This window comes from Gluconobacter sp. DsW_058, from assembly GCF_002153615.1.
GTDB lineage: Bacteria > Pseudomonadota > Alphaproteobacteria > Acetobacterales > Acetobacteraceae > Gluconobacter > Gluconobacter cerinus.
The window spans coordinates 57,672-110,967 of record NZ_JOPH01000034.1 but is presented as its reverse complement, the minus strand read 5'-3'; the positions used below and the strand labels follow the sequence as shown (position 1 = coordinate 110,967).

Below are 53,296 nucleotides of genomic sequence, written 5' to 3'. Positions count from 1 at the left end.
GCGTCAATCAGCACGCCAAAAGCCCAAAATCAAAACCAAGGTACATCAACCAATAGTTCTTCGATCCCTCCATTTTTCTTATGAAGCGCCGCAAAGTCTCCGGAAAGCGCGTCATGTTTCGCGTCGCTGAGGGACTCACGATTGGCTGTATTCCAGGATTCCTTTTGGCAACATTGGCTTTCTTCTGGGCAAACCGGCTTTTGCCCACATCTCTCCCAGGGCGCCATCTGGCGGAAGTCCACTGCTTTTTTGCCGTGTGGGGCCTGAGTTGCATTGCCGGGATGCTCTGGTCTCTGCTGCATCGGGCTCTACCGGGATGGAAGATACAGTTAGGTGCTCTCGCATTCTTGGGCGTTCTTCTAACGCCGCTCGACTTTCTGACACGTCCCGGCGCCTCCATGCTGCATGCCCCTACAGTTTTTGCAGCAACCGACATTTGCGCCTTACTCTTGGGACTTGCCTCTCTTCAGGTGGTGCGCCGTCTGTGATGCTAATTTTATGTTTGGTCTTTTGGCTACTTGGCCTTGGCCTTCAGGCCGCGTGCGAACCAAAGATGCTTCGCTTCGCACGTCTGCCTGATCTGACATTGCCCCCGTCAGTTCGGTGGGGACGATTCATTTTTCCGTTGCTTGGCCTCGTTATCGTTTTTTGGACTAACCCGGTTGTGGCAATTTTTGTCTGGGCAGGAACATTCTCAGTGGCTGCTGTCATCGTCGCGATTGTCTGGGCCTCATTAGCTCGCGTGCTTGAATCCCGACGATAACAGATCTTTTCCCTAGGCCTTTTCGGGTGAGAACCAAAGACCAACACCACCGATAAGCGCCGTAAGTGCAACGTAAATAGCGGGCGCAACTGGCGTATGAGGCGTCAGGGCTGAAATGATCGCTGGTGTGAGGCCACCAAAGATTGCGTAGGAAATATTATACGACAGAGACAGGCCAGAAAAGCGAACCTGAGCCGGAAATGCGCGCAGCATCCCAATAGGAACGAGCCCGACAAACCCACAGCAAAGCCCACTCAATGCGGCCCAGGGCACGAGCGTGCCCGAGAACAACGGAAAGAGCGCATAGAGCCCAAAACCTCCCAAAGCAAGCATGAGCCCGCAGGCCACGCTTAGCGCTCTGAGAGAGAAAACGTCTGTCAGCGCACTCACGAGAACAACTGAAACTGTAAGACAAAACGTCGCGGCAAGGCTCGCCAGCATGGTTTGGGAAGGTGACACATGATGGAGCGTCTGCATCAGCGGAGGCATCATGAGAACGAGCACCACAATGGCTGCTGTTAATGTCCATGTCGTCATCATTGAGCAAAGAATGGCGCGGCGATGGTCACGTAACAGAAGCTTTGCGGGCATGGCCTCGGCAGTTTTAGCCGTCGCATGCATCTCCCGGAATACAGGGGTTTCTTCTAGCCAACGCCGAAGGAACATCGCTCCAAAGCCGAAAACACCGCCCAGAATGAAAGGAATACGCCAACCCCAGTTTGACACCACATCAGGCGCCAGGGCTGCATGCAGCAACAAAATGACGATAGACCCAAGAAGAATACCACCCGTCAGCCCGCCGGTGAGAAGGCCCGTGGCGAGACCAACACGGCGGCTGGAAGCATGCTCGGAGACGAATACCCAGCCTCCAGGGGCTTCTCCGCCAATTGCCGCACCCTGCATGATACGCAGGATAAGCAATGTGAGCGGAGCCATGATACCAAGCGTCTGGTAGCCGGGCAGCAATCCCATCAACAAGGTCGGGAACGCCATCAGGAGCACGCTGAGCGTAAAGACCTTCTTTCTTCCTGCGACGTCTCCAAAATGGGCCATGATAAGCCCACCTACAGGACGTGCCAGATAGCCGGCTCCGAAAAGGCCGAATGCCTCCGCCTGTCGCAACCATTCAGCCTGACTGTCCGGGAAGAAGTGCGCGGCAATCAGCTTTGCAAGGAACGCAAAAATAACAAAATCATAGAATTCCAGTGCCCCTCCCAGCGAAGCAAGAGCTAAAATCCGAAGCTGAGATGAACTGAGAGGCGAAACTGCCGGGTTAGACGACATGAAGAAGTGTTTCCTGCGCACGCAAAGGTTTCAGCAGAGAGGCTGGAACAAAAGGATTGGATCTTATAATCGCGCTTGTTTCAAACCGTCCATATTTTTTGGAATAATATACCACAAGAAAACCGAAAATTTGCACTTTCAGTCTCTATAACCTTCCACTTTACCATGAACCGAGCGGCATTTTAGCAAGGGTGGCTGAGTTATACCGAGTATTCTTATGCCCATAGGATCGGGAGGAGACCGCAGTAGGTGCATCTAGACCATTCGTTGAAAACGGGTAAGATAGCTCTTAAGGTTTTTGAGGCAACAAACTCTAGTAATTGAGCGACAGGAACAGCATTTCGAAGATTTTTTAGAAAATTTTCTAAGGAATATTCAAATGCGATGTAAATGACATGATAGAAAACTTTGATTTTGGTCGTCTCACGGTTATCGGCGATATTCTTCTCGACCAATACATTGTTGGAACAGTAAATCGCATTTCGCCTGAAGCACCTGTTCCTGTCCTGTTGCGCTCAAAGCATTCTGTGGTCCCTGGTGGAGCCGCCAATGTGGCTGTCAACGCTGCCTCTCTGGGGTGTACTGTCAATCTTGTGGGTGTCGTCGGCCCGGACGCCAATGCCGATATCCTCCGGACAATTCTGGGAAAACATAAAGGCATTAACGTCTGCGGGTTAGTCGAAGAGCCTGAATGGTCTACCATTTCTAAAACCCGGGTTCTGAGTGGCCAACAGCAAATCGTCCGCATTGATGAAGAAGAGGTAACGGGCTTTACCGAGCAAACTCGGCAGAGGCTGATCTCCAATGCACAGGTCGCGATCGATAACTCGGACGTTCTTGTCTGTTCAGACTATGCCAAAGGCGTACTGGCTGATGACGTTCTTGAAGCAATCATAGGGTATGCGCGCGGGAAAAATATTCCTGTTATCGTAGATCCGAAACGCAAAGATTTCACGGCCTATTCGGGGGCGACCTTGGTCACCCCGAACCGTACCGAAGCGGCTCTTGCTACCAACCTCCCCGTAAATACGGATGAAGAGGTTCTCAAGGTGGCCGCGACACTCTCCGAACAATTCGGCGGAGATGTTCTTCTTACGCGTTCTGAAAAGGGCATGACACTCAGGCAGAGAAACGGCCACGTTCATCATGAGGCTGCCCACCAATCAGAGGTATATGACGTTTCAGGTGCAGGAGACACCGTTCTCGCAACAGTGGCGAGCATGCTCTCGGCTGGTCAGGACCTTGATACAGCGGTGATGGTCGCAACCGTTGCTGCTTCCATAGTCGTCAGAAAATTGGGCACTGCGGCGATTTCGCGAGAAGAACTGAGCCAGCAACTCCTTAAAGACGTTCCAGAGGCCGGGTTGCTGGCGTCTTGGGAGAGCGCGGCGCGAACTGTCGAAAACTGGCGCAAACATGGGGCTTCTGTCGTTTTTACAAATGGATGTTTTGACCTGCTCCACCCCGGACATATCGCTTTGATCAAAGGCGCGGCCGCCGAGGGCGATAAGCTCATCGTCGCGATCAACAGCGATGCGTCCGTCAAGAGACTCAAAGGCGAGGCACGCCCCGTTCAAAATGAAATCGCACGCTCAACAGTGATCGGTGCGTTACGGGACGTCGACATGGTTGTAATTTTCGATGAGGATACGCCTCTGGACATCATAAAAGCATTGAAACCGAATGTTGTCGTAAAGGGCGCCGACTACACGGAAGATGCTGTTGTTGGAGGGGATTTCGTAAAAGAACATGGTGGCCGGGTAGCTTTGGTCGATATTGTCAATGGACACTCGACGACGAGCATCGTTAAAAAAATAAGTAATTGAAATTATTATTTTATGAAATATACACCAAATTACCTGAATAACGTTACAATAAGGCAGATAAAATCTTTCTGTAGGAGGCCCTCGCGGAAGTAAAATTAATTTATTTCAAAATATGCCTGATCCCTCTAGATTTAATTTACGGGAAATAGGAGTATGAGTATCGTCGCTTTCAAATTTTTCTCGCCTGACGTTCTCTCCATGCTCACAACGATTGTTTCCTAGATGCCTTTCAAGTCACACTGCAGGCCGGTCTCAGCCTCTAAAACCATCGTTCTTACGGGCGCGTCTGGAGGTATCGGGACGATCGTTACCCAAAAACTGTTGGACCAAGGGCATGTTGTCGTCGCGCTGTCCCGCACTGCGCCGGATATATCGCATGAGGCACTGACACATATCCGATACGATGCTGCGAACTTGCACGATATCAGCCAGATCAATAAGAAAATTTCAGAAAAAACTTCTCATATTGACGTTTTACTTCATTGCGCCGCAATCATAAGTCCAAGCACGATAGAAAATTCTCCACCAGAAGATATAATACGGCAAATATCGATTAACCTGACCGCACCCATTACTCTGACGTCTCTTCTACTGCCAAAAATTCCGGCTGGTGGTCGGATCATTCTGGTAAATTCGATGGCTGCAACAATTCCTTTGGCCGGAAGTAGTGTCTACGGCGCCACAAAGGCAGGATTGCGTAACTTTGCATTATCATTAGCTCAGGAAGTGCGTTCCAAGGGTATTTCTGTTTCCTCTATCTTCCCAGGCGCTGTGGAAACCGGAATGCTACGCCAGGAAATGGAAAACGGTGGCTCGGTTCTCAATTTCGTTAGTGATCCCGCAAAGCCAGAAGACGTTGCGTGTGAAATTCTGAAGCTCATTCGCAAACCAAAACTGGAGCGTTTTCTTCCGACACTCGACGGAATTTTCGGTGGCCTTTGCCTGCTGATGCCTACGCTCCTGCGTCTTAGCATGCCAGCGCTCACGTTCTTTGGAAAACGGGGCTTTCAGAAGTTTCTCCGGAAACAGACAAGCCAGCAGTAACTCGGGCAACCTTCACACCGGAGCCGAAAGCTCGACCTCCTGACCCTACAATCCGTCTCTCAAAACTGATCTATAGGAAGGCAGAATATCCATGCAGAATACGTCGCCAAAGATAACTGCTCATGCCTCTGATCTTTTGACGCGCAAAGAAAGCCATTGTCAGGGGGCCAAGCTTAGAAAGAAAATTCCGCGTGAAGCTCATGCCGAGTGGAGTTCTCCTTCGACCCGGCAAAGCCCTGTAAGCCTTCTATCTCAACAGGGTAAGGACCGGATCCCGTCTCTTTTGCCTGTGCGCTATGACCGAATGAAGGTGTCTCCCTTCACGTTCCTCCGCGGCGCAGCGATTGTTATGGCTCAAGACCTCGCATCAACCCCAGCATCCGGCATTGATGTTCAGTCTTGTGGAGACTGCCATCTTGCTAATTTCGGCAGTTATTCGTCTCCGGAAGGCGTACCGGTCTTTGATATCAATGACTTTGATGAAACTCTGAAGGCGCCATTCGAATGGGATATCAAGCGCCTGGGAACGTCTCTGGTTCTTGCAGGTCAGGAAAATGGGTTATCCAGCAAGGCGGCCAGAGATCTAGCCGCCAATATGTCCCTTTCATATTGCGAGCAAATGACGCGGCTAGCCGCGATGACCCCACTTCAGATCTGGTCAGAGCGAATTGACCTGACTGCTGCTATTGCCGGCTTCGACGATCAGAAAGTTCGGGCCCGCGCCGAAAAACTTTTGTCCGACCGGTTGGAAGCGGCGAAGGGGCATTTCGGCCTGATCGCCAGCGACGGAAAAAATCCCTCCTTCAAAGAAAAGCCACCGCTCGTCATGCGGCTGCCAGAGCAGGAAGACACCATTCGTCTTGCCTTCAACCGATACGTTGAAACGCAGCCGTTAGAACGCGCCATTCTGCTACGTCGCTACACCCTTAAAGACGTTATTTTCAAGGTTGTTGGGATCGGAAGCGTCGGGACATTCTGTGCGATCGGACTGTTCTCAACTGCCGATGGTGAAACCATGCTTTTGCAGATCAAGGAAGCTCAGGCGTCCGTTCTACAGGCCGATACGCGGACCTCACCATTCGCCAATCAGGGCGAACGTGTCGTAACAGGCCAAAGGATCATGCAGGCTGTCTCTGACACCTTCCTCGGATGGACACACAGTAATGCATCGACCTCCAGTGACACACCAGATCTATCCGGAAGCGGGCGGCAGTTTTACGTTCGTCGCGTGAAAGACAGCCGATTAGCTGCAATTGGTTCAGACGTTGCTCAGGATGGTCTGGCGGATTACGCAAAATTATGCGGCCGTACGTTAGCTCGAGCCCATGCACGCTCTGGAAATGTCAGTATGATCTCTGGATATCTGGGCAAAGGAGCTTCGTTTGCTGCGGCCGTAGCGGAATTCTCTGAGACATATGCGGACCAGACTCACAAGGACTGGAAGACGTTTTGTTCAGCTCTGGAAAGCGGTGAGCTTATTCAAAAACCTGCCTAAAGATACGCATTATGGGAAGGTCCGGACCGGATTTTTCGTCTTCACGTCAAACTTTCGGACTTTCCCGGTGTTGGGGTCTAGGTGACATTCCCATGTGAATGTCACCCACTCAATAGGGTTGGTCTTCGTCTGATATTGCCCTCGCCCTTGTATTAGAGACGCGTTGATCACTCTCTGGCTCTCAGGCTTATCGTCTTGAAGAAAAAAGCGGTTACTTGAACTTCCCAGCCTCACGAGTTCACGTCTGGCAGCAGACTGACAGAGATAGGTTGTCATAAGCCAAGCCGTTCCTTGCGTCGCCACGGCATTCCTCTCTTGAGGATCGCGAATAGAGGCGATCTGACGCGAAATGAGTTTTTGTTCTGCTGGTGACGGAGCAGCCTCTTTCTGGGCGGCCGCGTTTGCATACCCGGACAGAGCAATGAAGAACAGGAACGATCCTGCTAGTAGATAATCATCGATTTTCATAAAGTCCTCTGCACCGTATTTTGCCTGTCTCTCATCCCGAGCGTATAGGGTGGGACTGATCCCTCACCCTGCCAAGTAGCAACTCAACCCTGGACCCCACCTTTCATGATCCGTCAGTCATCTACGCTTACAACGTTCGTAGTCACCCTGAGCTGCCCTAACCGACCTGGCATTGTAGCGGCAATCAGCCAGCGCCTTTACGAACTTGGTGCCAACATCACGGAAGCACAGCAGTTTGATGACACAGGCAGTACGCAGTTCTTCATGCGAATTGTTTTCGATGTGGCAAAAGAAGCGTTATCCGAAACCCAGTTGAAAACAGAATTTTCCCGTCTGGCGGAAAATTTCTCGATGGACTGGCAGATCAGTGACATCTCAAAGCGCCAGAAAGTTCTCCTTTTTGTGTCCCGCTTTGACCATTGCCTTGTGGACCTTCTCTATCGCTGGCGTATTGGCGAATTACAGATAGATCCGGTTGGCATCATCTCCAATCATGCTCGGGAAACCTATGCTGATCTGGATTTCCATGGTGTTCCATTTCACCATCTTCCCATTACCAAAGATACCAAGGCGGAACAGGAACAGCGCATCTGGACTGTTTTTCAGGAGAGTGGGGCTGAACTGGCTGTTCTGGCGCGATATATGCAGGTCCTTTCCAACGAAATGGCCACTCGCCTTTCTGGACGTTGCATCAACATTCACCATTCCTTTCTACCTGGCTTCAAAGGTGCTCGCCCCTATCATCAGGCGTTCAGCCGTGGCGTAAAGCTGATTGGTGCAACGGCCCATTATGTCACCAGCGATCTGGATGAAGGACCGATCATTGAGCAGGACGTTGAGCGGATCTCTCACGCTGACGACCCGGAAGACCTGATCCGTAAGGGACGTGATATCGAGCGTCGCGTACTTGCTCGCGCCGTACGGTATCACATTGAACGACGGGCCATTCTAAATGGAAACAAGACGATTGTTTTCACACCCTGAGCGAGAAGGCGGCCGACCAAGGCGCTTATTGAACAAGCGCCTTGACGAGAGCCTTGATCGCCTTCTGTGCCGCTTTGGACCCCCACTCCTTAAGGAGCCTGTTGCTACGAGGACGCTTGGAAAGTGCATAAGGACTTTCCCTGATGGGCGGCATGCCTACAACCTGTTCTTTCATGGATTGTGGAAGAGCAGGAAACGGGTCCACATTCACGAGCTGCATTAAAAGTGCAACGGCTATGATCTTGCAGGTTGGTTTACGAGTGTTCAGGCACACATAGGCGCCCGTCCCGTTGGAAGCAGGATCGTATATGGCTTTCCATGTCACAGCGGGAACCGGAATACGCCCTCTTCCAATCTTTGCCGTGTGCTCGGGATCGTATCCTGGGCCGGTAACGACGAATATTTCGCCTTCCTGACGTGCCCACCCTCTGACAGCGCTTTCAACACCTTCCCAAGGTCCACGGTTCAACTCACCCGTTTGGGGAACAATATTGGACAGCAGGAAAGACTGCTGCTGAGACGCAAGGCCCGGCTCATTGCCGCTCGGTGTCATATGCCCTCGGTCGTAGCCTGAGGCTCTGTAGTCGGTCAGTGATGCACGCATTGAGGCGGGCAGCCTCATATCGGGAAAGAATTTTCCTTGTCGGTTCGTGTCATCGGCAATTTCAAGATTTTCTTCGGTCAGGTCTTCAGCAGACCAGAGCGGACCCTTTGTCGCTTCTGAAACCAGAACGGCATAATGGTCATTACAGAGCTGAACAGTGCCTGAGCGCGCGGTCTCTGACAGAAGTGCGGGGGGAACGCCTTTGGCAAATAAGGCCGGGCACGAAGCCGCATGTGCGGGACATGCGGCAACCAGAAACCCGACGAAACCAAGCGGAAGATATTTCAACGCCCCTCACAGACCTAAAGCCAGACAATCTTGCCTGCCGGAACAACGAGGATATTGAAAATGACTGGTACGGGCAGAGGGACTTGAACCCCCACAGCTTGCGCCACCAGAACCTAAATCTGGCGTGTCTACCAATTCCACCATGCCCGCAGACTGTGAAGTGGGTCTAGACGATCTCCACGGCTCTTGCAATGGCTATCAACGACCTAAATGACTGAAAAATCACACCTCACAGAAAGAAAATGATTTTAGGATTTAATTTCCAACCTTCTGGAATTTCAGAACAAAATTGTCCCCTTCCCCGATGGCGGCATATTTGGCGCGATCAACCTGGCCCAGAGCGTATGTTGGAGGAAGGGTCCAGATCCCTTTGGGCCACTGTGCCGTATCCCGGGGATTGGCGTTGATTTCGGAGCTCCCAACAAGCTTGAAACCCGCCTTTTCAATCATCTGAATAGCGTAGGCCTGTCTCACATAGCCATCTTTTGCCTGCGGGTCCTGCGGAGCGCTGGTGTTCCCGCGATGGTCTTCAATACCCAGAATACCGCCAGGCTTCAGTACTTTGTGGATTGCCTCCAGCATTTGCGGGGCATTTCCAGCTTCCATCCAGTTATGCATATTTCGAAATGTCATGACGAGATCCGCACTGTCTGCCGGTGCGAAATTCAAATTCTCTGCATCAAAACGAGTGGTTTTGACGGTTCCGTAGATATCCGGATGCGTCGCCTGAAGCTTGGCAATACTCTGCTTTTTGATATCTGCCGGCCCGAGAGCAACTGTATAGGTGCCTTGGTCATGAAGATACGGCGCGAGGATTTGGGTCCAGTACCCTCCAGCAGGCCAGATCTCTACGACATTGGACGTCGGAGTTATCCCGAAAAACTGCAGCTCTTCCAGCGGGTGTCGAACACTGTCACGGGCGACGAATGCCGGCGTTCGCTCGGAAAGTTTGAGAGCTTGATCCAAACTTGGGCCAGCCAATGCTGGCGTGGCTGTCAAACATGACAAGGCCAACAGAAAACCGGATCTCGACAGCATGATAATGACTCCTGTTGCAGATGTCGTGACTGTGACACGAGGTTGTAGAGGCTGTCTTCACACTTCTTCGAAGCCTGGCGCCCAAACGGTGCTTTACAATCGCGAAATCTGATAAAGGATAATTTAACAATCATCCCATCCGGGAAGCGGCAACAGGGCGAAGCACACATGCGTCTCGACGACCAACGAGAAAGCACCAACATTGATGATCGACGCGGTTCCAGAGGCGGAGGACGCGGCCCTTTGAGGATTGGAGGAATTGGCGGTGTCATCCTTGTCATAGGAGCGCTGTACTTCGGCGTAGACCCCCGTGTAGTCCTGAGCCTTCTGGAAAACGGACCGACAGCAAATACACCGGCGACCAGCCAGCCTCAGGCAGCAAAAGATGACCCCGGCAGAAAATTCATCGCCCGTATTCTCGGCTCAACCGAAGATGTCTGGAGCAGCACCTTTCAGCAAATGGGCCGAACCTATCATGATCCCGGTCTGGTTCTCTTTTCTGGCGGGACACAGTCTGGCTGCGGGTATGCACAGACATCCGTGGGCCCATTCTATTGCCCTGCCGACCATAAGGTCTATCTGGATCTACAGTTCTTTCAGGAATTGCAGGATCGTCTGGGAGCAAGTGGCGACTTTGCCAAGGCCTATGTCGTGGCTCACGAGGTAGGGCACCATGTCCAGAATGAACTGGGCATTATGCAGCAGGTCAATCGACAGGGAAACGCCGCACAAAAAGGGGCAAATGGCCTTTCTGTCCGTGTTGAGTTGCAGGCGGACTGTTTCGCAGGTGTCTGGGCCAAACGTGCGAATGATAGCCGCCGCTTCCTTGAGACCGGAGATATTGAAGAGGGCATGAACGCGGCCTCAGCCGTTGGTGACGATCGCCTGGAGCGCAAAGCTCAAGGTTATGTTGTCCCGGACAGCTTCACCCACGGGACATCTGCCCAAAGAGTCGCATGGTTTAAACGCGGACTGGAAAGCGGCGATATCAAACGCTGCGATACGTTTAACGCCCCCGCGCTCTAATCTTTCTGGCCTCAGGGTATGGCGATATCAAATGTGCCTGCAATACCCAGAGGCCAAAAATCTGACACGTTTCGATGCCGTCATACCTCTGGAAAATTTCCATATTCTAGTGCTTCAATAGGCGCATCTTAGAGCTTCTGCTGGAAACCATGACCATGAAGCACATCCTGCCCAGTGTTCTCTCCCTAGCCCTGCTTTGTAGCGCCGGTACAGCACTGGCCGAACCTGCATCTTGTGCGCCTGGAACGACCTCGTTACCTGCTGGGTATGAGGGCTGGAGCAACCCCACTCCTTTGACCTCAGCCACAGACAAGGCTGGTCTTTCTACAAGTCATCTAACACTCAATCACGCGTCTGCCGTTCATCTGGCACACACTCCCGACATTCACTTCCTGCAGAGGCCCGCTGAACCAGGTGGAAGTGTCAGCTATGGAGGGATGATTGCTTTCGAAGTGCCCAAATCTGGAACTTATCACATCATGCTGCCAAACAAGACGTGGATCGACGTTCTTGGACAGGCGGGACTAGCCGTTTCGACGCATCATCAACATGGTCCCGACTGTTCGGGTATCCGCAAAATGGTAGATTTTCAGTTACCGGCTGGGCAATACACGCTTCAACTTGCAGGGAGCAGTCTGCAGGATATGCCTGTCATGGTATCTGCCCTACCCTGATGCGCTATCCCACAATGCTGTTTCTGGCCGTTCTTACGACTGGAGCAGCATTTCCTGCGATAGCAGCGAATATTTCCCCAACCGCTGCAAAAATCGAACTGGGGCACAGACTTTTCTATGACGCGGACCTCTCTCGTGACGGGAGCATGTCATGTGCAACCTGCCACGAACAGCGTCATGCCTTCTCAGATGGGAACCCAACTCATCCGGGGGTGACAGATGAAGACGGAATTCGGAATGTTCCACCCTTAACGAATGTCGGGCAATTTCATACGCTCACTTGGATCAACCAACACGTTACAACACTGGAAGATCAGTTCTTTATCCCGCTGAGTGGCCATCACCCTGTGGAAATGGGCATGACAGACATGCCCGAGCTCGCGCGTCGGCTCTCCTCAAACCCTTGCTATCGCGTTCTGTTTTCAAAAGCCTTTCCTGAAAAAAATATTCCGATTGAAGCCCGTTCCGTAGCCCAGGCCGTGTCGGCCTTCGAGCGAGAGTTAATTTCCGATAAGTCACCGTGGGATCTTAGGTTGTCCGGGGCGACGCGGTCACAGACGAACGGAAAAAAGATATTCTTTGGCAAGGGAAAATGCAGCTCATGCCACCACCCCCCCCTATTCACTGATCAGGAATGCCATACACTGTCGACATCTTATTCCGAACCCATCAGGACGCCTTCTCTTAGGAATGTCGAAGTAACCGCTCCTTATTTGCATGACGGTTCTGCCCCCACTCTCAGAGAAGCTATTCTGGCACACCCCAAAAGCAGTCTGCTTCCGCAAAACGAGCTGATAGAACTGATGGCGTTTCTTAAGCTGTTGACGGATCAAAATTTTCTTTCTGATGCCAGCTTTGGGTTGCCATCTGAAGAATGCCCAGTAAGCACACAATGATCAGCCCTGGATAACGTAGCTAGTCTGCACACAGGGTATACAAATCCGACTGAGCTTTTCAATTGAACCGGAGGGATGGCTTGGTACGAGACCTCGATACTGATACATCCGTTGGTCTCCGCTCCACTCAGATGATCTGTCGGGAACCATTCATGACCAAACTTACAGCTCTTGTTATAGGACTTCTGCTCGGATCTACAGCGATAGCTTACGCAGAAGATGGTCAGGCTCTCTACAGCAGCAAGTGCAGCGTATGCCATCAGGCCGCTGGAATTGGATCACCAGGGCAGTTTCCTCCCCTAAGCGGAAGAGTTGGAAAAATCGCCTCGTCTCCTGAAGGAAAGGCTTATCTGAAAGACGTCCTTCTGAATGGCCTGCATGGTGCGATTGACGTCTCAGACGAGACATATATGGGCTTTATGCCGTCTTTCAATTCACTGACAGACAGCCAGATTGCCGCGGTTCTTACATATGTCTCGTCCCTGAATACGCCTGGAAAGGCCCCGGCTTTTTCTGAAGATGAAATCAAGGCTGCCCGTGGCACTCCAAAAAAAGCGAAAGAAATCGTTTCAGAACGGGCCGCACTCAATTCCATCCACCCGCTCCCATAAAAACTCATTTTAGAGAGCCAAAGCTATTTTCTGTGACTTCCCATTAAAGAAAATATGGGATGTCACAGTCTAATTCTTAACCTTTTTCCATATTCTCTTTTTGAGAAAAAAGACCAACATGCTCATCGCGATAAGGTAAAGCAGGGTAAAAATGCCTACCTTACGTCTGGTGTGAAGATGTGGATGGGCCGCCCATTCCAGAAACGCGCCTACATCCTGCGACATCTGGGGAATGGTTGATGACGTTCCGTCTGAGTATTGGACCTGACCATCATGTAGAGGCTGAGGCATCGCGATGTGGCGATGCTTCATGGCCAGATTATAGTACGAGCCTTTAGGCAACACCGTCCCTTCCGGGGCGGAGGCATAAGAATTCAAAATCTGAATAATCCGCGCCGTGCCTCCTTGTTGGGTCAGAGCAAGTCGTGAAAAATCTGGAGGAAGACCACCGTGGTTGGCTAGTCTTGCCAGGTTTTCACTTGGATAAGGCGATCCAATTCGATCTGACGGGTGGGCTGGCCGTGTTTTAGGATCGCCATCATCGTCAAGACCATCGGCAACCTGATGCTGTGAAGCGTAATCTTTAATGGCCACCATAGACAGGCCGAGGTCTGAAAGATCTGAATAAGCAACATAGTTCAAGCTGTGGCAACTACTGCAAACCTGCCTGAATACCTGGAGCCCGCGCTGCTCAGGCGTAGATGCGCCTGCTTTGAAAGAAAAAATGGCAAGTAAAAATAAAAAAGGATATTTCATTCCCTGCCCTCTTTTGCGAAGCCCAATGAAGATGCTGTTTCGCCACGCGATTGAAGTGGCAAAAGTATCAGAAAATATAAATACCAATAGAAAACAGCAACGCGGCTAAGCCAGAGCCACCCTCCTGCGGGTGGATGCATTCCAGCAAAACCCAAAGCCATAAACGAGAAGAAAAGTATTAAAAGCGCTGCTCGGAGGAGAGGTCGAGACTGTGCGGATCTGACCGGGGACTTATCCAGCCATGGAACCGCAAATAATACGCCTATGCTTCCTGTCGCGAGGATGAGGCCTCCAAGTTTGGAAGGAACCGCCCTTAAAATCGCATAAAACGGTGCAAAATACCATTCCGGCGTAATGTCCTGAGGCGTCACAAGCGGGTTTGCCTGTACGTAATTCTCTGCAAGAGTCAGAAAATCCGGAGCGAAAAAAACAACTGCTGCATAGACGATAAGAAACAAACAAAGCCCCAACCCATCCTTGGACGTATAATAGGGATGAAATGGGACTGTTTCGTCAGAAGATTCAGGATCTATTCCTGTCGGATTATTTGATCCCGCAACATGCAATGTTGCAATATGAAGTGCAATGACGCCGATAATAGAAAATGCTGTCAGGAAATGAAGGACGTAAATCCTGTGTAAAGCAACATTACCAAGGCCCTCCCCTCCCATTAGCCAGGACGTCAGGGCTTTGCCGATCAATGGCACAGTATTGAGCGCATTCACGACAACTGTAGCGCCCCAATAGGACATCTGCCCCCACGGGAGAATGTACCCCGCGAAAGCCGTTATCATGACCATTAAAAGCAGTCCGAGCCCAGTGAGCCAGATCAGTTCGCGAGGCGCTTTGTATGACCCGTAATAGAGCCCTCTTGCGACATGAACGTAGAGAGCGGCAAACAGCATGGAAACGCCACCCATATGAATGGATCGAACCAGCCAGCCCGATGCGACCTGCCGATCCATGGTCTCTATGCTGGAAAACGCATCTGACACTGTCGGAGTGTAATTAAGAGCAAGAAAGATCCCGCTCAGCAAAAGCATCCCGAGCGAAACCGTGGCAAAGGCACCGAAATTCCATAGATAATTGAGGTTTTTCGGCATCGCGAAGTCAACATATTCACGCCGAAAAGAAGAAACAATCGGGAGACGTTTCTCTACCCACCTGAAGAGATCTTGAGATTTATTGGTCATGAGGGCAATCAGATCTGCTGGATCGTCGCAATGTCAAAATCTGGATCGCCTTTACTCTTCCCAATGAGAAGGTGCTGATCAGAAATTATCGTCACGGGCGGAACTGGGAGATTATAGGGCGCTGGCGCATCCTTATACGCCCGCCCTGCGATATCGAATTGGGACCCATGGCAGGGACAGGCATATTTCCCGGATCGATCGCCAGACGATGGCGCGTCAAAAGATGGCACACACCCCAGATGTGTGCAGATTCCGATCAGGACGCCAATTTCAGGCACAACAGAGCGATGCCAGTTGATCGCATCCTGAGGTTGCTGTTGCATTTTGGACTCTGGGTCACGCAGCCGATGCGCCAGTTCAGGAACACGGAGCGAAGCCAGCATTTCGGGTGTGCGCCGCTGAACGAACACCGGCCATCCACGCCACGTCACCACAAGTTGCTGCCCCGGCGCCAGCTTCGAGCAATCAACCTCAACAGTGTCATCTTCGCCACTGCGACTGCTCTGCGTACCATTCAAACTGTTGAGAAACGGATATGCCAGCGCGCAGGCCCCTGCACAGCCCATCCCCAGCGTAACTTTCGCGAGCACATCGCGTCGCCGAGGGTGGTTTTCCTCTTCCAATCCCTGTTGGGACGAGGAAGGAGGTGCATCATCCTGTGTCATGGTGTCCTACTCAAATAACCAACTCAAATCATTCAAGCCCATATGGGTGAAGTCAATCTTAAAGATACGCTGCACGAAACGGAGCCTCTGTTTCTCATCATGCGCCTCCAAGGACCAACCCCCTCTTTCCGACACCATACCCATTCATAAAAATGACATGAAACTCTTGAAATTCCTTGATGATTTCATCCGCTGAGGCTGATAAGCGTCTTATCACAATTGAGTGTATGGAAGAGATCAACGGTGGCAACAAAACTGAACCGTCGCGGCGTGCTAGGTCTGGGAGCAGGTTTTTCCCTCAGTGCCCTTCTTCCATCCATTCAGCGTGCCCGTGCCATCCCTGCCCGTCGGGACACAGGAACGATCGAAGACGTCCAGCATATCGTTGTGCTGATGCAGGAAAACCGATCTTTCGATCACTATCTTGGTCATCTGTCAGGCGTTCGTGGGTATGGAGACCGGCATGTCGTACGGGGTCCGAACCGCGAACCGATCTGGTGGCAGCAACGGCAGAAAGCCGAAAATGGCTGGATCACGCCGTTCCATCTCCCAACACAAACTACCAGTGCAGAATGCGTGATTGATCTGGACCATAGCTGGGCTCCTACGCACGCAGCGATCAACAAAGGCTGGAACAACCAATGGCCTCGTCACAAGAAAGATATGACGATGGGCTATTACACACGGGAAGATATTCCCTTTCATTACGCTTTGGCTGACGCGTTCACGGTCTGCGATCACTATTTCTGCTCCACGCCGACCCAGACACACCCCAACCGCTTTTACCTCATGTCGGGCACCGTTGATCCCAATGCGACAGGCGGTGGCCCGATCCTCGATAATGTGGATTGGGTAGACAGAGATTTTTATCCCAAGGTGCCTGAACCTTTCACCTGGACGACCTACCCTGAGCGCCTTCAGGAGGCCGGTGTGTCATGGCAGGTTTACCAGCAGGGCCTGTCTGGCGCCGATGTTGAGAATGGTAATTTCGGCACAAACGTTCTGATGTGTTTCAAGAATTTCGCTGACGCCAAGCCGGGATCAGCCCTGCATGAGCGTGCCATGACTGCGCGAACACTTGATCACTTGAAACAGGATGTTCTGGCCGATCGGCTGCCACAGGTGTCATGGATCTTGCCTCCGGCGGCATATTCCGAACACCCCCGGTGGACGCCCGGCTACGGTGCAACCTTTATTGCTCACGCGCTCGATGCCCTGACGGCCAACCCGGATGTCTGGGCCAAAACCGTTTTTCTCGTGATGTATGATGAGAACGACGGGTATTTTGACCATATGCCGCCCCCACAGCCTCCCACACCGGTTCTTCCCGGTCAGAGCACGGTGACGACCAGAGACGAAATTCACAATCACCTCCAGAGCTTCAGGCCAGACCGCTACAAGGCAGACGATCTTCCTTATGGCCTGGGGCCACGTGTACCAGCTTTCGTTATCTCTCCTTGGAGCACCGGCGGCTTTGTCTGCTCCGAAGTGTTTGACCACACCTCTGTGCTACGCTTCATCGAAGCCCGTTTTGGCGTCAAAGAAACCAATATCACGCCATGGCGCCGTGCAGTCTGCGGCGATTTGACCAGTGCGTTCGATTTCTCGCGCAAAACTACGGTTAAGCCGCCGCTCCCAGACACGGCCGCCTACAGGAAAATTGCTGACGCGTCCTGTAAGCTTCCCTCGCCCATTATTCCTCATCAGAGCACGCTCGACGATATCGGCGACCAGGAACGAGGTGCACGCTTGGCGAGGCCACTGCCATACAAACTCTCTGCAGACCTTCTGGAGACCAGTGCAAGCAGCGTGACTTTCGAAATCCGCAATGACGGCACATCCGGGGCATGTTTTTACGTTTACCGTGATGGAACCGAGGAAACCCCTCGCCGCCATACTCTAGAGCCGGGAAAAGCCATCACTGACGTTTGGAAAATAGAGAGCGCCGGACAGCACGACTTCACCATCCTCGGGCCAAATGGTTTTGCGCGTTACTTCCAGAATGCAAAACCTATAGACATCCAGGTTCAAGCGCGGGAAGACGCTCGAACCGGCAATCTGGTTCTAAACCTCAAGAATACTGCATCTACAGAAAAGAAGGTCAGAATCCAGGATAACGCTTATGGTGCGGAAGACCGTTTTCTTTCCCTTGAAGGAAATCAGTCGGCATCCGTCTCCGTTGAGCTCGATGCCAGTCATCACTGGTATGATCTTGTTCTCTCCTGCTCCGATGAACCGGGCAATCAATCTCGATTTGCAGGGCATGTAGAAACCGGACAAACGAGCATCACAGATCCTGCCATGGGCAACGTCCTGGCCTGACGGACACAGTCATACTCTCGGCAAGAGCATACTCTGGAATGCTCTTGCCGGAAAAACCAGCTTAGCCGCTTATATCAAGGCCGATATCCAGCGCTTTGACCGTATGTGTAAGCCAGCCCAACGATAAAACGTCCACCCCGGTCTCTGCAATCGAGCGCGCCGTCTCCGGTGTAATTCCACCAGATGCCTCAGCAATAGAGCGGCCACCAATAAGTTTGACAGCTCTACGGAGCGTTTCCACAGCCATATTATCGAGAAGATACGCATCTGCTCCGCCAGCCGCGAGGGCTTCTTCGAGCTGGTCCAGCGTATCGACCTCCAGCTCAATCTTCATCAGATGCCCTGCCCGCTGACGCGCCGCCCTCAAAGCTGCCGAGACGCCTCCGCATAGGGCTAGATGATTGTCCTTAATTAGGATAGCGTCATCAAGCCGATATCTATGACTGGCACCACCTCCTGCACGTACCGCATATTTCTGAACCGCTTTAAGGCCAGGAAGCGTTTTGCGTGTACAGCAGATCCGAGCCTTCGTGCCATGAACAGCATCCACGATCGCCCGCGTCGCTGTAGCGATGCCGCTCAGGTGCGAGAGCAGATTTAACGCCGTGCGTTCGCCAGCCAAAACCGTACTCGCAGACCCGTCAATGACGGCCAGGACATCCCCGGCCCCAATCCTGTCGCCATCCTGCCTGTGAGAAATAAACTCAGCCTTACGGTCAAGAAGACTGAATGCAAGCTGGGCCCCCTGCAACCCAGCCAGAACGCCATTTTGTCTCGCACGAAAAACTGCCTGAAGGGGCTGTTCAGGATCAAGAAGAGCCTGTGTCGTCACATCTCCGCCCGTTCCTAGGTCTTCAACAAGCGCGGCACGAACTACAGGTTCCCAGAGAAGATCAGGCAGATAGGTCTGAAAGGTCATGCAATGTGTCCTTATGGCGAAGGAAGATCAGTTATGGTCAGCACAGTTCGGTTAGGCATCGTTTGATTCGGAAAGTCCGTGCGCCAGTGGCTTCCACGGCTCTCCCTACGTCTCAGGGCAGACGATGCAACGAACGCGGCAATGAGCGCTTCATTACTGACGTGGATATCAGGAAGAATTGTTTCAAAAAGGGCCTGTAATCCACGCTCGTCCCTGAGCAGTCCGGCATACTGGCTCATGAGTGAGGCCAAATCATGCACAGCAGGAGCATTGCTGACTTCGCGCGGCGCAATCGTCCCGAACGGCACCTTTGGAAGCGTGCTGTTATCGACGCTTTCTGCGACCCATTTCCCGGTTACGAAGGCTTCGAGCAATGAATTACTCGCCAGTCGATTAGCGCCATGAAGGCCGGTACAGGCCGCTTCTCCGCAGGCCCACAGACCCGGCACAGAGGTACGCCCCTGCTCATCAACATCTAGGCCACCCATATGATAGTGCATTGCTGGACTGACCGGGATGGGCTGTGCGTCCGGATCAATCCCCATGGCCATGCATGACGCTGTTATGCCCGGGAACCTCAGACTAAAGGGCGTTTTTCCTATTGCCCGCGCATCCAGAAAAACGTCGTGTCCGCTTTGAATATGAGCCGAAATCGCTCGCGCGACGATATCGCGTGGCTGGAGTTCTTCCGTAAATCTGTTTCCAGTTTCATCGACCAGAAGAGCACCCGCCCCGCGTACCGCTTCGCTCACCAGAGGTCTGCGGCCAGTCTGCCCAACGCCTTTGAGAGCTGTTGGATGAAACTGGGTAAATTCCATATCGACCAATCTGGCGCCGGCACGTGCAGCATGAGCCAGACCGTTCCCGGTCAATGTTTCAGGACTAGTGGTACAGTCATAAAGAGCGCCAATGCCTCCGGATGCGATGACGCAGCATGAAGTGGGCAGAGAACCTTGTGAGGTCCTTACGCCGATAAGGCGCCCTCCTTCGGTAACCAAGCCCTCCAGTCGCGCTCCTTCCAGGACAGTGATGGTATCGCGACCTCGAACACGCTTTATCAACGTCTGCATGATCGCAGCACCGCTTCTATCTCCGCCGACATGGAGAATACGGTGTCTGGAATGCGCGGCCTCCAGATGCAGGTCCAGCGCTTCGCCCTTTTTTGCAAAAGGGACGCCCCACTCGAGCAAGGTCCTGATGGCGTCAGGTGCTGAGCTCGTAATCAGTTTCACTATGTGGGGAACACTGAGGCCGGCACCTGCGGCTAACGTGTCCTGAGTGTGCAGATCCGGTGAATCTTCTGCTCCAACTGCGGCTGCAATTCCCCCCTGAGCCAAAGAACTCGCCGCCTCGTGCCCTAACGGAGCCGGGCTGAGAACAACACAGGGCTGGCGAAGGTGCAGGGCAGCGGAAAGACCTGCCAGTCCTGCCCCTACGATAACGGGTTGCCCAGCGAGGTGACTTAAAAGAATGTCCTTCACAATTAGATTGCCAGCATTCTCTCGACCGCCATGCGGGCTCGCCCTTCAAGCTCGGACGGGATGGTTACCGGAGTTTCGAGTTTTTCGAGCGCTCTGCGGATTCCTGCCAACGTAATGCGCTTCATGTGTGGGCAAAGATTACACGGGCGAACAAACTCGGTTTCCGGATTCAGCGCGGCCAGATTGTCGCTCATCGAGCATTCTGTCACCAGCAACACTTTTTCCGGGCGATGGGTCGCGACGTAGTCAATCATATTGGCGGTGGAACCGGAATAGTCCGCCTCGGCAACCACCTCCGGCGGGCATTCAGGATGCGCTATGACAGTCACACCTGGGTGAATTCGCCGATACTGCCGAATTTCCTGCGGTGTGAAGCGTTCATGCACTTCACAATGACCCGCCCAGGTCAGCATTTCGATGCCTGTTTCGTTCTCGATGTTTTGAGCCAGAAACTCGTCTGGAATCATGATAACACGAGGAACACCTAGGCTTTCCACAACCCGTCTGGCATTACCCGACGTGCAGCAGACGTCTGTTTCCGCCTTCACTTCCGCTGTACTGTTCACGTAGGTGACAACCGGAACCCCCGGATAGCGCCGCTTCATCTCTCGGACGTTTTCCGCCGTTATGCTCTCTGCCAAAGAACAGCCAGCCCGATCGTCCGGAATTAGAACCGTCTTGTCGGGATTCATCAGCTTGGCGGTTTCCGCCATGAAATGGACGCCCGCCATGACAATGATGTCTGCATCGAGGTTCTGGGCATCACGAGCCAAAGCCAGACTGTCTCCACGGAGGTCCGCGACACAGTGGAAAATTTCCGGCGTTTGATAGTTATGAGCCAGGATAACGGCATTTCGTTCGCGTTTCAGGCGAAGAATAGCCTCAATGTCATCCGCGTATAAACGTTCCCAATCCTCCCGCGCCATCAGGCGGGAGACAGGTTCGTAAAGCCTGTCACGGCTTTCCAAGACATGCTGACGGCCCATGACGGACTCCGTAATAACATTATGCTCCTATTGAGCATAATGTATCTTACCGTATTCACAAGCCTATCGGTCAACACGTTTTCAGGAGAACGTTCCCAGTGGAAGCTTGGCCCCTGTCAGATAGCAGTTTTCAGAATTGTCCTTCCGGAACCTGTAGAGCCGCGCAGGCCTCCCTTGAACCCCGCTCTCGTAGCGATCGGTTTCACTGACCAGATCCTGATTTTGTACCAACCGACGAAAATTCTGCTTGTGCATCAAACGCCCGGAAAGAGCTTCCATCGCTTGCTGGAGTTGAAGAAGCGTAAATTCTTCGGGCACGAGCTCGAACACGACAGGCGTGTAACGGATTTTCGCTCTTAAACGGGACATCGCCGTTGCGAGAATACGCCGATGATCCCAGAGCATGGGGCGCTCTCCCAGCCCGGCACTGCAATAAGGTGACTCCTGGACCAGCCCTGCCTCCCACAGCAGTTCATAACGCTCAAGCACGGCTTCGTCGTTCCAGCTTTCTCCATTTAGGCCAAACGTGACCCTACAGCGGTCGAGCTTTTCCTCCTCATGGGCCGCCCACTCAAGAAGGGCTCGCTCAATGGTTTTGAGGAGGGCAACGCTTCCTTCAGTTCGGCGATCTTCCCAAGGAAAGTACTGATACCATCCCCTCCATCCTGCCTGATCGCCACTGTCGCGCGTCAGAGCCATATAGGAAATACGCACGAGCCGTTCAGTTTCAGCAGGAACAGAGTCCCCGAACGTATAGAGTTGCTCAACATGGCCCAGGCGGAAGCCCGTGAGTTCCTCTACCCAATGGCGCACACCACGCTGCAATGACGAGTGTTCCGTTTCTAGGGCGCCTGCAGGTAAGCACGCCCCGTTCTGAACGGTCAGAACTTCTGGTGTTCCGCTCTGGAGTGTGGTCAGGACAGCAACCAGTTCCGCCCGACACGTCGCAACGTGATGATTCATTCTAAAAACATGTCTTCCCGTTGGGTAGAAACTCCAGAAGTAAAACTCTTCTCAGGAAGGAGGCGGGGAGTTTCTTGCTACCGCCTCCCCTCCAAGGATTCAGCCTGCGATGCTGTCTGGCATGGACGCCATATCGATCACGAAGCGGTATTTGACGTCTGAACGCAGGACGCGCTCATACGCCTGATTGATCTCATCCATCCGAATGATTTCCACGTCACTGACGATGTTATGCTGACCGCAGAAATCAAGCATTTCCTGCGTTTCCTGAATGCCGCCGATAGCAGAGCCAGCGAGACTACGGCGCTTGGCAACAAGGCTGAACGCCCCAACAGACATCGGCTTTTCCGGTAGTCCTACAAGCACCATATGCCCATCCTGCTTCAGCAGGGACAGGTAGGCATTGATGTCATGATCTGCCGACACAGCATCAAGAATAAAATCAAAGCGGTTCGCCTCGGCAGCCATCGCTTGTTCATCGCGGGAAATGACAACCCGGTGTGCACCAAGTCGCTTCCCATCTTCGACTTTACTTGGAGACGTTGTGAACAGCGTCACTTCGGCTCCCAGCGCAACGGCAAATTTGACCCCCATATGGCCAAGTCCACCGAGCCCGACAACACCAACACGATGCCCTGCCCCAATTTTCCAGTGAGACAACGGAGACCATGTCGTGATCCCGGCGCAAAGCAATGGTGCTGCTGCGGCAGGATCAAGATTTTCGGGAATACGCAGGACGAAACCTTCATCGACAACGATGGCGCGCGAATATCCGCCGAACGTGTAGGCACCGTCTGCCGGGAATGCAGGATCGGGACTGTTGTATGTCCATGTTGGGCTGGCATCACAATACTGCTCCAGACCAGCCTCGCAGGACGCGCAGGTTCGGCATGAATTCACCATGCAGCCCACGCCCACCCGGTCACCGACTTTAAAGCGTGTTACGTCAGGCCCAACCGCTTTGACATGGCCGATAATCTCATGCCCCGGCACGCATGGATAAGAAGCAGGCCCCCATTCGCTCCGTGCGGTATGGATGTCAGAGTGACAGACACCGCAGTGGGTAATGTCAATCTGAACGTCCAAAGGACCGCAGTCACGGCGCTCAAAAGCGAAGGGAGCCAAGGGAGATGTCGGGCTGGAGGCCGCGTAACCAACACAGGTAAGCATTGCAGGTCCTTGTCGAGACAGAAGAATCAAAGCGTCAAAACGATTGGTCCACTCTAACAGGAAGTCCCGCTGAACTGTACCCATGCTGAGTTCGCACAGGTTTCCTCAGGCACGCGCGAGACAACCCACAACGTCACGAGCCTCTGCCAGTAACCCCTCAAGATCCAGTCCGGGAATAGCGCCATCCACTACCACGGGCACGCCATCCATCAGGACATGACGTACAGTTGTCGCGCCTGACACGACCGGAGCAATGAGGGGATCATGCAATCCAGCACATCTGGGTGCATCCAGACCATGGATAACCAGATCCGCCGCTGCGCCGACCTCAACCCGGCCAACATCAGGAAGCCCTAGGATTTGCGCTCCTGCGGAAGTTGACCAGCGCATGACGTCCTCAGCCGTGACAGCGTCAGCACCGTGAACAGCACGATGGATCATCCACGCACAATGCATCTCCGCCCCCATGTCACAGGCTTCATTGGATGCTGCCCCATCAACTGCCAGCGATACGCGCCCGCTCAGAGCGTCCAAGGCCGGTGCAGGCGCGATACCTGACCCAAGGCGGCAGTTGCTTTGAGGGCAATGCGCCATACCGGTCCCGGTTTGGGCCATAAGCGCCAGTTCGCTCTCATCAAGATGAACCAGATGAGCAAACCAGACGTCTTCTCCAACCCAGCCATGCTCGGCAACAAACTGAAGGGGCCGCATTCCGTAAGTTTCCAGACAGAACCGAACATAGTTCTCTGTTTCAGACAGATGTGAGTGTAGCGAAATACCCATGCTTCGGGCGGCAATAGCCATTTCCCGAAGCTCATCCGGTGTGACGCCCCAGGTTGGCGTGTTAGGGGCCAAAGCAATTCGGCGTTTCGCATTCGGGCCAGATTGATGATACCGGCCGACAAGCCCTTCGACACGTTTCATCATCACATCCAGCGTTTCCGTCGGCGCTGGAATAATGTCGTCTGTATCGAATTTTCTGGCGCGCGTGGTGCCTCCACGTGCCAGAACATAGCGCAGACCAAGATCTTCAGCGGCTTCAAACAGTACGGCAGCCGGATCGTATGCATACATATCTGCAAACAGGTAATGATGATCAGCGACCATCGTGCAGCCTGACAAGAGCAGTTCCACCATTCCAACCCGGGCCGCGACATTGAGCGCCCGCTCATCTATGCGGTTCCAGTAAGTATTGGGCACAAGGCGAAGCCATGGCTCCAATGGCTTATTGATGGCCGTGGGAACTGCTTTAAGTACACTCTGAAAAAGGTGATGATGCGTGCTGATAAGCCCCGGAGTTGCAATTCCTCCCTTGGCATTCAGAACCTTCTCCCCAGAGTCAGGTACCAAATGACCGATTTCCGTGATCATGCCGTCGCGAATGCGAATGTCACCGGCACGTCTGGCGGCATCGCCGCGTAGTCCAGTTAAAATTCCACCGATATTCTGTATCAGTAAGCTCATGCTGGCATCACCCGGAGAGTATCCACAAATTCTGTGGTGAAGGCACTTTTCCAGTCAGCATCGGCTGGCAAGAGGTTCTGGCTAACCATAAAGTCCCGTGTGGCCTGCCACCGGGCAAGCGTCATCGCGCCAAGACCTCGCTCTTTGACATCTGGAGATGACAGAGCGTCTGCTTTTTTCAGTCCTGCGTAGCCGAAAGCCAGATGCTCCAACGTCATGTTGGGGTTAGCTTTGAGGATCAGAGCATTCCCCGGATCGGGGTTTTGAAAATAATCACGCCATCCCATCAAAGACGCTTTCACAAAGCTGCTTACCTTTTTCTTATCGGTCGCAACCATCTGCTGAGTCGTGACCATAGGAGCGCCATAGGGCGGATAACCCATATCCTTGAACAGGAAAAACTCGACCGGCATTCCTTTCTGTCTGGCATCCCACAGTTCGGAGGATGCATAAGCCTGAACGGCCATTTCCGGATTCAGAAAAAACGGCTGGAGATTGAATGAATAAGGCCTCGCCTGCTCTTCTCTGTAACCAAAACGATTTTTGAGCCATGGCCAGAACGTCGCATGGGAAGATGCTGCTATCAGAATTGGATGGTCACGGAGTTGGGCTAGATCCTTGACGCCAGCATGCGTCATCAGGCCCTGCTGATCGTGCTGGAAAGTACTGGCTACCGCAACAAGAGGAATTCCAGATGCAACAACGGAAAGAAGCTGGAAGTCGTAGCCAGTAATGAAATCTGCACGGCCGGCAGCCAAAAGCTGAGGGACATTCATTTGCGGGCTGGCAGCCTCTATCGTGACGTCCAGTCCTTCCTGTGCATAATACCCCTTGGCCAGAGCTTGATAAAACCCACCAAACTCAGCTTGTGCATACCAGGATGTTATAAGCTTGACGGGCGTCCCCGCATTTTGCGCCCTACTGATGAGCGGCATGGATAATCCGCCGAGACTTCCAGCCAACCCCAAAAGGGTTTGCCTGCGACTGAGAGATATCCTGGACATGCGGGAGCGTTCTCCATTCTTCATTCAGCCACAGTTTATGAATCGAAACGGTTTTCATGAAAGTGCCTATTTGAGAATATCGGAATGCTTTTATGAGAACGGCTTTTGTAATTGACAGACAAATGCCCACCATGTTTTGTGTTGGAAACGAGTAGAAGCGGTCGAAGTCCTGTTGCAGGCTTTGGGCATTGCTCCAACAGATCCGGATCACGGCTCTGGTTGGGGGCATATGCCATGATTGATCGCTACAGCCCCTCACCCTGCCGTAGTTCCGTCTCTGTTGTCTTCAATAAGTTTATGGAGAAAACGAGTATGGTCCCCACAGGTCTGAGCGAACTTGAAACCGAACGCCATATTGGCGGAATGGGGACGAATATCGCCCGTCAAATTCCCAGGATCGATCTCTCCTCTTTTGAAGAGCGGAAATACCAGATTGCCGACGAACTTTGGTCTGCGGCCACGGAAATCGGTTTTTTTCAGGTTTATAATCACGGCATTCCGCAAAACGACATAGATCGAGCGTTCTCACTGGCAACGGCCTTCTTTGCCCTCCCCAAAAAGGCAAAGGCCCGCCTTCCCCTCAAACCTGGTACGAACGCTGGATGGGAATTTCAGGAACAGGTGCGGCCTTCAACAGGTACACCTGACCATAAAGAATCATTTCAGATAACTCTTCCCAGAATGGCGGCTCTATGGCCAACAGAGCATGACGCGCCAGACTTCAAGGAATTCCTGACCCACTTCGAGCACCAGAACTGGCTTCTGGGTATGAAGATCCTGTCCTGCTTTGCCATCAAACTCGGATTTGACGAAAAGTTCTTCACCGAACTGCACGACCCATCCTCTCCTGACTACCAGTGCACCCTGCGTCTCATTCACTATATGAGCATGGAGAATGCTCTACCGGAGGACTTCAAACGCTGGCGTGCAGGCGCCCATTCGGATTTTGATTGCCTGACGCTTCTTCATCAGCGAACAGGAGAAGGCGGTCTGCAGGTTTGCCCTGGGAAGGACGCAAGGAGCGGGGCATGGACCGACGTAGAGCCCGTCTCAGGATATGTGACCTGCAATATTGGCGACATGCTGATGCGGTGGAGCGACGACAAGCTGCTGTCCACGCTTCATCGTGTTCGCATGCCACAACCGGGCGAATATCTTGGTGAGCGCCTCTCCATTCCCTTTTTCTGCCAAGCCAATCGCGATGCAATTATTCAGGGGCCAGAGAAGAAATATGCTCCGATCTCGGCCCAGAACTATCTTCTGGAACGCCTGAAGGCTAATTTTGCGGCGACTGAATCGAAAGGCAGTACCATAGTAACTGGTGCTGCCCTTTAAAGATCAAGCCAGCGCCTTACGTTGCCTGACCTGGAAAATTGTCAGGCAACCCATTCCCAAGGCGCAGAACGCAAACAGGGCGTAACTGGTCCAGAGCGTTGTCGAGAAGTACAGGTAAGGCATCAGGACTGCCGAGACGGAAATAAACTGGCCGACCGTGCCTGCAACAACGCCACGGGTCTTCCTGTCTGTCGCAACCACCGGCAGCAAAGACATCCCTGCACCACTCAGGCCGCTATAGGCGAATGTCCAAAGAAATAGCCCGGCAGACGCGACAAGCATCGTGCTTCCCGGGAAAAGCAGCAACCATTGAGCCAGCATGCCAATAGCCGCCATGATGCAGAACATCACCCGAGAACGACGCTCCGTTCCGACACACAGACTGACAATCAGCCCCCCAGCCAGCATGACGACAATTTTGATGATCGCGACTTCTGCAGCAGACGCAGCCAAACTCACATGGTGAACGCGCGCAAGGTAAGACGGCGCGATCAAACTGGTTCCATAAGCAATCCCATTCGGGAGCGTTACTGACAGCCCGAGAGCCGTGACCAGCCAAGGTGACAGTCGCTTGGCCGGACCGCTTTCAGTCAAGACAACTGGCGGCTCTTTCAAACCAGCAAGTGTCAGAACTCCAACAGCAAGAATAGCAACCATTAGCGCCATATGGGCCGTGCAGGCTGCCTGCCAGCGTCCCCCATTCAAAAAAGGAATGGCAAGAAGAAGACCGGCTGAATAACCGGCCGGCGCAAAAGTGGACCAGAATGCCAAAGCTTTGGAGCGACTTTTTTCTGGCAGATAGCGCATAAACAACACCGGCGAACCCGCTGTTGCGAACGCAAACCCGCACCCACACAGCATAAGCCCAATCCGCAGGCTCCATAACGTGGATGTTGACAGGAGAAGACTGTCACCAATCAACGTAAGGACAACGGAAATTGGAAAAGCGCGCTTTACGCCAATACGGTCGACCACCATGCCGAACAAGAAAGATGTGAAGGCTGCGGGCACGGAAAAGAAGGACAAACTGGTGCCCACAGGTCCTGGAGAAACATGTCGGGCTTCCGCGATCGCACTGATAAACGGAACCACCAGTCCGACAACGGCCATGGATACTGCCGAATAAACGTAAATCACCAGAACAAGAAAGAGATGATAGCCTGATCTGTCGCTCGTGGTCTGCATGGTCTTGTATCCTTGAAAAGGCCGGCCACGGGTCCGGCTAAGGGCTATTCAGTCGGCTTAGTTATTCCATGGAACATTCGGCAAAGCTTCCTCTACCGGGCCTGGCGGCTTGATCGAAGCGCAGCTTTGCGGAGGCATATGGCCAGCCAGAAGCGTTTTCGCGAAAGGAATGGAATCCTTCAAAGACACGTTGACTGCACCATTATGGGTCATACCCGGATAGCGCTTCCACAGAACATGAGTCCCAGCATCACACATGGCTGCAACAGCATTATACTGCCCATTCACTCCGGCCTCACCATCTGCCAGACCTGTCCCGGCGAACACAGGAAAGCTGATTTTGGCATTCGGGATCGTGAAGGCTGCGTCGTGTCCAGCCTCGAAAGCAGGAAGCTTCTCGTTGAACAGTGCGTTACTTTGCACTTTGAGCTGGTCAGCTTTGTCGAAAAGGTTGTGCAGGCAGGCGTGGCGAGCAATCTGAGACATCTGGCGCCCCGCACTCGTCAGGACCGTCTGGCTGTCTGTCTCAGGCTGTAAAGACTGGTCAGATCCTTCCACCCGCAACATGGCAAACGCGGAATCCATTTTGCTGGCGTCCGTATAAACTTCAGGAATAGGCACATGTCTCGTGCCTGGTGGGACTGCAAAACCTGTTACAAGGCCTGTAGCAACGACTCCACGAATGTTTAACTCGGCAGCGTATGAGGGCGCTAACCAAGCGGCTCCAAGCGCTGCCCCAGATCCCTGCGATTGCCCGACCAGAACAATCCAGTTTCTGATCTCTTTTGGGAAACCGCTCAGAGACGCTCTTAATCCGTCCAGAACGCTATAACCTTCCGGCCGATAAAACAGATACGGGTGCGGTCCTGGCGTTCCCAGCCCTTGATAATCCGTCGCGACAACGACAAACCCTTCAGACAACCACCGCGACAGATAGGCTTTATCCCGACTGGAATACCCGCGCCAGGATGGAGCACAGACATCCGCAACACCTGTCGTTCCGTGCTCCCAGGCTACAACAGGCCATCCACCGACAGGAGCCTTGCCCTTCGGAAACAGAACCTGCCCTGAAACTGCAACCGGACCGCTTCTGCTCACGCCGTTTTGGGAAGAATACAGGACCCTGACGCCGCGACTGGCTCCTTGAGGAAGTTTGGTTAGATCCATGTCTTCATGTTGCATCAGCGTTCCGGGTATTGAGGAAATAGCCGTATTGGCCGTGTAAAAAGCACTTACGCCACCGTCGCCATATCGGTCGTCAACACCCGCGGTGGTTGACGGTGATTCAGGTGAAGCTGTGCATCCACCCAATGCCAGCAGGAAAGCTCCTGTAGCGCATGTCAGGCCAGATAGTCTTGGCTTCATGAGTGGTCTCCGGTGCTGAGGGAGAGTGCACGGCGCCATTCCAGCGTACGTGCAATTGCTCCAAACGGATAAAAGTGTAGCCCACGAAAATTCGTGTCGGGTGTTTGAGCGATTTCTTGGGCTACAGCATCAACAAGATGTTGCGGATTGCAGGGCATAAACCAGCGATGAAGTTTCCAGCGTTGACGCTGCATGAAACGCAAAGACTGCCCAACACCACAGGCCAGGCCATACCGCACCAACGTTTTTGGCGTTGTCAGCCCGTAAACTCCCAGGTTGATTGGCAGTGTAATCCCGCCATCCCTTAGCCTTTTCTCCCAGGCAAGAACTGGAGCAGAATCAAAGCAGAACTGAGTCACGATCTGCATATTCAAACCCTGCGTCCGTGCAAGCTCCTGTTTGCGGCGCATATATTCCAGCAATGTTGCTTCGGAGGTCTGTGGGTGCCCTTCAGGATGCCCAGCAACGTAGACAGTGCGAATGCCCGTGCGAACCGGGATCTCTGTTTCCAGAATTTGCACCGTATCTGCAAAGATACCCGCAGGCTTATCCGCTCCACCCGCGATCAGGAGCATTCGCGGAATATCCCGCTCGGTCAATGCCGAGCAGATTTCCTGCAGATGGCCTTCATCACGGATGGATCGAGCTGCGACGTGAGGAACTGGCAGGTAACCGCACAACTTCAGCAGGTCACAGGCCGCTAGAACGTCTGCAAACGGAACACCTGGAAGCCAAGTGACAAAGACCCTTGATCCGCAGGCAAGATCAGGCAGAACACCCGAGAGCTCCAGGATACGAGATGGCAAAAGCTCGATGGAGCTTTCCTTCATCAGATCTGCACGCACCTGACCGACCGATATAGTCATGCAGCAATCCTTTTTTCCGCGAGATCCAAAACGGTTTTGAGAAGCATCATGCGTGTCATCACGCCAAAACTTCGATCAGGTGGCGTCATCCAGCTCGCAACATCAGCAACTGCAGGATGGACATCACCTTGCAAAGAGCCCTCGGGCCAGCTCATGCCAACATCAATGACAACAGCTCCCGATCGCACCATATCCGGCGTTACCAGATGCGCTGAACCTGCGGCTGCTATAATGACGTCGGAGTTCTTCAGAACATTCTTAAGGTTCCGGCTTTTACGATGCAATATCGTAATGGTGGCGTTTCTGCTTTTTCCAGACAGCAAGAGCGCAGCCGGGCCGCCGACGAGACGTCCCCGCCCCAGAACAGCAATATTAGCCCCTTCCAGAACAAGCCCCGTCTGCTGCAACACTGCATCAATGCCCCTCACAGTGCAGGGAATAACAGACGGATCTGATGTCGTCAGAGACATCAGGTTAACCGGATGAAGACCATCGACATCCTTTTCAGCGCTGATTGCCTGAAGAACCTGCCCCTCTTCGAAATGTGCTGGCAGAGGAAGTTGAACCAGAATTCCAGTGCTGGCTGAATCTTCATCAAGCCTTAGGATTTGCTCTAAAAGATCTGCCTGCGTGATAGATTCAGGCAGAACAATCTTCCGAACTGCAATTCCAGCCTTTTCGCAGTCCTCGATTTTACGACTGACATATGTAGCGCTTTGTGGATCATCGCCTACCTCCACCAGCGCCAGGCAGGGAATGGTGCCTTGTTGCCTCAGCGTTGCGGCCCTGCTCTTGCTCTCCTCCAGAAGTGCGAGACCCAGTGCATCCAGATCAAAGAAACGAGCAGCCACCGCAATTACTCCCCTGCCAGAAACGGTCTCAGATAGCTTTGAGACGACGAATGATTTTTTTCATAAACGTCCGACGGGCGTTCAACGTGGTGTTATTCATATTGTAAAGCCCCAGGTAATCGACGCTGACACGACGGTTCATGACGGCGCGCAGAAAACGTGTCCCATTCTTCCGTGGTGGATCACCAAGAACAAACGCACGATGCCGCGGGCAACCGTAAGTCGTGACGGTCATGACCTTCTTGATATTTGTAAAGCCAGGAGAAAGCTTTCCATCTATCAACTTGAAGGAAACGTCCGGAAGAAAAACGCGATCAAAATAGCCTTTAAGAATTGCAGGCCAACCAAAATTCCAAACAGGATGACACAAAATTAGTACATCCGTACTTTGCAGACGCTTCACGTAATCCGCTACGCGATGCTGATTAATACTAACATCGTGATACTCGATACGATCTTGCGGGCTTAAAACAGGATCGAAATTGTCCCGATACAGGTCCAGAGCATCGACTTCGTGCCCTTCAGCTTCCAGTGTCTGCGTTACCAGCCTGAAGAGTGCCGCATTGAAGCTATCTTCAAGCGGGTGGGCGAAAATGACGTGGACTTTCACGCGGGGTTCCCTGTTTTTCTGATTCTATCAAAAAGAGCTTTGCTCGATAATCGAACACTTGTTCGTTATATTTATTTTAGGCATAATCATTTTCAGCCTGCAATGATATTCGTAACGGCTATGCATAGTTTTTTTGCCTAGAAACGGATTTGTTTATGGACCAGCCCTCGCCTGTTCCCGATACAGAGATTTCCCTGACATTTGTTAAGGGCCTCGAGGTCCTACGTGCTTTTGAAAATGGCCAAACAGACATGACCGTCGCAGACATTGCGCGTCTGGTAGGGCATACGCGGGCGGCCACGAGGCGACTTGTCAGAACGTTGGAAGTCCTCGGATATGTCCGGAGTATCGATCAGCGCTACAGGCTTACAGCACGCGCCTTGAAATTGGGGCTTGGCTTTCTACAAAGCCGCTCCATCGGTCATCTTATCGGGCCGGTTCTTCGAGCTGAATCCATTGTTATCGGAGAATCCATTTCTCTCGCTCTGCTGGACGCAGACGAGGCAATTTATGTTTTTCATAATCCCGCAGACAAATCTGCCGAAATGTCTGGGCATACTATTGGTAGCAGCATGTCTCTTGCCAGAACCGCAACTGGTCAAGCAATTTGCGCCTTTTTACCCAAGATCAGACAACAGACCATACTGGCCACCTCAGGCCTTTCTGAAACAGAAGCGGCATGCGTGGCTAAAAGTCTTAAAGACGTTCACTCTCAGGGTTTCGCCTTGAGAGATGTGTCTCCGCAAAGCGATCTGCGTGCCCTTGGGGTGCCTGCCTTTAATGTAAATGGCCAAACTGCTGGTGCGCTCAGCATCGTCTTTCCAACCAGCCGATACTCCATGACACAGATCCAGAAGGATCTGGTTCCCCACCTTCAGCGATGCGCAACTTATCTTGTAAGTGCCCTGTGAGACCCACAAATGACAATCATCCTGCGTACCTCTGAGCTTGCCCAAAGCTATTTGGCCAGACTCAAAGCACAGATCCGCTCACAGCAGAAAATTCTGGACCGTACGCCCACTCTCGCGGTCGTCACCGGCTCTTCTGACGCGGGGCCATCAGCCTATCTGCGTCGCATTAGCGGACTGGCGGAACAAGCCGGCATAAACTTACAAGTTGTTGACATTGCGGGACAAAATGAAAGAAATTTTTGCCAAACGGTCCGAGAACTTGGTGCTAACAAGCAGATCGATGGAATTCTGATTCTCTTCCCACTCCCGGAAGAAATTTCCCGCCAAGCCATCATAGACGCCCTTCCCCCGGAGAAAGATGTGGATTGTCTCCATCCACTCAATCTTGGAAGCATCATGAACGGCGCTCCATACTTCGAGCCCTGCACGGCAACAGGTGCCTTGATGGCGACAGAACATCTCGTCGGAGATCTGCGCGGAAAAAACTGTGTCATTATTGGCAGTTCGCCCGTTGTCGGGCGCCCTTTGACCATGCGGCTTCTAGATCGCGGCGCAACGGTTTCCGTTGTTCACATCGATACTCAGGACATCAAGTCGCATTGCAGGAAAGCAGATGTTCTCTTTTCAGCGGTAGGAAAAGCCAGATTAGTGACTGCGGACTGGATCAAACCAGAGAGTTGCCTCATCGACATAGGGATCAGCTATTGCCCGGATGAGGGGCGTGTCGTTGGAGATGTCGATCTCAAATCTGTCGAAGATATCGCCTATGCGGTTACCGCGGTTCCAGATGGTGTTGGTCCACTGACAACCTGCACATTACTGGCCAATACCGTGAAAAGTGCTTTTAATCGGGCAGAATTAAACTTCAGCTATCCGGCTCTTTCGCAACCACAATAAAAAAGGCCGGAAAGAAGATCTTTCCGGCCCATAATCTTTAACCCTCTGCCTTCAGCGTTTTGGCGCTGAGCATCTTTCCGGGGTTCAGAAGTAACATCGGATCATATCGCTTCTTGATTGCGGCCAGATCCGGTGATGCCACACGGTGCATGCCACCCTCCTCAATGGTCACGACATGCGGGTTGGCAATATTGACCCCCCGCTTCTCGTGTTCCTCGATGATATAGTTCAGGCGCTCTTCGTCAGTGAAGCGAATAACCGGCAATGCAGCACAACTCACATGACCGCCCATCGGAAAGAATTCCAGATGCATCATCAGGTCATCAGGGAAAAGCGCACGGATTTCCGCCACCTTCTCTAGTGTCCCGACATGCGGATAACCGCACTGCAGATACGTGTAACCACGATCTTTCTTCAGAACCTGAAGCGTCGTGTGGTTCCATGTCAGCTCATAAAGCGGAGTTGCACCCGCCGTGTCCTCAGCTTCTCTGGTGTTGGCTTCATAACAGAGGTGACCGTTGGCCGCTTCTGCAAGCGCCTTAACCGTCTCAATACCTGCCGGAGCGATCATGAGAATGACTAACGATGCACCATCTGGCACGTGCTCGCGTACGGATGCGAAAAATGGTGGCAGGTCACCGTCAACAACAGACACCAGCTTCTTCTGAATACCGGCCTGAAGCGCAATATCACGTGCAAAAACCGCTGCTTCTTCAAACGTGCCGAATGAGATGGCCATATCCTGCCAATCCACGGCTGGCTCAACACCAATTTCCAGTTCGGTAATCAGGCCTGTCGTACCGTAGGTGTGAAGAATACCCCTCGCGTCAGAGCCGCGAAGTTCGAGAGCTTCCGGATTTTCACCCAGAGTGACAAAGCGGAGCCCCAGAATATTCCCCGGTGACGAAAGACCGCCCCATCGAACAGACCCAATACCGCCGGATCCACCCGCAATAAATCCGCCGATCGTTGCCGTCCGTTTTGTGGACGGATACATGCGGACTTCCCAGCCCAATTCATGCAGAGCACGATCCAAGTCCAGCATGTTCATGCCCGCCTGTACGCGTGCGACACCGTCCTTGACCCAAAGGAGCTTATTGAACTCCGTCATTTCAACGACAGCGCCTCCCTCCATCGGAACGGCCTGTCCATAATTCCCGGTGCCGCCCCCACGCGGAGTAAGTGGCGTTTTTGTCTCACGTGCCACCCGCGCAATATGAAGAAGATCCTCTTCATTGCGCGGCATAACGATACAATCGCCAAAACAGCTATCAAGCTGCCGCTTCAGAACCGGACTATACCAGTAAAAATCACGGCTTTTCCGCTTCACAAGAGCCGGCACCGTCTGAACAGGAATATCGCAAAGGAGCGATAGGAAGGTCTCAACCGAGCTCATAGACCCAGATCCTCCGTAATGGGACGAAGACGATCCAGCGGATATTCAGCAATCTCGGCAAGAAGCTCAAGAAAACCTTCAATCCACTGATTGGCAACAGCTTCGCCCTTCTCGGCCGTAGCAATTCCAGCATTTCCTGCCGCACCTGACGGGTGAATATCGTGCGTCAACCAACCAAAGCCGACACGACCCTCTGCTTCCAGCCATTTGGCCGTCTCGGCCAGCTTCTGGGGCCATGGCTCGAAATTATCAGCGCGTTCCATCTCAACAAGATCCGGTCGCAGGTGAAGCATCAGGGATGTTTCAATGTCGCCACCATGAATCCCATACCGGCGCTCCTCTTCGGTAAACATGCCATCCGGCACGCCAAAACGCGACCAGCCAACACAGACAACAAACATTCCATGGGTCCGGCGGAGCGTTCTGGCAACGATATCCAGGATCTGTGGCTGCCCACCATGGGAATTCAGGAGCACCAACCTCTTCACACCAGATCGTGCGACGCTTTCACCAATTTCGATGAGGACCTGCGTGAGGGTCTGCGCGCTGAGGGTCAGTGTTCCAGGATAAGCAACATGCTCTTCGCTTTTGCCAACAGCCTGAATAGGAAGTGCGGTCGCGGGGACGGTCGCGGGGAGCGCCTCCATTGCCTTATCAAGCAGCATTTCATTGATACAGGCATCCACATAGACCGGAAGATGTGGACCATGCTGTTCCACCGCCGCCACAGGAAGAATGGCCACAGTCTCAGGGGGAAGCTGACGAAACTGGCGGGAAATCATGTCACACCAGCGCTTTTTGGGCCAGAAAACCGTCTCGGAACTGCTTGTCATGGGCTTGTCTTCCGTTGTCTCTTGTGTGGAATGACACGCCCCAATGAGGACGAGCCAACACATTCCCGGCTCCGATATGATATCATCCCGGAACGAAAAGATAGATGAAACAGGAAGATCGCAGCTTTTAAAGCATCTATTTTCGACAGGAGCGATGCAAAAAAGAGGGCGCAAATTTTACGGGCATTCCGCTAGCGTTTCAAAAAACAGGAGCCAGCCATGTCCGAACTTTCAACACAGTCAATGCCTACGCGCTCCGTGCGCCTGAATCGTCTCTCCAAAACGGTAATGGTCGCGTCTCTGGGAGTCTTCGGCCTTCTCGTCGCACTTAATAATATTACAGATTATGGTTCGAACTACGCATTTGTTCGTCACGTTCTGTCGATGGATACCACGTTTCCCGGCAACAGCCTCAGATGGCGCGCGATCTCAGTCCCGCTGCTGTGGCATATTTTTTACGTCCTGATTATTGGCGCTGAATTCGCAACCGGTGCTCTTTTTTCGTTTGCGGCCTGGAAGATGGCGAAGGCGATCAACATGGCTAGTCCGGCCTTTAAGGCCGCTCATACCCTTGTTCCCGTCGCGACGGCCGTAGGATTTCTCATCTGGTTTTTCGGCTTCTCTGTCGTCGGAGGCGAGTGGTTCGCGATGTGGCAATCCCATAGCTGGAACGGACAGGAAGCCGCCTTCCGGTTTTTTATGACCATGCTGGGAGTTTGTATTTTCACTCAGCAAAAAGAATGAGTGCATCCTTTTTGCGCGCACAAATGGGTTAAAAAGGTATCGGTCCTGCAGCAGAATAGCTCTTCCCACGGAGACAAAAAAACCGTTACGGTCTAATTATAAATGGACGTTGGGAGGCAGCTCATGACACCTTACAGGCTTGATCGACGCAGTATGCTCCGCGGCATCATGGCTGCGGGCGCGGTGTCTTCCCTACCCTCTGGGCGAGCAAAAGCGGCATCCAGGCCCCTGAGTCTGCTGACCAACTGGTATGCTCAGGCAGAGCACGGAGGCTACTACCAGGCCTCCGAAGACGGACTGTACAGTGCTCAAAATCTGGATGTTTCAATTCAGATGGGTGGCCCCCAGATGAACATGACCCAGCTTCTGATGGCGGGACAATGTGACATTGCCATCATGCAGGGTGAAGAAGCCATCCGCTGTGCAGTGCAGGGCATTCCCGCCGTCGCAATCGCTACGACTTTCCAGAAAGGCGTTGGCGGCGTGATGACCCACCCGGATATTCATGACATCGCCGAACTCAAGGGCCATCCCATTCTGATCAGTTCAGAAGGGCGAGCCAGCTTCTGGGTGTGGCTTAAGAAGCGTTATGGCTTCACGGAAGATCAGGCCCATCCCTACACCTATAATCTCCAGCCCTTTGCTTTCAATCCGCAGATGGCCATGCAGGCCTTTGTTTCCTCGGAGCCCTACGGCGCCAAAAAAGCGGGTATTCCATTCAATTTCTTACTCCTCGATGACTTGGGCTACGCTGCCTATGGAAACGTGCTGATGGTGTCCCGCAAGACTCTCGAAGAACGTGGCCCCGAGCTCCAGAAGTTCATCGCGGCCAGCAGCGAAGGCTGGAAACGCTATATTTTTGGAGAGTCCACCAAGGGGGATGCTGCGATCCGTAAAGCCAATCCGGATATGAGCGCGGACCAACTCGCGTGGTCCCGCCAGAAACTCCGCGACATCAAAGCTCTGGGCGCACCGGGAGCACCAATTATGACAATCAATAATGAGCGCTGGCAGCGCATTTACGACATCCAGCTTTCAGCTCAACTCATTGCAGACAGTCCGAAATGGAAAGATGGGTATACCCTCGATGTCGTCCATAACAGCCTGGCGACTGTCCCCGCATGAGCAGTCCCGTTCTTTCCCTGAGCAGCGTTGAGAAAATTTTCCCCAACGGCGTGCGCGGTCTTTCTCCTGTCGATCTGAGTGTAGAGAAAGGAGATTTTGTTACGCTGATTGGGCCATCTGGATGCGGCAAAAGCACGCTCCTCAAGCTCATCGCCAATCTTCATACCCCGTCGGCTGGCACACTGAATTGGTGGGGCGGTGGCTTCAGGGACGTAGGCCAGAAAGGGCGCCGTATGGCGTTCGTCTTTCAGGACGCAACGCTCATGCCATGGGCCACGATCGTGAAAAATGTGCGCCTTCCGCTTGATTTGGAAAAAGTGGATCGGACAACGGCTGACAAGCGTGCCCATGCCGCTCTTGAACGCGTTGGCCTAGGTCATGTGGCCGATCAATATCCGGCACAACTTTCCGGCGGCATGAAAATGCGCGTGTCCATTGCCCGTGCACTCGTTACCGAACCAGATCTTCTTCTAATGGATGAGCCATTCGGTGCATTGGACGAATTTACCAGAAACCGCTTGGATGAAGAAATGGCCCGTCTTTGCTATGAAGACGGCCTCACCACCCTGTTCGTCACACATGCCCTTCATGAGGCTGCATTTCTGTCCAGCCGCGTGATGGTCATGGCAGCTCATCCTGGGCGTATTCATGCTCAATACGAAATAGACCGTGGCATCGTTCGCGACGAAACTTTCCGCCTTTCCGATGAGTTTGCCAGCATCAGCAAAGAATTGGCGATCCTCCTCGAAGATGCCAGTCGGGACAGCATGATTGGTCAGGAGGCGCGGCAATGATGACATCCCGCTCTCTCTCGCTCCTTGCTCCCATCACGCTCGGAATCATCATTCTGGCAGCATGGGAAGCGATTTGTCGCTTCTGGCATATCCCGCCTTACCTGATGCCCTCTCCGTCTGCCATCTGGCGTGCTTTGATGCTGGACGGCGTGTCATTACTCCATGCGCTGCTTATCACTCTGGAAATCACATTTGCGGCGCTCGTTGTCGCCGTCCTCGGGGGTGTTCTGATAGCCTTCCTGTTGGTGCAGAGCCCGCTGATCGAACGGTGCCTGATGCCTTATGTGGTCATCATGCAGGTGACCCCGATTGTAGCCATTGCGCCGCTGATCATCATCCTGATCCACAATACTCCCCTCGCCCTCACTGCCTGCGCAGCATTGGTAGCGATCTTCCCTGTGATCTCGAACACTCTGCAAGGCCTGCGCAGCGTAGATCCAGATCTGGCGGCTTACTTTCAGATGCACAAAGCCACCCGCCTTCAAATGCTGCTGCGACTGCGAATTCCAAGTGCTCTTCCCATGTTTATGGCGGGCTTGCGCATCGCAACAGGCCTTTCACTTGTTGGCGCCATTGTAGCTGAGTTTGTTGCCGGAACCGGCGGCAATTCGGCTGGCTTGGCGTACCAAATCCTTCAATCCGGCTTCCAGATGGATATTCCCCGGATGTTCGCGGCACTGTTCCTGATTACAGTCGCAGGCCTCGTCCTGTATGCCGCAGCAGCCAGCCTCCAGCGCTTTGCTCTGAGACATCGCTCATGACTTTTCCAGCTTCTTCCAGCACCGCCCCAAGGGCCCTCCTGAACGCGACTATTCCGGCAGGCCTGCGGCCTTCGTCATTTACTGATGAGTCCATGCGCTACGATATCGCGCTCTCAGATGGGAAAATTTCGGATATTCTACCGGCAGGAAATTTTTCTTCCGTCGGTGAAGCGATTGATCTGAAAGGTCAGATGGTCTGGCCCTGCTTTGCAGATATTCACACCCATCTGGACAAGGCCTTCATCTGGGAGCGCACACCCAATCCTGATGGAACCTTCATGGGGGCCTTGCAAGCCACAACTCAGGATCGAGAAGGGTATTGGACGGACGCAGACGTTGAGCGCCGCATGGAGTTCAGTCTGAACTGTGCCTACGCGCACGGAACAAGCGCCATAAGAACGCACCTGGACACCTTCGGCACGCACGGGAACCGTGTTTGGCCGCTTCTGCGTCGCCTTCAAAAGAAATGGTCCGGGAAAGTTGCTCTGCAAGGCGTCTCCCTGACCATGCCTGAGCGCTACATGGGTGAAGACCGGGACGGCATCGTGAGAAATGTCGCCGAGACAGAGGGGGGCGTTCTGGGCGCCGTCCTGATGAAGCACAACACGACGCCGGAAGCCCTCGAAGTTCTCTTTGGACTAGCCACAGAATACGGGCTCGAACTGGATCTTCATGTCGATGAGAATGGAGAAACAGACGGAACGGCTCTGGAACTGATCGCCCAGACAGCCCTGAAGCTTCGGTTTCGTCAAAAGGTTTTATGCGGCCATTGCTGTAGCCTTAGCGTCCAAAGCGAGACGCAACAGACGCACATTATTTCCCTGCTCGGCGAAGCCGGGATTGGCATTGTGAGTCTCCCACTTTGCAACATGTACCTTCAGGACCGTACCGCAGGGCGCACACCAAGATGGAGAGGTGTAACCTTACTGCAGGAACTCGATGCCGCGGGTATTCCAGTCATGCTCGCCAGCGACAATGTCCGAGACCCCTTCTACGCTTACGGGGACTTTGACATGCACGAAATTCTTCAGGGCGGTACGAGGATCGGCCAGTTGGATCATACTCACCGTCCTTGGGCGCAATCGGTCACAAGCCGTCCGGGATCCTGGATGGGAAGGACCCATCGCCTAGAAAAAGGTGCACCAGCGGATCTGATTATCTTTCCAGCTCGTTCCATGAATGAATGGATGAGCCGCTCTCAGGCCGGACGGACAGTTCTCCGAAACGGTCGCATTCTTGAAGCAGCTCTCCCCTCATACGAAACTCTGGGAGGTGAAATCTGATGTTCGCGCTGAAACCTCGCCGGACGGAGACAATGCAAACGCGGGATGGCGTTTCACTGGTTGCTGATATCTGGGAACCAGACGGAGACGGCCCGTTCCCCGTTCTTCTGATGCGACAGGCTTACGGCCGCAAGATTGGTACGTCGCTCTGCTACGCACCACCGGAATGGTATGCCAGTCACGGCTATATCGTCATTATGCAGGACGTGCGGGGACGCGGAGATTCTGGCGGTGAGTTTGTCCTGTTCGAATATGAAGCGACAGATGGCGCCGATACGATCGCCTGGGCCGCATCCTTACCGCGCAGCAATGGTCACGTGGGGATGTTTGGATTCTCCTTTCAGGGGAGCAACCAACTTCTGGCAGCCGGAGAAAAACCAGCAGCGCTCAAAGCGGTTGCGCCTGCCATGATCGGCTGGCAGCTGGATCAGGACTGGGCGTATGAAAATGGGGCATTCCCGATGCGCGCCAATCTAGGTTGGGCGACGCAACTGGCAGCAGAAACCGCCAGGTTACAGGGAGACTACGAAGCCCAGCAGGCTCTCTTTGCGGCTAGTCGAGGCATGTCTTTCAATGGGCGACAACCAGCAGTGCCTACGCATGAAGCGCTTCTGGCAAAATATAGCCATTATACCCGCTGGAGGGAGACGCCTCCGGGAGATGCCTACTGGGACAAAATCTCTCCCGCATCGCGGTTGACCGAAATCGCGGAGCTGGCACCCGCAGTTTTACTGATTGGGGGATGGTACGACAGCCATCTTCCGGGCACGCTGGAAGCATATCGTGCTCTGTCCCCGCACATGCCAACACGCTTGATTGTTGGCCCTTGGTCTCACTTTCCGTGGGATCGACATATCGGGGATGTGGACGTCGGCGAGGCTGCCATTACAGACATTGATCAGCAGCAGATCGCATTCTTCGATCAATATCTAAAAGCTGCCCCCATACCCGACACGAAGCCAGTACGCCTTTTCGATATGGGCGCCTGTTGCTGGCAGGACTTCCCGACACTCTCGACGGGGACAGTTCCAAGCTATCCAGTCGGGACGGGTCGCTCCGCGATTGACACACGCGATGGCATTCTGAGCGCGTCGACAGCGCCTACAGCACCGTCAGAGAGCCTTACTCTCGATCCGTGGCGCCCTTCCGGTCCGTGTGGTGGAAGCTTCGGGTTTCCGGGAGGCCCAGTAGATCGTGCCCGCACTGATGCGCGTTCAGACGTCCTGACATTCACGATGCTTCCGCTCGAATTCGATCAGCTGCTCGCAGGAACGATCACAGGGTGCTTTGAAATCGAAAGTGAATACGCCGGTTTTGACCTTCATGCCTGCGTCTCGCGTATCGATCAGAACGGCAAAGTACACCCCCTCGCAGAAGGATATGCGCTGACCGCCCCTGGTCAGACGTCTCTGCCGCTACGGGGAACATGCGTCACATTGGAAGCCGGCGAAAGATTGAGACTCTCCCTGTCTCTCTCCTGCTTTCCCGTGTTTCCAATCAACCCCGGCACAGGGGCCAGCCCTATTACCGCCACTCTGGACCAACAACAGGTGACGACAGTTCAATTCAAATGCGGCTCCGGAACCTACCTTCTTCTTCCTTGGATCAAACAGGAAAGATAATTCTCATGCCTTTCGCAAAATACAGCCCTGATAGCGTCGAAGCCTTCCGGATTGCCCCGGATTCAACCAATTACTTTGCCATTTTGTTTGACAAGACAGCTGGCGATTACGCGTCTATTGCCGTTGTCGAAATTTTTGAACCTGGTGGCGCAACACCACCCAACACACATACTGATGCGGACGAAATGTTTTTCGTGCTGTCCGGTACAGGCCGCGCCTGGTGTGATGGTCAGAGCTGCGAACTCAAGGCTGGCGACGCGCTTCTGGTCAAGCCGGGATCAGAGCATGTTCTGGAAAATACAGGCACCAACAAGCTCTACACTTTGACAGTAATGACCCCGGACGAAGACTTTGGAAAACTGATCCGTAGCGGAGTTCCAGTCAAGCTCGATGCCGAAGATCTGGCGGTGCTGTGCGGAGGCAGTCAATGAGGCGTCTGGGCAGCACACACGTTAACAGTTGGGGGGCAACGGCGTCCTCCATAAGTCTTTTACGGCCAGAGCGTCCTTCTCGGCCAGTTAGTGTTCCGTCCCAGCCTCAGGCACTGACGTTCGATCTTGCTCGTACCGCGATTATTGTGATCGATATGCAGAACGACTTCTGCCATCCAGACGGCTGGCTCGCGTCCATTGGTGTCGACATCACGGCTGCCCGCCGCCCCATCGATCCGCTGAAGACACTCCTTCCCGTGCTTCGAAAGCATGATGTCCCTGTTATCTGGCTAAATTGGGGAAACCGCCCGGACAGGCTTAATCTCCCCCCTTCTGTCCTGCATGTTTATGACCCTGCGGGTGAAGATAAAGGCATCGGCACGGCTATAGGCTCCACAGACCGCAAAGTTCTGGAAGATGGCAGTTGGAATGCTGCAATCGTTGACGAGCTCGAAGTTGATCCGGAAGATATTCACATCTCCAAGTATCGAATGAGCGGATTTTGGGACACGCCACTCGAAGGAATACTCAAAAACCTTCGCGTAGACACCCTGCTTTTCTCAGGCGTCAATAGCGATCAGTGCGTTCTCAGTACACTGACAGATGCAGGATGTCTCGGTTACGACTGCATCCTCCTCGAGGACTGCTCCGCGACGACGTCTCCAGATTTTTGCCAAGACGCAACTGTTTACAATGTTCGCCAGTGCTACGGATTTGTAGCATCCGGCTCAGATCTGGCGAAAAATCTTATTCGCTGAACGGTGGACACAGCGGCTTTCAAGAGCAACCTTAGTACTACTGGAAGCCGCACAGACAAGGGTCTTGCGATGCTTTTGCTCCGCAAGGAGAGGCAATATGAGCCCTCTAATTTAATGACTACGCTCAGGCCCCATTGATATTGAATGGCCGGATATGATTCAGGCTCCTTGAGGAGACTGGAGATGAGTGACCTGTATTGGCTGACAGACGAGCAAATGGAGCGTCTGCAGCCCTTTTCCCGAAGAGCCATGGCAAACCTCGTGTTGATGATCTTCGTGTGTTGAATGGGATCATTTTCGCAAACAGAAATGGTTTACGCTGGCGTGATGCGCTCCGGGAATACGGTCCACACAAGACCCTCTACGATCGCTGCAAGCGCTGGAGTGCTATGGGAATATTCATCCGCATGATGGAGGGACTGGAGGCCGGAAAGCCAGAGCCTCAGACGATCAAGAGTGATGCGTCCTATCTCAAGGCACATCGCACAGCTTCGAGCCTGCGGTTAAAAAAGGGGCTCCAGGCCGTCTGATTGGGCTCACCAAAGGTGGGATGAATATGCGAGCGGACGTCCGCTCGGTTTCTTCATGACAGCAGGCCAGATCAGTGATTACACCGGTGCGGCTGCCCTTCTGGACGATCTCCTACCAGCCGAATGGATGCTTACAGACTGGGGCTATGACGCTGACTGACTTAGGGGTGCCTTAGAGGAGAGAAGGATTAAACCCTACATTCCCGGGCGAAAATCCCGTAGGAAACCGGTAAAATACGACAAGCTAAAATATAAACGCCGCAATCGCATCGAGATCATGTTCGGAAGGCTCAAGGACTGGAAACGGGTCGCGACACACTATGACAGATGTCCCACCGTTTCTTCTCGTCAATCTGCCTCGCTGCAACCGTCTTGTTCTGGCTATGCGTCCTGAGCCCAGACACACGTCAGACCGCACGTTGCTCGACACAACCATCACACTGCTGTTTTTGACGGGAAGAAACGGCAACCACGAGCCCGTGAAACTCAACAATAAAAAAAGCCCCCGGAACGTAATGTTCCGAGGGCTGATAAAGAGTTTGAAAATCAGAATCCTGTGGAAATCGTCCCTGTCATGCTGAAGCGCGGCTCAACATAGAACTGGGCACTGGATCCATTGCCTGAAAGATTACCATTCATCAGACGAACAGCCGATGCATTTGTACCCACACCTACGACACCAGTCCGGACAATCGACCCTGTCAGGTTCGTAAAGTTCAGACGGATTGTCGGAGACTTCGCATACCACACTGGCTTGAAGTGATAGCCGAGTGACAGTGTGTTCGTTACATACCCAGGAATACGCTGATCACCTGCGATGGTGACGGACTGCGGTCCCGTGTAGTGAACGGTTGCATTTGCGAAGAACCCTTGATGCACATACGTCAGACCAAAATTCGCCATCACGTGCGGAGACAGAGGTGCCTGCGTCCCCTTAGTCCTGAAGGCCGTCAGATTACCGCTCGCATCAGATGCCGCAATATTCGTGTCCATTCGTGCATTCAGATATTCAAACGAAACATACGGACTAAAACCATAGATCGGCTGTGTAGAGAACATAGCATCAAAACCGCGAGCGGTCTGATTACCAGCATTAACGACACCCGATTGGTTGTTACCAAGATACGTTGTCAGCAAGCGATTGGTAATATTGTAGTTAAAGAGATCGAGGTCTACGATAACGTACTTGTCGTTATACCGATATCCAAGCTCTTCTTTAATAGAATACTGGTTCTTAGGCAGCGTCCCAGTGTAGGTCGTGTTGGCCAATGCTGATGCAGACGGTTGACGGAAGTCACCCTCAGCATTGATGTAAATTTGATGGTGCTCATTAAAGTGATAGCTGACGGACAGGTGCGGCAGAGGCGCCGTCAGGTTCTGGCCCATCTGCTTATGTCCAGGATATGTTGTGTACCAGACATTGGACATCACATATTTAAAGCCAGCGTTAACCAGCAGGTGGTCATGGAAATACTTCGCTGTGTCCTGCAGAAATAGCGAGTGAATTTCGTAACCAGTTGTGTTGCCCGGGTAGGAACGAGTAGTCCCAGAATACACCTGATACGTTGAGTCGTTCGGGCTCGGATTGGAGCCGTCTGCTTTCGTCACACTGGTTGGGAAATGCTGGGTATAGTCCTGATTTTCATACCAGTAACCAAGCTCAAAATGGTTGTGCTTGTCGATGTCATAGCCCAGCTTGGCTGTCGCCCCGACATCAAGTGCTGCGTTTTCCAGGAAGTAACTTGTGATCGGCGTACCTTTAGCAATGGTCTCGCCAGATTTGTAGTTAGTAGCACCACTTGCAGCTGTTCCAGCTGATCCATCCCAACCTTTACCCATATTGTAATAAGGACGAAGATCAAACTGCAGCTTGTCTGTAAGAACGATATGAATTGGAGCACTCAGGAAAATCTGGTTCCAATGATCTATATTGTTCTTCCAATAGTCATTTCCACTGGAGTCAAACCCAGCCTTGCGCCCGTAGCCTTCGCCCGTTGCCTTGTACTTGTAGAACTGGGCGGCGGTAGGGTACCGGTCGATAGTAAAGTCTTCATTATTCCAGGACATGAAGAGCTTTGCAAAAGAGCCATTCTCCCAGTCCTTGCGAATACCGAAATCAAGATGACGGCGCTCGTTGATACCGGCACCCATCCATGAACGGGCATGAGTATTCGAAAATGAGAGGAAGGTGCGAACGCCAGTCTTTGCAATATCACCACTCTCAACGCGCAGGAATTCGCGAGAAAGGTTATTCGTACCGTATGAGAAATCCATCAAGCCGCCGAACTCATGCGACGGATCATGGGACACTTCGTTCATGACGCCCGCAGCAGCAGACGTGGCCGGCAGATCAACTGCGGACGAACCCGGCGTGAGGCTGACACTATCCAGATTTTCTGAATCAATGTCTTCGGCCATATAAGCCGCGCTAGCTGCAGGCGCACCGTCGACCATAAGGGCCATATCAGCATCGGTCAGGCTTCGGCTTTGAATACGTCCACCCTGCATACCGGACGTATCCGGCGTGGAGACGTTTACGCTTGGCAGGTTCTTGATGAGATCAAGTGCCGTACTTGTCGGACTTTTAGCCTCAATGAATGCCTTCGTGATCGTCTGGATTGCGTAAGGAGCAGTCTCAACGCGCATCATGCCGCCGCCGCGGCTTCTAGCCAGGCGTGACGTCGACACTGTAACGTGTTCATCACCTGTCGAATTGATCGAGGCAGGCCGACGCATTTTCGGATGTGCAGGAACAGCTACAACATCGCTTTTCTGACCCGCAGCAGCTTGGGGGCGGGCTGCATGACGCGCGTGAGCCTTATGGTGGACTGGAGTATCACTCGAAGCTGCCTGCGCAGATGCAGCAAGAGACGACGAACCAAAGCCAGCCAGACACGTTACAAGAAGAAGCGCCTTCCTGGACGAGTACTTTTCAAATCGGTACGGACACATAACCTTTTGGCTTCTCCTGCTGCAAAACGATTTTCGTTCCTGACAGGACCTGATCTCTGTCAGAAGAGACCCTTTCCCATAACGAAAACGTAACATAATCGAGCGCTACCTCAGAAGGCGAATAATTGCCTCACACCGACATCAAAAATAGGACACAAGGCAGATCCCGAACACCTGATGTGTCTTTTTCACACGCCTTCACATGTTTTGCAACATTCCATCGATAGATCATGCTCAGTTTTTTGATATTAGGAATATATGTTTTATTTCAATAATCTATAAGAGTTTTTTGCTGGAAAATATGCGACTTTCGAGTGGCTATATCTCTACCGCTCGGCCTATTATTTTCCGCCCAAGGACAGTGGATACTCTAGTGTGCTTTTGAGGCAACATACCCCACCTTAATTACGAAAACCGCGCTTACCAACGGATCTTGTAGGCAGTTTACTCTCTTTTCTTGAAAGATCTTCGGAACGTTCTTAGTCTGCATCTTTTCGGTGCGAAAACTACGATGCTTCACAGTCGCCTTCTCATCTATCTGGATACGGTTGCCCGCTGCGGTTCCATCCGAAAGGCAGGCGAGCATCTGAATGTGGCCTCAACGGCTATCAACCGACAGATTCTGACACTGGAAGATAACCTGGGCACCCCAATTTTTCAGCGCCTTCCACGCAAGCTGGTCCTTACGGCCGCAGGAGAGATCCTGCTCGCTCACGTCCGTGACACGCTCAAAAACATGAACCTCACGCGGCAAGTTCTTGAGGATCTGAAAGGTCTCAAACGCGGCGAATTCTCGATCGCCACAATGGTGGGTCCGATTTCGACCTTTCTACCACTCGCTCTGGCTGACTTTCATAATACGCATCAGAATGTTCGTATTCATGTCAGCACCTACGGCACACATGATCTGGTCGAGACAGTCAAAAATGGACAGGCCGATATCGGTATTGGGTTCGATATTCCAATGGACAACAGCCTCGTTGTTCAGACTGCGCGTACCGTTCCTCTTGGCGTCGTGATGAGCGTGCATCATCCCCTCGCCCATCAGGAATCCATTACTCTTGAAGAATGCAACGCATGGCCCCTGACGGTAGCAGACGACAGCATGGCCATCCGCCCCCACCTTGAAGATCTCTATGCCGCCCGCGACTTGAGCCTGACGCCAGCCATCGAGACCAACTCCATTGAACTCATGCGTCAGATGGCTCTATCCCCGGGAAATATCACCTTCCTAACACCATTGGACATCATTCAGGAAAGAGCAGAGGGCAAGCTCAAGTTTCTGTCGCTCAACGAGCAAGGTACTCAGCCCCAAACCCTCTCGATCGTGGCGAGATCTAAGATTTCCAATCCATTTACCGCGCTCTTCATTGAGAGAGTGGAGTATTTTCTTCAGGATTACACGAGTACCTATCCGGTTTGATCCAGCTGATAAACGCTATCAGGAGAGCGCGTCAGTCTGGAAAAGAAACACTTTCAACCCACCATGGGGAATAGGCGCACCTGTCGGCAGGAATGGAAGACCTGTTGCGTGGGCCAATGAGACTTCCGTCGTCAGAATACCCACACGCCATCCCTTGAACTGCTCCAAAAGCCTGTTTCCCAAGGCACGATAGAGTGCAGATAACTTCGTCTTGTCGCCGATACGTGTGCCGTAGGGCGGGTTCAGAATAACCAGTCCGGGAGAGCCCCTTTCTGGCGGCATGATTTCGCTGATCGTGGCCTGACGAAACTCCGTACATGCCGTGACACCCGCTCGCAACGCGTTGGCTTCGCTCATAGTAATAGCGCCCGCGTCTCGATCACTTCCGTAAAAGCGGAACTCAGGCGTACGCGCACTTTTAACAGAGCGCATTGTCTGCCAAGCGTCTTCATCGTAGGTGGCCAACTGCTCAAAGGCGAAATGCCGTGATCGCCCCGGATTGAGGCGGGAAGCGATCTCTGCTGCTTCAATCACGAAAGTCCCGGAACCACACATAGGGTCCAGCACAGTTTCCTGACCATTATAGCGGCACTTTCGTAGAAACAGCGAAGCCATGGTTTCTCTCATGGGAGCACGATTAACGGCTTCCTTGTGCCCTCGCCTGTGCAGGAGATCGCCAGACGTATCGACACTGATGGTGCAGAAATTTTGGTCAATCCGAACGCGCAGCACGACATCTGCATTATCTTCCGCAGATGCGCCTAACAGTTCCGTGACAATCTTGGAGATCCGTTCAGCCGCCGCGCCGCTATGATAGATCCGCGAGGACGAACACGACACCTCCACTTTGAACGGCACGTCAGGGCGAAGAAACTCTGCCCACTTCACTTCTCGGGCGCGTTTTTCAAGCTGGGACAGGTATTCTGCCTTGAACTGCGCCACGCGCGCCAGAACCCGACTTGCCCCCCGGATCCAGAGGTTGGCGCGCCAGACTTCAGGCCACCCACCCTGCAGTGTCACACCACCAGGTACGACTTTTGGCTGGCGAAAGCCCTTCATCCGGACTTCGGAGCAAAGGGTCTCTTCCAGTCCCGGAGGAGCAGCAAGAAAGATCTCAAAGTGCCTGTTATTCGTCATGCGCTCTGAATGGCAGGAAGAGAAGGAAACAGCAATCGTCCGTTCTGAGTTTCCGCTGAGCTAAAACTGGGCCGGTGGATCACAACCGCCGACCATAAAATTTTTGTGCTCACGCAAACAAGCGCCTCCCTGTAACGTAAGCTGGAGATACGCGGAAGCCCCCTGATGATTCTTTAACCAGCGGCCTTTCCTCTCACAAACTCTGTGCAACGCGATCATCCCATCAGGAGGAACGATCATGAATCCTTCAGAACCGCGTAAGTTCGGGCGGAAAGACTTTAGCGTTACAGCATTCGCTTTCGGAACGACCCCACTTGGAAACTTTCTACAGGAAGTCGGAGAGCAGGAGGCAGATGACATGATCCAGCAGGCCTGGAACGCTGGTATTCGCCTGTATGACACGTCCCCCATGTATGGTCATGGATTGGCAGAGCTTCGGCTGGGACATTCTCTCCGGTGGAAAAACAGAGATGACTTCGTCATCACAACAAAAGTCGGCCGAACGCTACATTCTGCCCGCAGGGCTGAGATTGACTTTGCCCCGTGGGTCAATGCGGCCCCTAACAAAATGACTTTTGACTACAGCTACGATGGAACGATGCGAGCCTTTGAGGACTCTCTTCAAAGGCTCGCTCTTGAGCACATCGACGTCGCTTTCATTCATGATATCGACCGCTTTACGCATGGCCCCAACCAACCTGAAGTTTTTCGGCAGGCGATGCACGGAAGCTGGCGCGCGCTGGAAAAGCTTCGATCAGAAGGCGTCGTCAAAGCCATTGGTGTCGGTGTCAATGAATGGGAAGTCTGCCATACCGCGCTTCAGCAACGAGATTTTGACTGCTTTCTTCTGGCAGGCCGATACACGTTGCTGGAACAGGACGCCCTGAACGAATTCCTGCCTCTCTGCGAACAACGAGGCGCTACGCTTATTGTGGGGGGCGGCTTCAATTCAGGCATTTTGGCGACAGGGGCTGTTCCTGGCGCGAAGTATAATTACTCCCCTGCTCCCGCGAGTATCCTCGAACGCGTCAAGAAAATTGAAGCTGTCTGCGCAGACTATAATGTGCCCCTCCCGGCAGCCGCATTACAGTTTGTAGTGGCGCACCCTACGATTTCTTCATTTTGCGCGGGGACGCGAAATGTGAGCCAACTCCAGCAGAATCTGAAATGGTTTACGCATCCCATCCCTAAAGACTTCTGGGCTAAACTCAAGTCAACCGGCCTGCTTGCAGAACGCGCTCCCGTTCCAGCCATGGCTTGACTTTGCCATCCGTAAGCTCGGGATTTTTCTGAGGGCTATTCCTGCTTTGAGACGTAATCCCGAGCGTCAAAACATCATCTTTTTGCGAGGCGAACCCTTATTCTTCGAAAATGATGCCCCACACTCTGGACACCATAAATGATACATGTAACATTAATAACGTTATATGCTGTTGTGTGAACGTTATTCCTGCAACAAGAAGCACATGTCAGTTCCGTCGAACGTAACATTCCAGAATGTTCGGTCTCTGATCTGATGGTGCGTCTTTCAGGGTGACGCAGCCCAACGGCCTGTTCTCTGCGCGTTTGTCAGCTTTAGGTGTGCTGTATGGATCTGGTTCTCGGAATTGATGTTGGGACTGGCAGTGCGCGCGCTGGCATTTTCACCCTGACGGGGCAGAAAATGGCCTCTGCCGTTCAGCCAACCAAAACGTGGTCACCAGCACCAGATTTTGCTCAGCAGTCCTCAGAAAACATCTGGACAGCCATCTGCACAGCCACACGCACCGCACTCGCCACCCTGACTGAGCCTTTCCGCATCATTGGGATTGGCTTTGATGCAACCTGTTCTCTCGTCGTGCTCGATACAGAGGGCAAACCGTTATCGGTGGACCCGCAAGGCGCGCCAGACCAAAACATTATTCTTTGGGCCGATCACCGGGCATTGAGAGAAACTGCCGAAATTAACAACGGAGGATATGAAGTCCTGCGTTATGTTGGCGGAAAAATCTCGCCAGAAATGGAAACACCCAAGCTTCTTTGGTTGAAGCGTAATCTGCCCGAGATTTTTGCCCGGGCTGGCCATTTCTTTGACCTCCCCGATTTCCTGACTTGGAGGGCAACCGGTTCCCTGTCACGTTCAGCCTGTTCCACAGCCTGCAAATGGACCTATCTGGCTCATGAAGACAGATGGGACGATACTTATTTCAAGGCTATCGGCCTGGAAGAACTAACGGATGAGCACTACGCCCGTATTGGCAATGACATTCGTCCGCTCGGCGGGATCGTCGGAAATGGCTTGAGCCCAGAAGCCGCCACTGAACTGGGTCTTGAGTCTGGCATTCCCGTGGGTGTTTCAGCCATTGATGCTCATGCTGGCGGCCTTGGTATTCTGGGGATTGAAGCTCACGGCGAACTCTCTGACGATGTTCTTGAGCGCTCAATATCTTTAATCTGTGGCACATCCAGCTGCCATATGGCGGTGTCACAGGAGGCCCGTTTCGTGCCAGGCGTGTGGGGCCCCTATTGGAGCGCCATGGTCCCGGATATGTGGCTGAATGAAGCAGGTCAGTCAGCAACCGGTGCGCTGATTGATTTCGTCATTTCTCATCATGCCGCGGGGCCCGAGCTCAAGCAGCAGGCTGAGCAATCCGGCAGTAATATCTACGCCCTCCTCAATGCCCGAATTGAAGAGCTGGAAGCCGATAAACTGCCAGGAACCAGTACAGCCAATCTTCACCTGCTGCCAGATTTTCATGGAAATCGTTCTCCCCACGCAGACCCGGATCTGAAGGGCGTTATCAGCGGACTCGCCCTGTCAGCCACGCCTGATGATCTCGCCAGGCTTTATCTGGCTACCCTTCAAGGCTTGGCGTACGGCACAAAGGACATCATCGATGCCCTCAATGCCCAAGGCTACCGGATCGACACCATTCTCGCCACGGGAGGAAGCACCAAGAACCCCATCTTCCTGCGTGAACATGCAAATGCCACTGGCTGTCGTATCCTCCTACCCAAGGAGCCTGATTCCGTCCTTCTCGGGGCAGCAATTCTGGGAGCTGTCGCCAGCGGGCAATATGCCACTTTGCGCGCAGCTATGGCTCAGATGAGCCGAGCCGGCAGCGAAATTCTGCCAGATGCAAAGACCCATACCTATCACACAGCCAAGCGGTCAATCTGCCACGATATGCTCGCCAGCCAGCTCGCATGGCGTCAGCAAATGCAGGACGCTTTGGAAAAAACGTCCGCTCACTGATCTGCCTCCCGAAAACCCAAGCTGTCGTCCGTAATCCCGTTCACAGCTCTTTTTTCAAAGGTCTGAGTTCCATGTCCCGTCTGAAAACAGCCTGCACCCTTGCAGTTATCTTGAGCGGTTCAGTTCTTTCTGCCGCGCAAGCCGCAGGCACCCTGACAATCGCAACCGTGAACAACGGGGACATGATCGTCATGCGTCAGCTGTCGCAGGAGTTTGAAAAAGCTCATCCCGATATTCATCTTAACTGGGTGACTCTCGAAGAGAATGTTCTGCGCCAGCGCGTCACAACCGACATTGCCATGAAAACCGGTCAGTTCGACGTTGTGAC

At 53.0% G+C, this 53,296-nt stretch carries 48 protein-coding genes, 1 tRNA gene and 1 pseudogene (1 of these 50 running past the window's edge); 26 read left to right on the top strand and 24 right to left on the bottom strand.

All coding sequences use genetic code 11. The annotated features are described in order from the left end of the window. The first annotated feature begins 113 nt into the window (after positions 1-113). Positions 114-488: a hypothetical protein gene (locus HK24_RS07175; RefSeq protein WP_233126162.1), complete on the top strand. Its 375-nt coding sequence runs from the start codon at positions 114-116 to the stop codon at positions 486-488. A 287-nt stretch (positions 489-775) separates the two neighbouring features. On the opposite strand, the gene HK24_RS07165 is transcribed toward HK24_RS07175, so the two are convergent. Next, positions 776-2,047, bottom strand: a complete 1,272-nt coding sequence (locus tag HK24_RS07165; RefSeq protein WP_086633895.1) for an MFS transporter — start codon at positions 2,045-2,047, stop codon at positions 776-778. Positions 2,048-2,442: 395 nt separating this feature from the next. Between HK24_RS07165 and rfaE1 the strand changes: the two genes are divergently transcribed. From rfaE1 to HK24_RS07150, 3 genes are all read left to right on the top strand, one after another. Beyond that, positions 2,443-3,873 (top strand): D-glycero-beta-D-manno-heptose-7-phosphate kinase, encoded by a 1,431-nt coding sequence (gene rfaE1, locus HK24_RS07160; protein ID WP_086633894.1) that lies wholly within the window; start codon positions 2,443-2,445, stop codon positions 3,871-3,873. 222 nt (positions 3,874-4,095) lie between these two features. After that, positions 4,096-4,917, top strand: coding sequence for an SDR family oxidoreductase (locus tag HK24_RS07155; RefSeq protein WP_086633893.1), 822 nt, complete (start codon positions 4,096-4,098; stop codon positions 4,915-4,917). Positions 4,918-5,008: 91 nt separating this feature from the next. Then, the gene (locus tag HK24_RS07150; RefSeq protein WP_086633892.1) at positions 5,009-6,412 is read left to right on the top strand and encodes a DUF2252 domain-containing protein; all 1,404 of its coding nucleotides are present in this window, start codon (positions 5,009-5,011) and stop codon (positions 6,410-6,412) included. 9 nt (positions 6,413-6,421) lie between these two features. Here HK24_RS07150 and HK24_RS07145 read toward each other — a convergent pair whose 3' ends face one another. Further along, a complete protein-coding gene (locus tag HK24_RS07145; RefSeq protein WP_086633891.1) occupies positions 6,422-6,880 on the bottom strand; it encodes a hypothetical protein in 459 nt (152 codons plus the stop codon). A 105-nt stretch (positions 6,881-6,985) separates the two neighbouring features. On the opposite strand from HK24_RS07145, the gene purU reads away from it, so the two are divergent. Then, a complete protein-coding gene (gene purU, locus HK24_RS07140; RefSeq protein ID WP_086633890.1) occupies positions 6,986-7,864 on the top strand; it encodes a formyltetrahydrofolate deformylase in 879 nt (292 codons plus the stop codon). 25 nt (positions 7,865-7,889) lie between these two features. On the opposite strand, the gene HK24_RS07135 is transcribed toward purU, so the two are convergent. The 3 genes from HK24_RS07135 to HK24_RS07125 all read right to left on the bottom strand — a co-directional run bounded on the left by HK24_RS07135 (position 7,890) and on the right by HK24_RS07125 (position 9,794). Then, positions 7,890-8,756 carry a DNA/RNA non-specific endonuclease gene (locus tag HK24_RS07135; RefSeq protein ID WP_086633889.1) on the bottom strand — a complete coding sequence of 289 codons (867 nt, stop codon included), beginning with the start codon at positions 8,754-8,756 and terminating at the stop codon, positions 7,890-7,892. A gap of 65 nt (positions 8,757-8,821) precedes the next feature. Then, positions 8,822-8,906, bottom strand: a tRNA-Leu gene (locus HK24_RS07130). A gap of 105 nt (positions 8,907-9,011) precedes the next feature. Further along, positions 9,012-9,794: a class I SAM-dependent methyltransferase gene (locus tag HK24_RS07125; RefSeq protein WP_086633888.1), complete on the bottom strand. Its 783-nt coding sequence runs from the start codon at positions 9,792-9,794 to the stop codon at positions 9,012-9,014. A gap of 168 nt (positions 9,795-9,962) precedes the next feature. Between HK24_RS07125 and HK24_RS07120 the strand changes: the two genes are divergently transcribed. From HK24_RS07120 to HK24_RS07105, 4 genes are all read left to right on the top strand, one after another. Then, positions 9,963-10,820 carry a neutral zinc metallopeptidase gene (locus tag HK24_RS07120; RefSeq protein ID WP_086633887.1) on the top strand — a complete coding sequence of 286 codons (858 nt, stop codon included), beginning with the start codon at positions 9,963-9,965 and terminating at the stop codon, positions 10,818-10,820. A 155-nt stretch (positions 10,821-10,975) separates the two neighbouring features. Continuing rightward, positions 10,976-11,494 carry a hypothetical protein gene (locus HK24_RS07115; RefSeq protein ID WP_086633903.1) on the top strand — a complete coding sequence of 173 codons (519 nt, stop codon included), beginning with the start codon at positions 10,976-10,978 and terminating at the stop codon, positions 11,492-11,494. Further along, complete coding sequence (locus HK24_RS07110) at positions 11,494-12,390, top strand: cytochrome-c peroxidase (RefSeq protein WP_086633886.1); 897 nt, start codon at positions 11,494-11,496, stop codon at positions 12,388-12,390. Before HK24_RS07115 ends, HK24_RS07110 begins: the two co-directional genes overlap by 1 nt. 152 nt (positions 12,391-12,542) lie before the next feature. Further along, positions 12,543-13,001, top strand: a complete 459-nt coding sequence (locus tag HK24_RS07105; RefSeq protein ID WP_086633885.1) for a cytochrome c — start codon at positions 12,543-12,545, stop codon at positions 12,999-13,001. Between the two features lie 69 nt (positions 13,002-13,070). Here the strand turns inward: HK24_RS07105 and HK24_RS07100 are convergent, their stop codons facing one another. The 3 genes from HK24_RS07100 to petA all read right to left on the bottom strand — a co-directional run bounded on the left by HK24_RS07100 (position 13,071) and on the right by petA (position 15,615). After that, positions 13,071-13,757, bottom strand: a complete 687-nt coding sequence (locus tag HK24_RS07100; protein WP_086633884.1) for a cytochrome c1 — start codon at positions 13,755-13,757, stop codon at positions 13,071-13,073. Beyond that, entirely contained in the window at positions 13,754-14,860 is a 1,107-nt protein-coding gene (locus HK24_RS07095; RefSeq protein WP_369826518.1) for a cytochrome bc complex cytochrome b subunit, read from the bottom strand. The genes HK24_RS07100 and HK24_RS07095 overlap by 4 nt, the downstream gene beginning before the upstream one ends. Positions 14,861-14,958: 98 nt before the next feature. Next, on the bottom strand, positions 14,959-15,615 hold the full coding sequence (gene petA, locus HK24_RS07090; RefSeq protein ID WP_086633882.1) for a ubiquinol-cytochrome c reductase iron-sulfur subunit: 657 nt from the start codon (positions 15,613-15,615) through the stop codon (positions 14,959-14,961). A gap of 243 nt (positions 15,616-15,858) precedes the next feature. Here petA and HK24_RS07085 point away from each other — a divergent pair, with 243 nt between their 5' ends. Continuing rightward, positions 15,859-17,937 (top strand): phosphocholine-specific phospholipase C, encoded by a 2,079-nt coding sequence (locus HK24_RS07085; RefSeq protein ID WP_086633881.1) that lies wholly within the window; start codon positions 15,859-15,861, stop codon positions 17,935-17,937. A gap of 61 nt (positions 17,938-17,998) precedes the next feature. Here the strand turns inward: HK24_RS07085 and nadC are convergent, their stop codons facing one another. The 7 genes from nadC to HK24_RS07050 all read right to left on the bottom strand — a co-directional run bounded on the left by nadC (position 17,999) and on the right by HK24_RS07050 (position 25,924). Further along, positions 17,999-18,856, bottom strand: coding sequence for a carboxylating nicotinate-nucleotide diphosphorylase (nadC, locus tag HK24_RS07080; protein ID WP_086633880.1), 858 nt, complete (start codon positions 18,854-18,856; stop codon positions 17,999-18,001). 11 nt (positions 18,857-18,867) lie between these two features. Beyond that, positions 18,868-20,337, bottom strand: coding sequence for an L-aspartate oxidase (locus HK24_RS07075; protein ID WP_086633879.1), 1,470 nt, complete (start codon positions 20,335-20,337; stop codon positions 18,868-18,870). A gap of 2 nt (positions 20,338-20,339) precedes the next feature. Continuing rightward, positions 20,340-21,323, bottom strand: a complete 984-nt coding sequence (gene nadA, locus HK24_RS07070) for a quinolinate synthase NadA (RefSeq protein ID WP_086633878.1) — start codon at positions 21,321-21,323, stop codon at positions 20,340-20,342. An 81-nt stretch (positions 21,324-21,404) separates the two neighbouring features. Continuing rightward, the gene (locus HK24_RS07065; protein ID WP_086633877.1) at positions 21,405-22,286 is read right to left on the bottom strand and encodes an NrtR DNA-binding winged helix domain-containing protein; all 882 of its coding nucleotides are present in this window, start codon (positions 22,284-22,286) and stop codon (positions 21,405-21,407) included. Positions 22,287-22,385: 99 nt separating this feature from the next. After that, positions 22,386-23,456 (bottom strand): NAD(P)-dependent alcohol dehydrogenase, encoded by a 1,071-nt coding sequence (locus tag HK24_RS07060; protein WP_086633902.1) that lies wholly within the window; start codon positions 23,454-23,456, stop codon positions 22,386-22,388. A gap of 105 nt (positions 23,457-23,561) precedes the next feature. After that, on the bottom strand, positions 23,562-24,920 hold the full coding sequence (locus tag HK24_RS07055; protein ID WP_086633876.1) for an amidohydrolase family protein: 1,359 nt from the start codon (positions 24,918-24,920) through the stop codon (positions 23,562-23,564). Then, the gene (locus HK24_RS07050; RefSeq protein ID WP_086633901.1) at positions 24,917-25,924 is read right to left on the bottom strand and encodes an ABC transporter substrate-binding protein; all 1,008 of its coding nucleotides are present in this window, start codon (positions 25,922-25,924) and stop codon (positions 24,917-24,919) included. The genes HK24_RS07055 and HK24_RS07050 overlap by 4 nt, the downstream gene beginning before the upstream one ends. Before the next feature lie 312 nt (positions 25,925-26,236). Between HK24_RS07050 and HK24_RS07045 the strand changes: the two genes are divergently transcribed. Beyond that, a complete protein-coding gene (locus tag HK24_RS07045; protein WP_369826517.1) occupies positions 26,237-27,259 on the top strand; it encodes an isopenicillin N synthase family dioxygenase in 1,023 nt (340 codons plus the stop codon). Between the two features lie 3 nt (positions 27,260-27,262). Here the strand turns inward: HK24_RS07045 and HK24_RS07040 are convergent, their stop codons facing one another. The 5 genes from HK24_RS07040 to HK24_RS07020 are packed head-to-tail and all read right to left on the bottom strand — an operon-like array spanning position 27,263 to position 32,136. Then, entirely contained in the window at positions 27,263-28,444 is a 1,182-nt protein-coding gene (locus HK24_RS07040) for an MFS transporter (protein ID WP_086633874.1), read from the bottom strand. A 57-nt stretch (positions 28,445-28,501) separates the two neighbouring features. Then, positions 28,502-29,809: a lipase family protein gene (locus HK24_RS07035; protein ID WP_086633873.1), complete on the bottom strand. Its 1,308-nt coding sequence runs from the start codon at positions 29,807-29,809 to the stop codon at positions 28,502-28,504. Next, entirely contained in the window at positions 29,806-30,675 is an 870-nt protein-coding gene (locus HK24_RS07030; protein ID WP_086633872.1) for a methylenetetrahydrofolate reductase, read from the bottom strand. Before HK24_RS07030 ends, HK24_RS07035 begins: the two co-directional genes overlap by 4 nt. Then, entirely contained in the window at positions 30,672-31,526 is an 855-nt protein-coding gene (locus HK24_RS07025) for a bifunctional 5,10-methylenetetrahydrofolate dehydrogenase/5,10-methenyltetrahydrofolate cyclohydrolase (protein ID WP_086633871.1), read from the bottom strand. The genes HK24_RS07030 and HK24_RS07025 overlap by 4 nt, the downstream gene beginning before the upstream one ends. Before the next feature lie 28 nt (positions 31,527-31,554). Beyond that, on the bottom strand, positions 31,555-32,136 hold the full coding sequence (locus HK24_RS07020; RefSeq protein WP_064274384.1) for an NAD(P)H-dependent oxidoreductase: 582 nt from the start codon (positions 32,134-32,136) through the stop codon (positions 31,555-31,557). A gap of 155 nt (positions 32,137-32,291) precedes the next feature. On the opposite strand from HK24_RS07020, the gene HK24_RS07015 reads away from it, so the two are divergent. After that, positions 32,292-33,047, top strand: coding sequence for an IclR family transcriptional regulator (locus HK24_RS07015; RefSeq protein ID WP_086633870.1), 756 nt, complete (start codon positions 32,292-32,294; stop codon positions 33,045-33,047). Positions 33,048-33,056: 9 nt separating this feature from the next. Further along, a complete protein-coding gene (locus tag HK24_RS07010; RefSeq protein ID WP_086633869.1) occupies positions 33,057-33,944 on the top strand; it encodes a bifunctional 5,10-methylenetetrahydrofolate dehydrogenase/5,10-methenyltetrahydrofolate cyclohydrolase in 888 nt (295 codons plus the stop codon). 37 nt (positions 33,945-33,981) lie between these two features. Here HK24_RS07010 and HK24_RS07005 read toward each other — a convergent pair whose 3' ends face one another. Both HK24_RS07005 and HK24_RS07000 read right to left on the bottom strand, forming a co-directional pair. Beyond that, positions 33,982-35,340: an FAD-binding oxidoreductase gene (locus tag HK24_RS07005; protein ID WP_086633868.1), complete on the bottom strand. Its 1,359-nt coding sequence runs from the start codon at positions 35,338-35,340 to the stop codon at positions 33,982-33,984. Further along, positions 35,337-36,173, bottom strand: a complete 837-nt coding sequence (locus HK24_RS07000; protein WP_086633867.1) for a creatininase family protein — start codon at positions 36,171-36,173, stop codon at positions 35,337-35,339. Before HK24_RS07000 ends, HK24_RS07005 begins: the two co-directional genes overlap by 4 nt. Before the next feature lie 219 nt (positions 36,174-36,392). On the opposite strand from HK24_RS07000, the gene HK24_RS06995 reads away from it, so the two are divergent. From HK24_RS06995 to HK24_RS06955, 9 genes and pseudogenes are all read left to right on the top strand, one after another. Continuing rightward, the gene (locus HK24_RS06995; RefSeq protein ID WP_086633866.1) at positions 36,393-36,917 is read left to right on the top strand and encodes a DUF2165 family protein; all 525 of its coding nucleotides are present in this window, start codon (positions 36,393-36,395) and stop codon (positions 36,915-36,917) included. Positions 36,918-37,040: 123 nt separating this feature from the next. After that, positions 37,041-38,042, top strand: coding sequence for an ABC transporter substrate-binding protein (locus tag HK24_RS06990; RefSeq protein WP_233126161.1), 1,002 nt, complete (start codon positions 37,041-37,043; stop codon positions 38,040-38,042). Continuing rightward, a complete protein-coding gene (locus HK24_RS06985) occupies positions 38,039-38,836 on the top strand; it encodes an ABC transporter ATP-binding protein (RefSeq protein WP_086633864.1) in 798 nt (265 codons plus the stop codon). Before HK24_RS06990 ends, HK24_RS06985 begins: the two co-directional genes overlap by 4 nt. Next, the gene (locus tag HK24_RS06980) at positions 38,833-39,597 is read left to right on the top strand and encodes an ABC transporter permease (protein ID WP_086633863.1); all 765 of its coding nucleotides are present in this window, start codon (positions 38,833-38,835) and stop codon (positions 39,595-39,597) included. The genes HK24_RS06985 and HK24_RS06980 overlap by 4 nt, the downstream gene beginning before the upstream one ends. After that, the gene (locus HK24_RS06975) at positions 39,594-40,880 is read left to right on the top strand and encodes a cytosine deaminase (protein ID WP_086633862.1); all 1,287 of its coding nucleotides are present in this window, start codon (positions 39,594-39,596) and stop codon (positions 40,878-40,880) included. The genes HK24_RS06980 and HK24_RS06975 overlap by 4 nt, the downstream gene beginning before the upstream one ends. Beyond that, complete coding sequence (locus HK24_RS06970) at positions 40,880-42,502, top strand: CocE/NonD family hydrolase (RefSeq protein WP_086633861.1); 1,623 nt, start codon at positions 40,880-40,882, stop codon at positions 42,500-42,502. The genes HK24_RS06975 and HK24_RS06970 overlap by 1 nt, the downstream gene beginning before the upstream one ends. 5 nt (positions 42,503-42,507) lie before the next feature. Then, positions 42,508-42,933: a cupin domain-containing protein gene (locus HK24_RS06965; RefSeq protein WP_086633860.1), complete on the top strand. Its 426-nt coding sequence runs from the start codon at positions 42,508-42,510 to the stop codon at positions 42,931-42,933. Continuing rightward, entirely contained in the window at positions 42,930-43,691 is a 762-nt protein-coding gene (locus HK24_RS06960; protein ID WP_086633859.1) for a cysteine hydrolase family protein, read from the top strand. The genes HK24_RS06965 and HK24_RS06960 overlap by 4 nt, the downstream gene beginning before the upstream one ends. Before the next feature lie 183 nt (positions 43,692-43,874). Beyond that, a pseudogene (locus HK24_RS06955) lies at positions 43,875-44,605 on the top strand (IS5 family transposase); the annotation flags it as partial. Positions 44,606-44,767: 162 nt separating this feature from the next. On the opposite strand, the gene HK24_RS06950 reads toward HK24_RS06955, so the two are convergent. Beyond that, entirely contained in the window at positions 44,768-47,173 is a 2,406-nt protein-coding gene (locus HK24_RS06950; RefSeq protein ID WP_086633858.1) for a TonB-dependent receptor, read from the bottom strand. Positions 47,174-47,684: 511 nt separating this feature from the next. On the opposite strand from HK24_RS06950, the gene HK24_RS06945 reads away from it, so the two are divergent. Then, on the top strand, positions 47,685-48,596 hold the full coding sequence (locus tag HK24_RS06945) for a LysR family transcriptional regulator (protein ID WP_233126160.1): 912 nt from the start codon (positions 47,685-47,687) through the stop codon (positions 48,594-48,596). Positions 48,597-48,614: 18 nt separating this feature from the next. Here the strand turns inward: HK24_RS06945 and HK24_RS06940 are convergent, their stop codons facing one another. Continuing rightward, positions 48,615-49,733: a class I SAM-dependent RNA methyltransferase gene (locus HK24_RS06940; protein WP_086633857.1), complete on the bottom strand. Its 1,119-nt coding sequence runs from the start codon at positions 49,731-49,733 to the stop codon at positions 48,615-48,617. 238 nt (positions 49,734-49,971) lie between these two features. Here HK24_RS06940 and HK24_RS06935 point away from each other — a divergent pair, with 238 nt between their 5' ends. The 3 genes from HK24_RS06935 to HK24_RS06925 all read left to right on the top strand — a co-directional run. Beyond that, positions 49,972-50,994 (top strand): aldo/keto reductase, encoded by a 1,023-nt coding sequence (locus tag HK24_RS06935; protein WP_086633856.1) that lies wholly within the window; start codon positions 49,972-49,974, stop codon positions 50,992-50,994. Positions 50,995-51,321: 327 nt separating this feature from the next. Further along, on the top strand, positions 51,322-52,968 hold the full coding sequence (locus HK24_RS06930; protein ID WP_086633855.1) for an FGGY-family carbohydrate kinase: 1,647 nt from the start codon (positions 51,322-51,324) through the stop codon (positions 52,966-52,968). A 71-nt stretch (positions 52,969-53,039) separates the two neighbouring features. Beyond that, a protein-coding gene (locus HK24_RS06925; RefSeq protein ID WP_086633899.1) for a sugar ABC transporter substrate-binding protein crosses the window boundary here: on the top strand, positions 53,040-53,296 show its beginning. The gene runs 1,060 nt beyond the window's last position; only the first 257 of its 1,317 coding nucleotides appear in the window; it begins with the start codon at positions 53,040-53,042; the stop codon falls past the right edge of the window.

Bases quoted from the DNA above. Each gene is read 5' to 3' on its own strand.
- HK24_RS07175 (WP_233126162.1), top strand. From the start codon at position 114: ATGTTTCGCGTCGCTGAGGGACTCACGATTGGCTGTATTCCAGGATTC.
- HK24_RS07165 (WP_086633895.1), bottom strand. From the start codon at position 2,047: ATGTCGTCTAACCCGGCAGTTTCGCCTCTCAGTTCATCTCAGCTTCGG.
- rfaE1 (WP_086633894.1), top strand. From the start codon at position 2,443: ATGATAGAAAACTTTGATTTTGGTCGTCTCACGGTTATCGGCGATATT.
- HK24_RS07155 (WP_086633893.1), top strand. From the start codon at position 4,096: ATGCCTTTCAAGTCACACTGCAGGCCGGTCTCAGCCTCTAAAACCATC.
- HK24_RS07150 (WP_086633892.1), top strand. From the start codon at position 5,009: ATGCAGAATACGTCGCCAAAGATAACTGCTCATGCCTCTGATCTTTTG.
- HK24_RS07145 (WP_086633891.1), bottom strand. From the start codon at position 6,880: ATGAAAATCGATGATTATCTACTAGCAGGATCGTTCCTGTTCTTCATT.
- purU (WP_086633890.1), top strand. From the start codon at position 6,986: ATGATCCGTCAGTCATCTACGCTTACAACGTTCGTAGTCACCCTGAGC.
- HK24_RS07125 (WP_086633888.1), bottom strand. From the start codon at position 9,794: ATGCTGTCGAGATCCGGTTTTCTGTTGGCCTTGTCATGTTTGACAGCC.
- HK24_RS07120 (WP_086633887.1), top strand. From the start codon at position 9,963: ATGCGTCTCGACGACCAACGAGAAAGCACCAACATTGATGATCGACGC.
- HK24_RS07115 (WP_086633903.1), top strand. From the start codon at position 10,976: ATGAAGCACATCCTGCCCAGTGTTCTCTCCCTAGCCCTGCTTTGTAGC.
- HK24_RS07110 (WP_086633886.1), top strand. From the start codon at position 11,494: ATGCGCTATCCCACAATGCTGTTTCTGGCCGTTCTTACGACTGGAGCA.
- HK24_RS07105 (WP_086633885.1), top strand. From the start codon at position 12,543: ATGACCAAACTTACAGCTCTTGTTATAGGACTTCTGCTCGGATCTACA.
- HK24_RS07100 (WP_086633884.1), bottom strand. From the start codon at position 13,757: ATGAAATATCCTTTTTTATTTTTACTTGCCATTTTTTCTTTCAAAGCA.
- HK24_RS07095 (WP_369826518.1), bottom strand. From the start codon at position 14,860: ATGCCGAAAAACCTCAATTATCTATGGAATTTCGGTGCCTTTGCCACG.
- petA (WP_086633882.1), bottom strand. From the start codon at position 15,615: ATGACACAGGATGATGCACCTCCTTCCTCGTCCCAACAGGGATTGGAA.
- nadC (WP_086633880.1), bottom strand. From the start codon at position 18,856: ATGACCTTTCAGACCTATCTGCCTGATCTTCTCTGGGAACCTGTAGTT.
- nadA (WP_086633878.1), bottom strand. From the start codon at position 21,323: ATGGGCCGTCAGCATGTCTTGGAAAGCCGTGACAGGCTTTACGAACCT.
- HK24_RS07065 (WP_086633877.1), bottom strand. From the start codon at position 22,286: ATGAATCATCACGTTGCGACGTGTCGGGCGGAACTGGTTGCTGTCCTG.
- HK24_RS07060 (WP_086633902.1), bottom strand. From the start codon at position 23,456: ATGCTTACCTGTGTTGGTTACGCGGCCTCCAGCCCGACATCTCCCTTG.
- HK24_RS07055 (WP_086633876.1), bottom strand. From the start codon at position 24,920: ATGAGCTTACTGATACAGAATATCGGTGGAATTTTAACTGGACTACGC.
- HK24_RS07050 (WP_086633901.1), bottom strand. From the start codon at position 25,924: ATGTCCAGGATATCTCTCAGTCGCAGGCAAACCCTTTTGGGGTTGGCT.
- HK24_RS07045 (WP_369826517.1), top strand. From the start codon at position 26,237: ATGGTCCCCACAGGTCTGAGCGAACTTGAAACCGAACGCCATATTGGC.
- HK24_RS07040 (WP_086633874.1), bottom strand. From the start codon at position 28,444: ATGCAGACCACGAGCGACAGATCAGGCTATCATCTCTTTCTTGTTCTG.
- HK24_RS07035 (WP_086633873.1), bottom strand. From the start codon at position 29,809: ATGAAGCCAAGACTATCTGGCCTGACATGCGCTACAGGAGCTTTCCTG.
- HK24_RS07030 (WP_086633872.1), bottom strand. From the start codon at position 30,675: ATGACTATATCGGTCGGTCAGGTGCGTGCAGATCTGATGAAGGAAAGC.
- HK24_RS07015 (WP_086633870.1), top strand. From the start codon at position 32,292: ATGGACCAGCCCTCGCCTGTTCCCGATACAGAGATTTCCCTGACATTT.
- HK24_RS07010 (WP_086633869.1), top strand. From the start codon at position 33,057: ATGACAATCATCCTGCGTACCTCTGAGCTTGCCCAAAGCTATTTGGCC.
- HK24_RS07005 (WP_086633868.1), bottom strand. From the start codon at position 35,340: ATGAGCTCGGTTGAGACCTTCCTATCGCTCCTTTGCGATATTCCTGTT.
- HK24_RS07000 (WP_086633867.1), bottom strand. From the start codon at position 36,173: ATGACAAGCAGTTCCGAGACGGTTTTCTGGCCCAAAAAGCGCTGGTGT.
- HK24_RS06995 (WP_086633866.1), top strand. From the start codon at position 36,393: ATGTCCGAACTTTCAACACAGTCAATGCCTACGCGCTCCGTGCGCCTG.
- HK24_RS06990 (WP_233126161.1), top strand. From the start codon at position 37,041: ATGACACCTTACAGGCTTGATCGACGCAGTATGCTCCGCGGCATCATG.
- HK24_RS06985 (WP_086633864.1), top strand. From the start codon at position 38,039: ATGAGCAGTCCCGTTCTTTCCCTGAGCAGCGTTGAGAAAATTTTCCCC.
- HK24_RS06980 (WP_086633863.1), top strand. From the start codon at position 38,833: ATGATGACATCCCGCTCTCTCTCGCTCCTTGCTCCCATCACGCTCGGA.
- HK24_RS06975 (WP_086633862.1), top strand. From the start codon at position 39,594: ATGACTTTTCCAGCTTCTTCCAGCACCGCCCCAAGGGCCCTCCTGAAC.
- HK24_RS06970 (WP_086633861.1), top strand. From the start codon at position 40,880: ATGTTCGCGCTGAAACCTCGCCGGACGGAGACAATGCAAACGCGGGAT.
- HK24_RS06965 (WP_086633860.1), top strand. From the start codon at position 42,508: ATGCCTTTCGCAAAATACAGCCCTGATAGCGTCGAAGCCTTCCGGATT.
- HK24_RS06960 (WP_086633859.1), top strand. From the start codon at position 42,930: ATGAGGCGTCTGGGCAGCACACACGTTAACAGTTGGGGGGCAACGGCG.
- HK24_RS06950 (WP_086633858.1), bottom strand. From the start codon at position 47,173: ATGTGTCCGTACCGATTTGAAAAGTACTCGTCCAGGAAGGCGCTTCTT.
- HK24_RS06945 (WP_233126160.1), top strand. From the start codon at position 47,685: ATGCTTCACAGTCGCCTTCTCATCTATCTGGATACGGTTGCCCGCTGC.
- HK24_RS06940 (WP_086633857.1), bottom strand. From the start codon at position 49,733: ATGACGAATAACAGGCACTTTGAGATCTTTCTTGCTGCTCCTCCGGGA.
- HK24_RS06935 (WP_086633856.1), top strand. From the start codon at position 49,972: ATGAATCCTTCAGAACCGCGTAAGTTCGGGCGGAAAGACTTTAGCGTT.
- HK24_RS06930 (WP_086633855.1), top strand. From the start codon at position 51,322: ATGGATCTGGTTCTCGGAATTGATGTTGGGACTGGCAGTGCGCGCGCT.